Annotated in this window: 38 protein-coding genes and 1 tRNA gene; all 39 read right to left on the bottom strand. The window is 54.4% G+C overall.

Annotation, left to right across the window (positions count from 1 at the left end; translation table 11 throughout):
• Positions 1-631: hypothetical protein (locus KJ869_08095; GenBank protein MBU1577152.1), on the bottom strand; the 631-nt coding region annotated here is incomplete at its 3' end.
• Positions 628-1,428: an ABC transporter permease gene (locus tag KJ869_08090; GenBank protein MBU1577151.1), complete on the bottom strand. Its 801-nt coding sequence runs from the start codon at positions 1,426-1,428 to the stop codon at positions 628-630. The genes KJ869_08090 and KJ869_08095, both read right to left, overlap by 4 nt.
• A gap of 148 nt (positions 1,429-1,576) precedes the next feature.
• Entirely contained in the window at positions 1,577-2,959 is a 1,383-nt protein-coding gene (gene dnaB / locus KJ869_08085) for a replicative DNA helicase (GenBank protein MBU1577150.1), read from the bottom strand.
• The gene (locus tag KJ869_08080; GenBank protein ID MBU1577149.1) at positions 2,949-3,629 is read right to left on the bottom strand and encodes a uracil-DNA glycosylase; all 681 of its coding nucleotides are present in this window, start codon (positions 3,627-3,629) and stop codon (positions 2,949-2,951) included. The genes dnaB and KJ869_08080 overlap by 11 nt, the downstream gene beginning before the upstream one ends.
• Positions 3,626-4,822: a bifunctional phosphopantothenoylcysteine decarboxylase/phosphopantothenate--cysteine ligase CoaBC gene (coaBC, locus tag KJ869_08075; protein MBU1577148.1), complete on the bottom strand. Its 1,197-nt coding sequence runs from the start codon at positions 4,820-4,822 to the stop codon at positions 3,626-3,628. Before coaBC ends, KJ869_08080 begins: the two co-directional genes overlap by 4 nt.
• Positions 4,815-5,009, bottom strand: a complete 195-nt coding sequence (rpoZ, locus tag KJ869_08070) for a DNA-directed RNA polymerase subunit omega (GenBank protein MBU1577147.1) — start codon at positions 5,007-5,009, stop codon at positions 4,815-4,817. Before rpoZ ends, coaBC begins: the two co-directional genes overlap by 8 nt.
• A gap of 20 nt (positions 5,010-5,029) precedes the next feature.
• Complete coding sequence (gene gmk / locus KJ869_08065; protein MBU1577146.1) at positions 5,030-5,644, bottom strand: guanylate kinase; 615 nt, start codon at positions 5,642-5,644, stop codon at positions 5,030-5,032.
• An 18-nt stretch (positions 5,645-5,662) separates the two neighbouring features.
• Entirely contained in the window at positions 5,663-7,183 is a 1,521-nt protein-coding gene (locus KJ869_08060) for a hypothetical protein (GenBank protein MBU1577145.1), read from the bottom strand.
• A 21-nt stretch (positions 7,184-7,204) separates the two neighbouring features.
• Complete coding sequence (locus KJ869_08055; protein MBU1577144.1) at positions 7,205-8,080, bottom strand: YicC family protein; 876 nt, start codon at positions 8,078-8,080, stop codon at positions 7,205-7,207.
• 99 nt (positions 8,081-8,179) lie between these two features.
• Complete coding sequence (locus KJ869_08050) at positions 8,180-8,746, bottom strand: type II secretion system GspH family protein (GenBank protein MBU1577143.1); 567 nt, start codon at positions 8,744-8,746, stop codon at positions 8,180-8,182.
• 2 nt (positions 8,747-8,748) lie between these two features.
• Positions 8,749-9,372 (bottom strand): hypothetical protein, encoded by a 624-nt coding sequence (locus KJ869_08045; protein ID MBU1577142.1) that lies wholly within the window; start codon positions 9,370-9,372, stop codon positions 8,749-8,751.
• Position 9,373: 1 nt separating this feature from the next.
• The gene (locus tag KJ869_08040) at positions 9,374-10,369 is read right to left on the bottom strand and encodes a hypothetical protein (GenBank protein MBU1577141.1); all 996 of its coding nucleotides are present in this window, start codon (positions 10,367-10,369) and stop codon (positions 9,374-9,376) included.
• 243 nt (positions 10,370-10,612) lie between these two features.
• The gene (locus tag KJ869_08035; GenBank protein MBU1577140.1) at positions 10,613-12,748 is read right to left on the bottom strand and encodes a glycoside hydrolase; all 2,136 of its coding nucleotides are present in this window, start codon (positions 12,746-12,748) and stop codon (positions 10,613-10,615) included.
• 10 nt (positions 12,749-12,758) lie between these two features.
• Positions 12,759-13,433: a tetratricopeptide repeat protein gene (locus KJ869_08030; GenBank protein ID MBU1577139.1), complete on the bottom strand. Its 675-nt coding sequence runs from the start codon at positions 13,431-13,433 to the stop codon at positions 12,759-12,761.
• Between the two features lie 169 nt (positions 13,434-13,602).
• Positions 13,603-13,950, bottom strand: a complete 348-nt coding sequence (locus KJ869_08025) for a hypothetical protein (GenBank protein MBU1577138.1) — start codon at positions 13,948-13,950, stop codon at positions 13,603-13,605.
• A 94-nt stretch (positions 13,951-14,044) separates the two neighbouring features.
• Positions 14,045-15,124 (bottom strand): sn-glycerol-3-phosphate ABC transporter ATP-binding protein UgpC, encoded by a 1,080-nt coding sequence (gene ugpC, locus KJ869_08020; protein ID MBU1577137.1) that lies wholly within the window; start codon positions 15,122-15,124, stop codon positions 14,045-14,047.
• 611 nt (positions 15,125-15,735) lie between these two features.
• Complete coding sequence (locus KJ869_08015) at positions 15,736-17,229, bottom strand: DHH family phosphoesterase (GenBank protein ID MBU1577136.1); 1,494 nt, start codon at positions 17,227-17,229, stop codon at positions 15,736-15,738.
• 1 nt (position 17,230) lies between these two features.
• Positions 17,231-18,115, bottom strand: coding sequence for a hypothetical protein (locus KJ869_08010; protein ID MBU1577135.1), 885 nt, complete (start codon positions 18,113-18,115; stop codon positions 17,231-17,233).
• A complete protein-coding gene (locus tag KJ869_08005) occupies positions 18,112-19,446 on the bottom strand; it encodes a CehA/McbA family metallohydrolase (GenBank protein MBU1577134.1) in 1,335 nt (444 codons plus the stop codon). The genes KJ869_08010 and KJ869_08005 overlap by 4 nt, the downstream gene beginning before the upstream one ends.
• Entirely contained in the window at positions 19,443-20,993 is a 1,551-nt protein-coding gene (locus KJ869_08000; protein ID MBU1577133.1) for a 5'-nucleotidase C-terminal domain-containing protein, read from the bottom strand. Before KJ869_08000 ends, KJ869_08005 begins: the two co-directional genes overlap by 4 nt.
• Before the next feature lie 4 nt (positions 20,994-20,997).
• Positions 20,998-22,215, bottom strand: a complete 1,218-nt coding sequence (locus tag KJ869_07995; GenBank protein ID MBU1577132.1) for a hypothetical protein — start codon at positions 22,213-22,215, stop codon at positions 20,998-21,000.
• 38 nt (positions 22,216-22,253) lie between these two features.
• On the bottom strand, positions 22,254-24,788 hold the full coding sequence (locus KJ869_07990) for a helix-hairpin-helix domain-containing protein (GenBank protein MBU1577131.1): 2,535 nt from the start codon (positions 24,786-24,788) through the stop codon (positions 22,254-22,256).
• 5 nt (positions 24,789-24,793) lie between these two features.
• Positions 24,794-25,624, bottom strand: a complete 831-nt coding sequence (locus tag KJ869_07985) for a hypothetical protein (protein ID MBU1577130.1) — start codon at positions 25,622-25,624, stop codon at positions 24,794-24,796.
• 11 nt (positions 25,625-25,635) lie between these two features.
• Entirely contained in the window at positions 25,636-29,037 is a 3,402-nt protein-coding gene (locus tag KJ869_07980) for an Ig-like domain-containing protein (GenBank protein ID MBU1577129.1), read from the bottom strand.
• Between the two features lie 257 nt (positions 29,038-29,294).
• Positions 29,295-30,662 carry an ABC transporter substrate-binding protein gene (locus KJ869_07975; GenBank protein ID MBU1577128.1) on the bottom strand — a complete coding sequence of 456 codons (1,368 nt, stop codon included), beginning with the start codon at positions 30,660-30,662 and terminating at the stop codon, positions 29,295-29,297.
• A gap of 160 nt (positions 30,663-30,822) precedes the next feature.
• Positions 30,823-31,584 carry a carbohydrate ABC transporter permease gene (locus KJ869_07970; GenBank protein ID MBU1577127.1) on the bottom strand — a complete coding sequence of 254 codons (762 nt, stop codon included), beginning with the start codon at positions 31,582-31,584 and terminating at the stop codon, positions 30,823-30,825.
• A gap of 275 nt (positions 31,585-31,859) precedes the next feature.
• Positions 31,860-32,816 (bottom strand): sugar ABC transporter permease, encoded by a 957-nt coding sequence (locus KJ869_07965; protein ID MBU1577126.1) that lies wholly within the window; start codon positions 32,814-32,816, stop codon positions 31,860-31,862.
• Positions 32,817-32,916: 100 nt separating this feature from the next.
• Positions 32,917-34,434, bottom strand: a complete 1,518-nt coding sequence (locus KJ869_07960) for a lamin tail domain-containing protein (protein MBU1577125.1) — start codon at positions 34,432-34,434, stop codon at positions 32,917-32,919.
• 466 nt (positions 34,435-34,900) lie between these two features.
• A tRNA-Arg gene (locus KJ869_07955) sits at positions 34,901-34,977 on the bottom strand.
• 152 nt (positions 34,978-35,129) lie between these two features.
• Entirely contained in the window at positions 35,130-35,501 is a 372-nt protein-coding gene (locus KJ869_07950; GenBank protein MBU1577124.1) for a response regulator, read from the bottom strand.
• A 21-nt stretch (positions 35,502-35,522) separates the two neighbouring features.
• Entirely contained in the window at positions 35,523-35,903 is a 381-nt protein-coding gene (locus tag KJ869_07945; protein ID MBU1577123.1) for a response regulator, read from the bottom strand.
• Between the two features lie 330 nt (positions 35,904-36,233).
• On the bottom strand, positions 36,234-37,964 hold the full coding sequence (locus KJ869_07940) for a PAS domain S-box protein (protein MBU1577122.1): 1,731 nt from the start codon (positions 37,962-37,964) through the stop codon (positions 36,234-36,236).
• Positions 37,965-38,454: 490 nt separating this feature from the next.
• The gene (locus KJ869_07935; protein MBU1577121.1) at positions 38,455-39,996 is read right to left on the bottom strand and encodes a PAS domain S-box protein; all 1,542 of its coding nucleotides are present in this window, start codon (positions 39,994-39,996) and stop codon (positions 38,455-38,457) included.
• 255 nt (positions 39,997-40,251) lie between these two features.
• Positions 40,252-40,692, bottom strand: coding sequence for a response regulator (locus KJ869_07930; GenBank protein ID MBU1577120.1), 441 nt, complete (start codon positions 40,690-40,692; stop codon positions 40,252-40,254).
• A gap of 61 nt (positions 40,693-40,753) precedes the next feature.
• Positions 40,754-42,487: a PAS domain S-box protein gene (locus KJ869_07925; GenBank protein ID MBU1577119.1), complete on the bottom strand. Its 1,734-nt coding sequence runs from the start codon at positions 42,485-42,487 to the stop codon at positions 40,754-40,756.
• A 269-nt stretch (positions 42,488-42,756) separates the two neighbouring features.
• On the bottom strand, positions 42,757-44,685 hold the full coding sequence (locus KJ869_07920; GenBank protein MBU1577118.1) for a transporter substrate-binding domain-containing protein: 1,929 nt from the start codon (positions 44,683-44,685) through the stop codon (positions 42,757-42,759).
• A gap of 300 nt (positions 44,686-44,985) precedes the next feature.
• Entirely contained in the window at positions 44,986-45,447 is a 462-nt protein-coding gene (gene tnpA / locus KJ869_07915) for an IS200/IS605 family transposase (protein MBU1577117.1), read from the bottom strand.
• Between the two features lie 560 nt (positions 45,448-46,007).
• Complete coding sequence (locus KJ869_07910; protein MBU1577116.1) at positions 46,008-48,038, bottom strand: PAS domain S-box protein; 2,031 nt, start codon at positions 48,036-48,038, stop codon at positions 46,008-46,010.
• Positions 48,039-48,730: 692 nt separating this feature from the next.
• Positions 48,731-51,481, bottom strand: coding sequence for a response regulator (locus KJ869_07905; protein MBU1577115.1), 2,751 nt, complete (start codon positions 51,479-51,481; stop codon positions 48,731-48,733).
• Positions 51,482-51,968: the final 487 nt, after the last annotated feature.

The raw sequence follows: 51,968 nt of genomic DNA, 5'->3' as shown, positions 1-51,968 counted from the left end.
TTGCAATTTTATAAAGATCTGTGTTGTCCTTGCTGTTATTTATTAAATATTTCATTACTTTATCAAATCTTGGGCCACTAATGTTTGCATTAAAAAACGAATTAAATAATAAAACTACATTTTGTATAGATAATTTTGCGTTCATAAGAAATATATTAATATCTTTTTCTAAATCGCAAACGTATGGCACAAAAGTGTAAGCATGTTTGTTTTTAATAGGCAGCTTCCCATATTCTATAATAATATCCGCTTCAATTTTCCTTTTTATTTTATTCGCATCCAATAAATATTTTTTAGTATTATGTAAAGCCTTTACAATATCATTAAACTTTTCATCTTGCTGAATAAGGTTTTTATATGATTCATGTGCTTGGATAAAAACCCTTGCGTTGATGTCACTGCCAGAACCTTCATCCGAAACAACAGTAGCCATGAATGGCATATCGGGATTTGATTCTGTTGGATCTGATTTTTCCGGAGCAATTATTTGAAAAGTCTTATCTACTTTATATATTTCCATAACATCGTCAACAATACACATATAGGTTAAAGGGCCAGTACCTCCATCTAAACGTATTTCTCCAGGTTCATATCGAGAACCTTTTTTTATTACAGAATTTATCATTTTCACCTGAATATCCAGGCCGAGATAATGTAATCGAATATCAGTATCAGCACCGCCGAGGTGACCACCGAATTGGTGGTGGCCTTGCCCACCCCCTCGGCCCCGCCCTCGGTGGCCGAGCCGTGAAAACACCCCGAGGTGGCGATGATGATCCCGAAGAATACTGATTTCACTATCCCCCCCACCAGGTCACGGGTATGAAAGTGAAAACGCAGACCGTCCAGGTACATCTGGCTGGAGATGCCCACCGAAAGCACCGCCACCAGCCCGCCGCCCACCAGGGCCACGAAATTGGCAAACACAGTCAGCACCGGGGCCATCACTGCCCCGGCCACGAAGCGCGGCATATAGAGATAAGCCACCGGGTCGATGGCCATGGTCTCCAGGGCGTCAATCTGTTCGGTGACTTTCATGGTGCCCAGTTCGGCGGCAATCCCGGCCCCCACCCGCCCGGCCACCACCAGGGCGGTCAGCACCGGCCCCAGCTCCATCAGCACCGCCCGGGAGATCCCGGCCCCCAGCCAGATGGGAGGCACCAATCCCTGCATCTGGTAGGCGGCCTGCACCCCGGCCACCATCCCGGTAAAGATGGCCGAGAACAGCACCACCGGCAGGGAACTCACCCCGAAGAACATCATCTGCATGATCACCTGGGAGAAATTCCTGAAGAGATACCTCAGCGACAGGGCGATCTTCCCCAATAGGATGAAAGCCGCTCCCCATTCCTGAAAAAGGTCTATGGTCGAGCGGCCGATGTTTTCGAAAATACTTCGCTGGGAAAGGATGTTCAGTTTGAAAGGCATAATAAAGGATTAATAGTTTGAGACGGCAAACCGCTGAGACGCAGAGATGTTCCGGAAATACATTAACCCAAGCTTAGTGTACTCAGCGTCTTTACGGTGAAATATACTGATCATTGGTGGTCTATTATTGGCGCAAGTCGGTTTAGAACTATTCGGTCCTCTGCTCCTGGGTCTGGTTTTCGAACCGGGTGTATTCCTTGAGGAAGGTCAGGTTGAACTTCCCGGTGGGGCCGTTCCGCTGTTTGGCGATTATCAGCTCGGCGGTGTCGGCATCCATCTGCTCGGACTGGCTCCACTCCTCCTTGTCCTTGTAGACGCCTTTCTGGCGGTGTAGGAACAGCACCACATCGGCATCCTGTTCGAGGGCCCCCGATTCCCGCAGATCGGACAGGATGGGGCGGGAATCCTGCCCCCGCTGTTCGGAGATGCGGGACAGCTGGGAAAGGGCCATCACCGGAACATCCAGCTCCTTGGCCAGGGCCTTGAGGGAACGGGATATCTCGGAGATCTCCTGCTGGCGGTTCTCGGAGCGGTAATTGGAACCCCGCATCAACTGGAGGTAATCCACGATGATCAGCCCCAGGTCCACCTCGGATTTCAGCCTTCGGGCCTTGGCCCTGATCTCCAACGGGCTGGAGCTGGAGCTGTCGTCTATATAGACCGGAGCCTCATGCAATAAACCGGCGGCCGATACCAGCTTGGAAAAATCCTGCTGGGAGAGATAGCCGCTGCGCACCTTGTGTCCCGGCACCCGGGCCTCGGAACACAGCAGGCGGATGACCAACTGTTCCTTGGACATCTCCAGGCTGAATACCGCCACCGGGACCTTGTTGACGATGGCCGCCTGCTGGGCGATGTTCAGGGCAAAAGCGGTCTTTCCCACCGAGGGCCTGGCCCCGACGATGATCAGATCCCCCTTCTGCATGCCGGAGGTCATCTCGTCCAGGTCGACAAAACCGGTCTCCACTCCGGTGATGTGCCGCTTCTCCTTGTACATCTTCTCCACCATCTCGAAGCTGTCCTTGATGAAGGAACCCAGCGGCATCAGATGCTTTCGAAGGCGTTTCTCTTTGATGGAGAATATCAGCTGTTCGGCGCGGTCCAGCAGTTCCTCGGCGGTCTCGCTGGCCTCGTAGCAGGAGGAAACGATCTGGGTGGCGGAGTTGATCAGCCGGCGCACCACCGCCTTCTCCAGCACGATCCGGGCGTAATAATCGACATTGGCGGCGGTGGCCACGCTCTCCACCAGCCGGGTGAGATACACCGGTCCTCCGGCGTCGTCCAGCCACTTCAGGCGCCGCAGTTCGTCGGCCACCGTCACCAGGTCGGCCGGCTGGTTCTTCTCGTAGAGGTTGATGATGCCCCGGAATATCTTGCGATGGGCCGAGGAGTAGAAATTCTCCTCGTCGCTGATGATCTCCACCGCCCGGGATACCGCCTCCGGGGACAACAGCATCGAGCCCAGCACCGCCATCTCGGCGTCCTGCGACTGGGGCGGCAGTCTCTCTATCATGTTATTGCTATCGGCCATCGGCCCTTTCCTGATCGTATATCTTTCTTACCAATTGGACGTCCTCCCAGGTCTGCCTCTTCCAGGCCGGGTTCCGCAACAGGGCCGCCGGATGGAAGGTTGGCACCAGTTTTATATTGTGGTAGTAGTGGATCTGGCCCCGCATCTTTGAGATCGGGGTGGTGCTTTTTAGCAGGGTCTGGGCGGCAAAGGTCCCCAGGGCGCAGATCACCTTGGGTTTTATCAATTCCAGCTGTCTGATCAGATATGGCTCGCACAGCTCTATCTCCCGGGGCTCCGGATTGCGGTTGCCCGGCGGGCGGCACTTGAGGATGTTGCAGATATACACCTGGGAGCGGTCCAGCTTGATGGCCTCGATGATCTTGGTCAGCAGCTGGCCGGCGGCCCCCACAAAGGGCTTGCCCTGCAGGTCCTCATCATGGCCCGGGGCCTCTCCCACGAAGACCATATCGGCTTTGGGGTCCCCGTCGCCGAACACGAAGTTGGTGCGGGTTTTGGACAACGGACATTTGGTGCAGCCGGAGATCTGTTTTTGGAATTTCGCCAGCGCTCCGGAATGGCCGGAGCTGGCCAGCACCGGCTTTTTGCTGAGCACCAGTTCGCTGACGCCCTGCTCCTGTTCCTGAAGAAGATATTTCCTGAGCCGGCTGATGGCCACGGTTGATGTCATTTAGCGGCTCCTATCAATTTGATGGCCCGATCCAGGATCAGCCCCGCCAGCTGGGATTTTGCCATCTGGGGGAATTTGGTTGTCTTCCCTTTTTTGTCGATGATCACGGCCTGGATGTTTTCGCTGGACAGCGTTTTTGCCGGGTTGGCCACGATCAGGTCTAATTTTTTGGCGGCCAACTTTTTCCTGGCGTTGGCTATCAGGTTATCCGTCTCCAGGGCAAAGCCCACCAGCACCGTCCCCGGTTTTCTTTTAACAGCGGCCAACTGGATGATATCGGGATTCTTTTTGAGGGTCAAAGTTATATCACCGTCATTTTTTTTCTTGATCTTGCAGGAGGAGACATTCTGGGGGGCGTAATCCGCCACCGCCGCGGCCATGATCAAAGCCCGGTTATGCGGCAGTTCCTTAAGCACCGCCCGGCTCATCTGAGCGGCGGTATTTACCACGATGTGTTTGAATACCGCCGGAGCCGGAACATCGGCCGGCCCGGTGATCAGGGTCACTTTGGCTCCCCGGCGGGCGGCCTGTTCGGCCAGAGCCATGCCCATTCTGCCGGATGAATGATTGGAGATGAATCTCACCGGGTCCCAGGGCTCCTCTGTCCGCCCGACGGTGATGATCAGCGGGATGTCCTGGTAATCATCCTTCCAGCCCAGCAGGGAAAGAATTTCGTTCTCGATCTTATCCAACGAAGCCAGCCGGCCGCTGCCGACGGTTCCGCAGGCCAGCGGTCCGGATTCCGGGGGGATCAGATGCCAGCCGTTCCCGATCAGGCGTTTGACGTTCTGCCGGACGACCGGGTTCTCCCACATGTCAACGTTCATGGCCGGGGCGAACAGCACCGGGGTCTTGACGGCCAGGGCCACCGTGGTCAGCAGATCATCGGCGATGCCGGCGGCGGCCTTGCCGATGAAATTAGCCGAGGCCGGCACTATCACCAGGACATCGGCCAGCTGGGCCAGAGAGATGTGTTCGATATTCTGCGGCTTGGAATCCGGAAAAAGTTCCAGGGCCACCGGATTGCCCGACAGAGCCTCGAATGAGGCCGGGCCCACCAGCTGGCAGGCATTACCGGTCATGATTACCGTCACCTGGCAGCCTTTCTTCCTCAGACGGCTGACCAGGTCCAGGGCCTTGTAGGCAGCGATGCTGCCGGTCACTCCCAACACGATGTTGGGGGTTTTAGTCATGGCCGTGGAATTCCACCTTGTGATCCCGCAGTCGCTCCAGGGCCAGCGAGATGGGCTTCAAGGCCATATCCATCCGGCCCAGCCTCCGTTTGTCATTGAGGCGCCGGGCCTCCTTGGCAGCCACCAGGACAGCCATGTACTTGTTCTCCATGCCCTCACTCAGTTCTTCGATGGGGATGAACGCCATTGTAAGTCTCCTTAATGATTTTATATTATTTTTATGATCTCGTCCTTGTTGTAGCGGGAAAGGCGGCGGCGTTCGGCCTGGATGATGGCCACCACCGCATCAATGGCCTGGTTCAGGTCGTCGTTGACCAGCCAGTAGTCGAAATCGCCGATCTGCTCCATCTCCAGCCGGGCCTTATTCAGCCGCTTGCTGATCACCTCGTCGCTGTCGGTGGCCCGGCTCATCAGCCTCTGTTTCAGGGCCTCGATGGATGGCGGGATCACGAAGATGCTGACCGCCTGGGGATAGGTCTTCTTGACCGACCGGGCTCCCACGGTATCAATGTCCATTATCACGTCACGTCCCTGTTCCAGCTGACCCGAAATATCCTTGCGGGGAGTGCCGTAGTAGTTGTCGTGGACCATGGCCCACTCCACCAATGCGTCGCTCTCCAGCATTTTCTCGAAATCGGCCGCCGACACGAAATGGTAGTCCTGCCCGTGTTTCTCGTTGGGCCGGGGCGGCCGGGAGGTCACCGATATGGAGTAAACGATCTCGGGGTGCCTCTCCACCACCTTGCGACACAGGCTGGTCTTGCCCGCCCCGGACGGGGCGGAAAGTATTATGGGGAAACCCTGGCGTGGCAGATTCTGCATAGCTGTCTATCTTGAATTTTAGATTGAAATCCTAATTCCGGCGTTGAGGGCGATGGTCTCCCAAGGCTTGAAGTCCTCCATCTTCTCCAGGTTGGAGGTGCTTAAGATGCCGTTGGCCAGGTTGATCCGGGAGCCCAGCATCAGTTCTCCCTTAGGGAAGGGAATGCCCACCCCAGCGCCCAGGATCACCATGGGGGCCGAGCTGTAAAGCTTGTCATCCTCCAGGGCCAGGTATTGCCAGCGGCTGGCCAGCCCCAGTCTCAAAGTAGTGCGCTTAATAGATAACGAGGTGCCCACCGAGGCGTAGGCGTTGCCGATCATGGGCCATTCCCCGGTCATCATGTCCATGCCGCCGTTTACCCCCACCCGCAGGCCCCACAGCTTCAAACCTAGCGAGGCTTTCAGGCTGGTCACTCCTGGGAGTTCTATTTCACCGCTGTCGGCGGCGGTTTTCCGATTGTATTCGACACCGCCCAAGTTCAACTTGACATCCCCGGTAAAGGTACTGTCGGTATTGTTAAAATACAGGTTGTTGACGCTGATGCTGTCCAGCACCGGCTGGCCCTCGGGCAGTCCTGAGTTGTTGAAATAGAAGCCGGATAATTTATACGGCATTCCCATTTCTATGGACATCCCCAGCTTGACGATGGGAAGTTCCATGTTTCCGCCGATGATCAAGCTGTACTGGGTTCCTTGCAGATCGCTGGAGAACTTATTGTAGAATATGGAATCCCCAAACGGGGCGTAGACGTCCACATTGTTGAAGGTGACGCTAGGGCCTCCGGTATTGGTCGAATCCAGTTCTCCCCTTAAGCTGTCAAGACTTCCGGACAGTTTGAGACTAGTATTGGCGATGGCGTCAATCCTGGTCACCTTGACGCCCATGCCCATGTTGAAGGGACCGTATTTGGTGCCGGCGCCGACGAAGATCGGCTGATTGGAGATCCGGGCCTCGCCGCTGCCCTTTAACCGCACGTTGGTAATGGCCGAGACGTTGAGGGTTACCGGAACCGCCAGTCCGCCGGGCAAAGTACCGTTGGCATCGCTGGTCAAGGTATAGTCGTAGGCATAATTGAATTTTTGGGAGATATCAATGTCGGCCTGGTCCAGCCCGACTTCCACGGCAAAGCTTCGCTGATAGGCGATGCCCACCCCGAACGGCCCCATCTTGCCGGCCACCCCCACGTAATCCAGCCCGCCCTGGTCGGTCAGTGTCAGGTAGGTGGGTATCTTGATCTCCCCGGTAACCTCGGTGCTGTCCATCAGCTTGATGTCGGTGTTCATGCTGACATCCTTGGACAGGCTGCCGGCCACGGTAACATCCATGATCCCTGTCAACCCCAGCCCGCCGGGGTTGTTCATCATGCCCACGCTGCCGTGGGCCAGGTTAAGGTCCAGAAATCCCAGGTCCAGAAAATATAAATTAAGTTCCGGGGTGGACATGGCGATATGGGCCTCCATCTGGGTGGAGAGCGTCTGAGCTGACAGCCCGCCAGCCAGTGCCAGACACAGGGCTATTGATAAGATGATCTTTTTCATGGCAAATTCCTTCCGTAAATATTATTCTACGTTCTGGGCCTGCTCCCTCATTTTCTCCAGGTTCTCTTTTATCCGGACCACCAGTTGCGATATCTTGTCGTCGTTGGCCTTGGAGCCGATGGTGTTGGCCTCGCGGTTGATCTCCTGTAATAGGAAATCCAGCCGCCGGCCCACCGGTTGGGCGGTGTTCAGGTATTCCTCAAAGGCCTTTATATGGCTGGCAAAGCGGACGCACTCCTCGCTGATGTCGCACCGGTCAGCGTAGGCCGCCGCCTCCTGCATCAGCCGCTGGGGATCCAGGGCCGTTCCCTGGGATATTTTTTTGATGCGCTGGGTAAACTTATCGCGGAACTGCTTTATCCTCAAGGGGGCCGACTTCTCTATGGCGGCGATGCTCTTTTTCAGCTCGGCGATATTCTTCCGGAGATCGGCCGCCAGGGCCGAGCCCTCGCGGGTCCTCATACGGTCGAAATCTCCCAGGGCCTTGTTCAAGCAGACCTGCAGGCCGGACCAGGCCTTGCCCTGCGACAGCGGGGTCTGACGGCTCTTGAAGATCTCGGAAAAATGATAGATGTCCTCCAGCTCCACCGGGTCCTTGATGCGGTAACGCTTGCGCAGGGTGTTCAGCAGCTTGTAAAAATGATCGGCGCTGCGAAGGTCTATCTCCGGCAGTTCCGGTCCCTCGCCGCCGTTATAGGTGACATTAAGGCTGACCGAGCCGCGGGCGATGCGCTTCTGCAGGAGTTTTTTGACCTCCTGTTCCAGATTAGAGAAGGCGCGGGGCAGCCTGATGCTGAAGTCGGTAAAACGATGGTTCACCGAGCGTATTTCTATGGACAGGCGAGAGCCGTTAAGGGTGGACTCCGCCCGGCCGTATCCGGTCATGCTTTTTATCATAAAACCCCAATATAAAGTCTTATTATAACATAAATTAGGGTGATGTCAACGGAAAATAAAAGGCGGCCGATTTAAGACCGCCTTTGGTAGCAAAAGTCCTCACTCCCCGATCTCGATATCCACGATGGCCTGCGGGATCCGGGGAAAGGTCGAGCCGGTATAATTTTCCCTGGCCTTGCTAACCGTCAATTTTAATTCCAGGGAAACCACATTTGATATCTCCGCCCCCTGGATAAGGCCGTTCTGGTCGGCATCGGCTACAGTAAAACACTGTGCGGGGGTCATGGCCATGGCGCTGTCGCACATCGGTTTGTATCGGATATTGAATTCGACTGTTTTATACCCGGCCGGCAGAACCGGCTTGCTGTTGATATAGAGAATACTGTCCTTGATATCGCGGTATATCGAAAGGGTATCGCCGCTTTGGGCTATCAGCAGCACTCCCAACGAATCCCCCTCCCCCCAGCCGAAGGAATCGGATACCTTCTGGTTCAGCCCATTCAGCGTCTGCTCGGTCTGCATATAAAGTTCATGCCGGATCTGATTCTTGGCAAAAGCTCTGAGTGTCGGGATCAGCACCCCGAAGATGGCCGCCATCACTATGCCGAATATGGTCAAGGCAACCACCATCTCCAGAAGCGACCAGCCGGAATGACCTTTCCTCATGTTCAATCCTTCTTGATTATAAAGCCGCTGTCGTTAATATACAGCCCGTATGGTTCACTGCCGGGATACTGGAAGGCGGCGATCCCGTAAGCGGCGTCAATCACCCGTAGTTTATTGCCATGTTTCAGCAGGTATCTCCAAAGCCCGCGATGGGAATCGTCGATAGAATATCTGCCGGGCCTGAGCGAACAGGTGTCCGATTCGTAGCGACCTGAGAAACGGTCTATCTTATAATAGGCCCCGGCCCCCAGCCATCTCAACAGCGGGTTCCAGCGGACGATGTAGCCCTCGATCATCCACTGATCGCCGTTCAGTTCAAAATCAAACTGCCGCTCGGTCTTAAGGTCGGCAAACTCCATGACCAGGGCCTGGCCTTCCTGCCGGGCGGTAATGGTGCCGATCCGCTGGTCGTGCAGGTAGCGGTTGAGGGTCTGAACAAACAGCGACAGAAATATGAAGGCCGCCGAGAGCACGGCCAGCACCGCCGAATTCAACAGCAGGTTGAAGGCCCGTCCGGCTCTCGCCTTTCGCTTTGCCAGGCGGCTGATCAGATAGACAAGCACCAGCAGGGCCACCAGGCCTATTGCCAGGCCGATCAAACCGGTAGAAAGGGCGAACTTATCCATTTTATCTCCTCCTTATCAGATATATTACCAGCAAGGCCACCAGGGCCAGACAGGCCGCCAGCGCCCCCAGAACGGTATATTCCTTAGATGGGTATACATCGAATCTGTCGGACGGCATTTTGCTCATTTTCAAGCTATCGGGCGGAATATGGTTTACCGGTTGATAATATTTATCTTTGTTTTGCAGATAATCAGTAAAATAGTCGAACTTACCTTTGCTATCATAGCCTATTAAAACATCATCATGCCGGATGGGATTGCGGCCGGAGATATTAAAGTACAGATTTCCGCCATCATCGCATTGAAAAACTTCCCGGGGATAAACCCCATAAACTTGCGACGACTTAAGCCCACCCTTGAGGCTGACCTGCAATTCGGTCTCCTGCAGTTGTCCGTCCCAGGCCCGGGCCTGCTCCAGCAGAAACCCCCAAAAGAAAGATTGGCGGATATTGCCGCCCCGGGCCAGTTCCGCCGGGCCGGTCCTGACCGCATAGGATATCCTTAAGGTGTCCCGGCTTTGCGAAGGGATATCCAAAATCCAGCCATACCAGTGGTTGACCGAATCGCGATATGATTCGGGCAGAGAAAGGTGTGCCTCGTTTGATCGGAGATCGGCAGTAATACTTGTTACTGCCAGCCTCTTTCCCTTCCAGGATATTTTCAGATCGAATAAAGAATCCAGCTTAATGATGGAGATCTCGTCATGGAAAAAGCTTCCGCTTTTGGGGAGGCCCAAAGATATTGTAATACTATTTTCACTGCGGTTCCCCAGGATGATCTCCGCTTTGACCACCGCCAGCCCGGGATAGAGATCAACCAGTATTGCCTGCCTTTCCATGGCGGCTAATCCGTATCTATCGCCGTTCTGGGCCGGGATAGGAACAATGGTCCGGCCGATCCCCGCTCCCCGCAATACCGGAGTGACGGCCCGTAAAGGTCCGGCTGACAGGACAAGCAACGCCAGCAAACAGATTATTCTAATTTCAAATCTATACATCGATTGTGTCATATTTTATATTTGCTAGGCTTTTTAGGCTTTATTACTTCGGTAAATAAATAACGCAATGTGTCATTCCTGCGAAAGCAGGAATCCCGGCATGGATGCCCGTTTTCACGGGCATGACAACAAGGACGTTCAAAAAACGGATAAGGATTATTCACCTATTTAATTGCCGGGGTAATAAAAGCAGATTGTTCTATGTGCCCTTTGTGCTCTTTGTGGTAAACCCACGGCCTTATCTCAAGCCTGCCAGAAGTGGTCCTCGAAATCCCGGCCCGGCACCTTTATCGTCAGTGGCGGCCCGTCGGGATGCTTCTCCAGTTCGTTGCCGTCCTCCTCCAGGGTTATCAGCAGGCTGATATTTTCTCCGGCATTAGCCCTGGTCAGTTCAAAGGGTATCTTCATCTCCACGATCCGGTCCGCCGCTATCAGGCAGCCCCCCGGCCCCTGCTGTTTCTTGATGTCGAAAGTTAGGGCCATGCGGACCGGGCTGAGCAGTTCCACCTTAAGTTGGACATCCCCCAGCGATTCCAGAGAGGATCCGGGAGAAGGGTCCAGTCGCAGGTACAGGTTCCCGGCATCGAAACCGAAGTGGACCGACTGAAAATAACTCTGGCTGCGGCGCATGGCCCCGCCGTTGAGATGGACATCATAGATGCCGCTGCCCGACCACTCGTAGAACTCGGTGACCCGGCCGTCGATGGCCGGAGTTATAAAGGCAATGGGCTGGGATACCAACTGCCGCCCGGCCCTCTCTTTGGCGATCGGCCGGAACAGCCGTTCCGGCGCCTCCATCTCCAGCAGTTTATACACCGCCCGGAGATGTCCCCGGAAAAGCTCGTCGAATTCGGCCAGATTCTCGCTGGAGAAATTATCGCCATACCACCAACACCAGTCGCTGCCCTCGGCGGTGTAGATCTGTTCCATCACTCTGTCATATCTTTCGGGATCGCCCTCCAGTAATTGTTTTTTCTGCTGGACGGCCTGCCGGGCTTTAAGCAGCTGTTCCCAGGCGGCATTGTCCTCCTCGGCCCCGATCCATATCCGAAAATCGCTGTTTATCCAGGAGCCGGGAAACAGTTTTGTCAGGCTCGGCAGATCCTGCTGTTCATCCAGATACTGGCTGAAGGTGCAGCATCTCAGCTTTTGGCTTGAAGACAGGCGGCCGTATAATTGGTTCAGGAATTCATGTCCGTCATCCGGAAAGAATTCCCAGACATTCTCGCCGTCCAGTATTATCGGGGCGATATGCCTGCCGGCCTCAGCCCCCAGTTTTTCTGCCGAGTGCTCCAGTCGGGCCACCAGATCCCGGGCCGCCTCGGCCGGGTTCCAGTTGTAATAATCGAAACCCAGCTTATCAGAGATCACCCGGTCCCGGAAGAACAGGCTGCAGTTGCCCAGACGATAAGGACGATATAAAATCTCAGGGTGGGCCAGCTCGTGCCCCTTGCGGAGATGCCTACCCAACGACCGTTCCAGGATGCCCTCGTCGCTGGCTATCCAGCGGACCCCGGCCCGCTCCATCTGCTCCACCGCCTCCCGGCTGACGCTGCCTTCGGAGGGCCACATCCCGGCCGGTCTCCGGCCAAAATTTTTCTCCATGTAATCCAATCCCTTGGTGATCTGGGCGGCTGCGTCCTCCGGAAAGACAAAGGCTGTCGGCAGGGGAGCTCCCGGCATTGATTCCCGGGCGATATTGCTGTCGCACAGCAACGGCAGGATGGGGTGGTAATACGGGGTGGTGGATATCTCTATCTGCCCCGAATCCCAAGCCTTTTTATAGAGGGGGATGATCGAGGCCAGGATGGCCTGCTGGCTGTTCCACAACAGCCCTTTGTCTTCTTCGGTAAAATTGCTGCCTTTGGCCTTCAGCCGGGCCAGCCCGGGGTCGTTTTGAAAATGAACCGGATCCGTCCAGCACAGATTGAACCAGACCTGCAGATCGCGGATATCCTGGACGCTGAACCGTTTGGCAATATCGGTCAGGTCCCCGGGTTTCGGGTTCCGGCCCCGCTTGTTAAGCAATTCGCTGTATCGGGGATGGACCTCCACCATGTTGGCCCAGTTGGCCATGAAAAAATCCCGCAGCACGAAGACCTTCTCCTCGTTGGTCAGATCGGCGGCTGACTTTTTACTGACCTCCAGATGCAGATCGCTGCAATTCCCCGAGACATAATCCTGCAGCTGTTCCAGCAATACCGGCACCAGATTGAAACTTAGCTTTATGTCCGGATACTGCTGGACAATGGAGACCATGTCGTAATAATCCTTCAGGGCATGCAGCCTTACCCACGGTAGGCGAAAAACCCTGTTATCCGGCTCCCGGTAACAGGGTTGGTGCATGTGCCACAGAAACGCGACGTTTAGGGCAGGCATCGTTGCTTTCTCATTCCGCCGGTGGAAGCATGGCCAAGGCAGACTTGGCCTTTTGGGCGTTCTGATCATCGGGATATTTGCTGACGATCCCCTGATAAACCTCGCGGGCCTTTATATGATTGCCGGCCTCCCGGTAGCATCGTCCGGCTGACAGCATGGCGTTAAGCGAAATATAGCTCTGCTTGGGATAGCGCAGGACGATCTGCATGTATTCATCGGCGGCTTTATTGAAATCGCCCGACTGTTCGTAACAGGCTGCCACCCCGCCGATGGCGGCCGACATCAACAGATAGCTTTTGGGCTTGGCCTTGACCGCCCGCTGGTAATTTTTCAGGGCCTCCTCCTGGTTCCGCATCTGGAAGTTCAGGTTGCCCAGGTTCACCATGGCCTCCTTGGCCGATTCGGTGCTACCGAAACGTTTGATGATGTCCTCGTATCCCTGGCGGGACTGCTGGGCGTCGCCGCTGAACATGGCGGCATGGGCCGACCCCAGCAGCAGGTTGGCCTGCCGCTCGTTCTTGGTCCGGTTCTGGGCAACGAAGAACAGCCCGATCACTATGATCAGGGCCCCCACCAGGACGGCCAGTATCTCGGTGCTGTAGCGCCGGAACAGATTGATGGTCTTCATCATATCTTCGGCGAACTCATCGTGTTTCATCCGGTGTTTACTGATATTGTGCGACACTTTATGAAATCTCCTTAATGTTCATGACTGTTTTATTCTGTCAGATGACAATTATATATGAATTGACCGGGGACTGTCAAGCCGAATAAGTGGAAATGTCCATTGCGATTAGATGTCGAGGCCCCTCCAAAAAACGGGACTATCTTTGTTTTACAGACTTACAAGGTTTTCAAATTTTCCATAATTTATACGTTGCGATGTAGGCAATTACCACAACAAGGGCAAAAGCAGCTATACCAGCAAAAGCAAAAAATGATTCTATCATAACAATAGGTAATGTTAAGGCAAAACCCAAATGCCTGGTTTTTTTAGTTACTTTGCTTTTAATTATTCCGATAGTCATCATTATCAAAGATATTAAAGATACTGCTGACCAAGTATATACTTTATATATTATCTTTGATAATGACATCGGGGAACTCCACAAAGAACCCTCATGAGCGAAAATAAAAAAACCAGAAATAGAAATAATTGCTAAAATTATTGATACAATAACGAATGTATCTATCTTTTTCATTGTTACGACCTCCCCTTAAAACACAAAAAGCCATTACTCGTAATCATTAAACTACGAACAAAGGCTTTTTGATTCTTGTGTATCATACCGCAATCTATCTGATCCTCTGCCCGTCGGACTCCCTGAAGAGATGGGCCTCGGAAGGTTTGAAATCAAGATTGATAAAACTATTCTGCTCCAGCTTAATATTGCCGAAGGTCCGGGCGATCACCTTGGATCCGTCCTCGGCTTTGGTATAGATCAGGGACTCCCCGCCCAACTGCTCCACCAGATCCACCGTCGTCCTCAACCCCTGGCCTTCCCCGGCCAGGGAGATATTCTCCGGCCTGATGCCCAGGAGCACCGGAGTGCCGTTCTCCGCCCCGGCGGAGATATGCGGCAGTTCCTTCTCCATCTGCTTGTTTTTAAAAGTGAACTTCCCTGCCTTGGATATCAAACTCCCCGGGATCAGATTTATCCCCGGGGTGCCGATGAAATTGGCCACGAACAGGTTGGCCGGGTCGTTGTAAATGGCCAGGGGCTCGCCCACCTGATGCAGTAGGCCGTCCTTGATGACTGCTATTCGGTCGCCCAGGGTCATGGCCTCGGTCCGGTCGTGGGTGACGTAGATGGCGGTGGTGTTGAGCTGCTGCTGGAGCCTTTTCAGTTCGGCCCGGGTCTGGGTCCTGAGCTGGGCATCCAGGTTGGAAAGCGGCTCGTCGAACAAAAAGACCTTGGGCGATTTGACGATGGCCCGGGCCAGGGCCACCCTCTGCCGCTGGCCGCCGGAGAGGGCCTTGGGTTTGCGGTCCAGGTATTTTTGCATGTCCAGCATCTCGGCGGTCCGGGCCACCCTTTCCTTGATCAGGGCCTTATCCATCTTGGCCATCTTGAGCCCAAAGGCGATGTTATCAAACACCGTCATATGGGGGTACAGGGCGTAGTTCTGAAAGACCATGGCCACGTTACGGTCCTTGGGAGCGACATCGTTGACGATATTGTTGTCGATGTAAACACTGCCCTCGGTGATCTCCTCCAGCCCGGCGATCATCCTTAAAATGGTGGTCTTGCCGCAACCGGACGGACCTACCAGAACCAGGAATTCACCGTTCTTGATTTTCAGATTAACCCGGCTTACTGCTGTGACCTTTTTGTCATATACCTTGGTCAGGTTTTCAAGCAATACTTCAGCCATATTCTTTATCTCTCTATGTATTTTTAAGGAAAGCCGTTAATGGTGGCCTTTTTTACCGCAAAGGCGCAAAGAGATTATGTGATTCTCTATAACCGATCTATCCCTTGGTGTTCTTTGAGGTTTAAAATATCTTGTCATCCTGAGTACACTTCGAGGCATAACAGTTTGTTGGATGACAATTGTCGCCCGTCCAGCCTGCAAGGCGTGTAGTGATCTCAGAGCCTGCACTGAGGTTGGCAAAAATAAAACTTTCGAAGTGGTGACAATTTGCGGCGCGTCATCCTGGGGGCGGCATCTGGCACAACCTTTGAAGGATCTGCGCCGATATAGATTCTTCGGTTTGCATGGCACGCCGCCGAGCTCAGAATGACGAAAGGAAAAGTTCTTGCGACCTTAGCGTCTTAGCGGTGATTGAATTCCCACTGACCTCAATTATTACTTCGGCGGATAAATAGCGCAATGTGTCATTCCCGCACTTCATTGCATTCAGCATAAACTCCAGCGGGAATCCAGACGTGGATGCCCGTTTTCACGGGCATGACAACAAGGACGTTCAAAAAACGGGTAAGGTTTAGTGATCTATTTTATTGCCGGTGTATTAATCGCTCGGATTAATAATTGTTTACTTTGACGCTCAAAACATCCAAATAGAAATTGTTCTTATGGGTCACATCTAAGGTGCAACGGCACGTACAGCTTACAAAATCCTGATTTTTCTGGCTGGCTGTAAGATATTTTAACCAATAGCGGTCACCTGGCTGGCTGTATTTGGGCAAAAGTAAATTTTCAAACTCGCAGACCGGCGGCTGGTTGACCGGGCCGTACGGCGCCCGTGAAAGTATCTCCGGCAGGACCGGATCAATCTCATCCAGCCGGGTAAGTCTATGATCTATTTTCTCCGACGGCTTTGATTTTAGTATCAGGCCTTGATTGTTGATTCCATACTTTCTCAGGGCCTCGATCAGCTCCTTCTCCCGGCCCTCGATGACCGTGAAGCCGGCGGCCGGCTTGTGGCCGCCATGTTGGAGGAAAAATCTTTTCAGGTCGTTAAGCATGGCCACGAAATCGAACGGCTCGAATCCCCGGCATTCCCCGGCGGTCAGGCCGTTCTTGCGGCCCAGGATGATTACCGGGTGCCCGGTCCGGTCCCTGACTCCGCCGGCCACCGGCCCCACCAGGCTCCAGGGGATTTGATCATCAGCCAACACTTTAAGGGGATTGGGGTCGGCCAGAGCCTTTTCGGTCTTGGCCGCCACCTGGTCCTCCATCCGGTTCAGCCACAGCTGTTCCTCCGAGTACAACTCCTCCCAATGCCGGGAATCAAAATCACCCTGTAGCAGTTCCAGGGTTTCATGGCGGAACCCCAGGGAAATGCAGGAGGACAGCAGCCCCACATAGGTCTGGGAAATTATCCTGGGCGACAGACCCTGATCACTGGATATTCCCAGCAGATCGTTCAGTTTGCCGATAACTTCGTTGCCGTCGATGAATTCCAGCCCGTTCCGGACGATGTGCCAGTTCTCAGACGTCATCGGCACCCGGTCGGTAATGGTGGCCAGGGCGGCCCAGGCGGTCCGGTTGGGGTATTTTTCCAGCCAATCATCCGACGATTCCCCGTCCACCGCTGCCGCCAGGTACAGAGCCACTCCGGCTCCGGCCAGGTCCGGACTGGGCCGAAGGTCCTCCGGGATCTTGGGGTTGAGCAGGCAAAGAGCCCTTGGCAGCTGGGGAGGCAGTTCGTGATGGTCGGTTATAATAAGCTCCAGCCCTTTTGATGCGGCATACTCCGCCTCATCAAGGCTGGAAATGCCGGAGTCCACGGTTATCAAAAGCGACACCCCCTTAGCCAGCAGCTGGTCGATCACCTCCCGGTCCAGGCCGTAATGCGTGACGGACTTGGGGGGGATATAATAAATTACCTCCGCCTTGCCCCGCAGCGCATCCAGCATGATGGCGGTGCTGGCAATGCCATCAATATCGTCATGACCCCAAACGGCGATGCCCCGGTTATCCCGGCAGGCCTGGTTTATGACCTGGGCAGCTTTCTGCAGCGAAGCCCAGCCGGAGGGGTTCATCGCTTTAGGTATGATATCGGACTCCGGCATTCTAGAAGCTGATCCCCATGGTCAAGGCCTGGATGTTGCCCAGATCGCCGTATGAACGATAGCCGTAAGCCACGCTGAGATCCCGGCGGCCCAGTTTGTTTATCTCAATCCCAAAGCCCAGGGGAGATCGGTCGGTCAGTTCGGGAACTTTTTCGTATCCTATTTTCAAATTTAGGCTGGACAGCGGTGCGATCTCCAGCGAAAGGCTGGGATAGCCGCCCTCTTCTTTCCTGATATTATACTGCACCGAGCCGCTGACCTTGCCGTCAAGATAGGCCGCCCCGGCTCCGGCCATATATACCGTGTTCTGGGGATAGCGAATATCGTTGTTCTTGGGATAATTCGGCCCCAGATCCTTGACCATCAAACTGCCGGTGATCAGGCCCCTTTTATAGGTCAGGGCGATATCCGAGCTCCAGCCCCAGTCGTAGCGGTCCGGCAGGTTCAACCGGGAAGATTTCAAGGCCAGGCCCAGTCCCCAGGCATCGGCCATTACCAGCCCGTAGCCCAACCCCAGGTTACTGGCCTGCGACTGGACGGTGCCCACCGGCCGGCCGTCCTCCGAATACCCGGCCATGGTCCCCAGGGACCAGTAGCCCAGGCTGAAGGAGACCGTGCCGTACCTTCTGACCGGCAGCACGGCGCTGGCCGAGCCTCCGTATACATCCAGCCACCATTGGATCCCCGATGCCGAAAGCGTCCGGTATTTGATGAAGCCCAGGGATGACGGGTTCTGCATCAACCCCTGGGGTTCCCGGGATTGCAGGAAACATCCCTGGCCGAACACCACCTGTTCCGCAGTGGTGGGCAGGTTCCAGTAAAGCAACTGGGCTTGGGCTGTCTGGGCCAGCATGATGGCCCAGGCTATTATAACAAATCTTTTCATCGGGACACCATCGTTTTCCCCAGGGAGGTCCTGGTTTCGGTTGCGGATTTCTGTTCCAGCCGGATGAAGTAAACGCCGTTCATGACCTGGCGGCCCTTGGTATCCTTACCGTCCCAGTTGATGGGCTGGTCCGGCTGGCTTCCGGTTATCTCTTTTATTTTCCCGCCGGAAAGATCGTAGATAACAGCTTTAACCGAAGTGGCGGCCGGCATCGGTGTGAAAACAATACGGGCATAGTTCTTGATAGGAGTGGGCCAGGTGACCACCGGGCTTTTTTCGGAAACTCCATCTATATGGATCGGGCTGGTCCAGGCCCGGTCGCCGTCGATCTGCAGGGCCTTGACAAAATAATACACCGTGCCTAATCCAATATTCTTATCCAGCTCCCAGACGGTTTGGTTGGAGGCCGGGATCAAATTGAAGGTATCGGCCGGGATGCCGTTGGTATAAAGATACAGGCTTTTGAAGCTGGTGGAGGCCGAGGCTTCGATCGTTATTTTCACCTTGCCCTCCTGCCGTATGAAATGCTGGCCCTGGCAGCGGCCGTCGATGGTCAGCAGCAGGGCTATCCGGTCATCGGCCGGGCTGACCTCCATGGCGGTGGTGCGCCGGGCCTGCAGGGCCTCCAGGATGGCCGGCTTGGTAAGGGTATCGGCCCAGACGCCGGTCAAGGGAATATTGCCGTAGTAATTTACCCGGTTTCCCCAGTCCCGGCGATGATTGTCCTGGTTGGCCGAGGCTCCCACGTGCCAGCCCTTCTGCAGCGTCCGGAAATAGGCATCCTCGTAGAGCGAGCTGCTGTTGATGACTTCGATCAGGTCCATGGCCCGGTCATAATCCTGATAATAATAAAGGTCGTTGAAGTTGCTGTTCCATGACGAATCGGGATGGCAATACATGGCCGGGTAACCTTGTTCCAATATCCAGGAATAACATCCCAGCAGGTCGGTATTGTTGTAGGGCCACAACCCGGGAGCCTCCCAGATATTGATATGCCCGAACCCGGAGCTGCCGATGCTGCCCACCTCCTGTCCGGCCAGGGCCACGAACCGGCCCGGCGTGGTCATGGTATCGGCGATCAACCTGAGGTTCTGGTAATGCTCCGGGGTGATGGTGTAGCCCGCTCCCCCGTTATTATGTTCGGTCAGGGCCTGAATATCCACCTGGGCCACATCCCGGGCATAGGCGTAAGCGGTATCCGGGGTGCTTTCGCCGTCGGAATAGCTGGTGTGGGCGTGCAGGTTGCCATAAAAGCACTTATACTCGGCCCGGGCGGTGGCATTTAAGGCCAGCACCGACATCAGCAGTGATACAGAAAAAATATGGTTCATTTCAGCAGTGCTTCCCCTCCTTCCGATTTTCTTATCCGGCCCTCGATCCTGGCATCTACGGGCGATCTTTTCTTGACAAAGTCAACCATGGCCTGTCTCATCTGAATATAGGTATCCTCCCGGTTAGTCCCTTCCTGAAAGATCTTGTAATTGCCGCCGCCGGCTCCCAGGAAATTATTGGTGACCACTTTGTAGACCTTGGCAGTATCGATGGGCTGGCCGTTTATGGTAACACTGACCACCCTTTTCCAGACCGGTTTTTTGGTGTCGTAGGTCATCTGCAGACCTCCCACCTGGAAGATGGCGTGATAGCCTAGCACGCTGGTCTCACATACCTTTATCACCTGACTGCCGGTCAGGTCCATGGTCACCAGATAGTTGCCGAAGGCGTCCACCTTATAGATGCTGCGGTAGGTTATCTCGCCTTTTATGATGTCCGCCTTGATGCCGGCCGAGTTCTGGAAAGCGATGTCGGCCCCGGTGGCATCCATCATGGCATTGCAGACGAAGTTGCCGATGGCGCTCTCCTTGTCGCCCCCGCCGCGTTTGATGTCGGCCAGGGCCTGGCCCACCGGCTCGTCAAATCCCTTTTCGGCCCGGGCCGCGCCTTGGGACACTATCCTGTCCACCGTGGTGTCACGGGGCACCGCTTCGGTAAACAATTCCTTCAATTCGCTGTTGTACCCCACGATCTGCTTGGTCTCAGGGTCTATCAACAGTTCCAATTTCCCGATGCTAGTCAAATTCCCGAAGGTCTGGACGATGATGGTGTGATGCTTGGGATCCTCGTAAGCCTGGCGCAGGCCGGTATGGCTGTGGGATCCGATGATCACATCGATGCCCGGCACGGTGTCGGCGATGGCCTTGTCGTGGCGGAAGCCGGTATGCAGCAGGCCGATGATCATATCGACTTTTTGAGCTTTAAGGGAATCCACCATTTGTTTGGCAGTGGCCGACTCCTTGGCGATTTCCAGCCCCTGGATATGCTCGGGGGTGGACATGCCCCGCAGGTAATGGGTGATCAGGCCGAAGATGCCGATCTTCAGGCCGGCCCGTTCCAGGATGATGTAAGGTTTGAGATAGTCAACCGTTCTCCCAGTGGCGGAATCCAGCAGGTTGGCCCCCAGCATCGGGAATTTGGCCGCCGAGATCAGGTCCAGCAACACCTCCTGGCCCTTGTCGTAATCGTGGTTGCCCACCGTCATAACATCGTAGCCCATCAGATTCATAAAATCTATTACCGCCTGCCCCTTGGTAAATTCGCCCAGCGGCGTCCCCTGGAAGATATCGCCGCCCTCCACCAGCAGAAAGCCCCATCCGTTCTGCTCGGCCCTCTGGCGTTCCTCTTTGATGATGGTGGCCACCGCCGCCGCGTTGCCTATGGGGGGCGGGAAATTGGGATTGATCCACCAGGCTTCCTCCTGGGGCAGGTGGCCGTGAATGTCGTTGGTATGCAGAATGACCAGGCGCTGCCACTCTTTGGCCAGCGCGGTCCCACCTATCAAAAGGATCAGGGACGCAATAATGATATTTATACTCTTGAACATAATCTTACTTCAGCGAAAAGGTTAACATCAGGTCGGCCATGGTCTCGGACACCGTGGTTCCGCTGGAGGTGCCGAAGGCCTGTCCGTAATTATAGGTCCGGCGCCCCACCCCGGCGGAGATACCGCTCCTAAGATTGGAAACCAAGATCTCGGTGCCGAATCCGGCCCGGGCCAGCCCGATGGACGATGAACGGTAGGAATTGGTAAAGGACACTCCAAAATAAAGGGGCAGATTGTTTTTCATACGGTGGGATATTCCAAAGCTGTACTTATTCACCGGGACCAGCGGTTCGTAGGAGAACAGGTTGTCCTCCAGATTCTGCCAGGGGGTATGCTCGTATTCCAGGCAGACGGTGGCCGGAAATTCATTGGATGGCCGGTAGGTTGCTCCCAGGGTAAAGCTGCTGGGCAGCCCCACCTTCTGGTTCTGGCTGATGGAAGTATCGTTATCGCTATAGGATAATAGGCCCTCCACCCGGGCGCTGCTTTTCCAGCTTATCCCCAGATTGATTCGTGAGGTCAGCTGTCCAAAAGCCCCGGCCGAAAAACGGTAGCCCTTGTAATTGTGCTGATACCCAATGCTGATGTCGGTGTATGTCGGGTCTTCAAAATTTTCGGTGATGGTAAGCCTGGGGTCACCCGATAGCCTGGTCAATCCCAGTCCGGCTGAAAAAAAGGAAAGCGGCTTCACCGCCAGGGCTCCGCTGTATCCGTAAACGGCTCCCTCCTGAATCTGCTCATACAGGCTGGTCAGATAATAAAAGGCATCACGCTCCTCCGCCTTTAATCGGTAGTTGAAATCGTATTCCCGGCTGAGGCCGAAACCCAAAGCCATCTTGGGTAAACCCCGGAAGCTGGAGGCATACGATACCTCGGCGCCGTGGAGGTTGTAATCGGTCTGATCGTTGATGGCCGTGGTTCTGAGGCCGACCGAATTGGCGTAGGAATCAAACACCTCGATGGAACGATATTCCCGACGCCAGTTGACGCCGGCGGTAAGCTGGGCCTCCAGGCCGTCGGTCTCGGCTATCAGCGCCGGATTGACCAGCAATCCCTGTCCGGGAAGGGCTACCCCCTTTAGGTTCATGGCCATTCCGATGGCGTTATAGCTGGATGCCGGCGACCCATAGGGGGTGTATTCCAACAATCCGGCCCGGGCGCTACCGAATGCTGTAAAAAAACTTAACGCCACCAGCAATGTTATTTTTCCTGTTGTTTTCATCTATATCTCCTTTGGATGATTTCTTTTATATTTTCCGGTTACCATCTGAAATCCAGTTGCAGGTCCACCTTCCACAGGTCGCGCCGGTCGGTGAAATCCTGCACCACCTCGGCCGGCAGTGCGGTGTAATAATAGACATAATCCGGGCCGTAGATGTTGTTGAAGTTATACCTGCTATCCTTACCCCGCAATCTGAGCCTGGCCTGGAGATTGTCGGACAGGCGGTCGGACACCGATATGAAATATTTCATGCCGTCGCCGTCCAGAAAGTCTATCCCGGCGTCCTCGAATATCCACTGGGACATGGCATCGGTCCTCCAGCTGGCGATACCGGCCTTGATGTCCCAGTTGGGGGAGAAATTATGCTGCCAGTTCGAGGCCACATAGACACCGCTCATCAGGGTGTTGCTGCCGTACAATGTCGAAGGGGTCAGCCGGACCTCGCCGTAGCGCAGTTCCACATTGAAATAATCACGATCCGTCAGGGTGCAGAAGGTCCTTAAGGTGGTTTCCCGGGTGTTGGATTTGGTGGCCTCGGCGCTCTTGGGCAGGTATTTGGTCTGGTACTTCTGTTTCAGCCTGAAGCGCAGGGGAAACACCGGACGGTACTCCAGCTCGCCCTGGAACCGGACATTGTCCAGCCCGTAGGCCAGGTTTCTCCAGAAGTCTATATAGGCCCGGGTTATGGTAAACTGGCGATTGATCTGCCACCGGGTCTCGATATAGGTGCCGTCCTCGGCCTTGGGCGCCGGATAATTGACCAGCTGTTTGTAGACCGGGTCGATCAGGCGGTATTCCTTCTCCAGAATGGTATCATCGAACTTGGTCTGCTCTGAGAAGCCGCGGGAATAGGGATTATCGTAGTCCACATCGTAATGGCGGCGCAGCAGCAGCAGATACAGGGTCTCGTATTGCAGGTGGGTCTTCCACAGATAGGCCCAGCCGCCGCTGTTAAGGTGGGCCAGCTCCCCCTCCACCGACAGGTTGTCCACCACCGTCCTGAAATTGCCGGATTTTATACCCCGGACATTCCCCGACCACAGCTGGGTGAAATTGGGATCAGACAGGTCGTTCTTGTCTCCCGGCAGGTCCAGCTCATAGGGGTCGGGCCGGAAGGTCTTGTCGTACTTGCATTCAAAGGCGGTAAAGCCCAGGCTGGTGCCCACCGGCAGAGACATGGTGCCGGAGAGGTCCCAGTTCAGGTTCATCCCGTAGGTCTTTTCGTTGAACACATCCCGGTACCAGGGGTATCTGGGGGACGGAGTAAAATACACATTGACCGTGCCGTCCCGGTTCAGTATCCCGTCCTTCTGATCGGATGAAAAGAAAAAGGTCGGCTTGATGTTCCAGATGCTGGACTGAACCGCGGCGCCCCGCAGGGCGAATTCCTCATTTGAAGTGATGTCTCCGAAAACCCCGGCCCCGCGGGAGAAACGCCTTACCATGGATTCGTCGGCCGACCAGCGGTTATCCATGGCCAGACCCTGCCCGAAGGTCAGGCGGTAGTTGCCGATGAAAAGCTTGTCTATGGGCGCCATGTCATACAGGGCAACATAGGCCTTGGTAAAGCCCTCGGTCTCATAGGGCTCCTTCTGATGATAATACCCCAGCTTGAAATCCCCGCCCAGGTCCATCCTCAAGCGGTTCTGAACTGCCAGATTATTCCGGGCATATTTCAGTTGGTCGTACTCGGATTGCAGGCGGCTTTTCAGCTGGGCTATTTCCGGCTCGGTCCAGCCGTGCTGGCCCAGTATCTTATCGGTGGTCACGGTATCATAACTGGCGGCGCCGGGTACGAAGGCCAGCAGTGCGGAATTCAACGAGGCCGCCTGATACCTGAAATCATCCTCGTCGCCCGGGTCGAGCCGGTCATCCGAGGTCAGCCGGACCCGATAATTGCCGTCAAAATAAAATTTTTCCTCCTTGGGGGAGACGGTCACATAGTTCCTCATATTGGTAAAGCCGTACCGGGACAGGCCGTCTATGTTGCGCTGTAACGTCCGCCAGTCCTTGATCCGGCCGGAATATTTTATGTGCCGGGCCACGGCGGCCGCATCTATGGGGGATACATTCTGAAGGGTCAGCAACTGGTCGATGGAAGCCCGGTTGATGTCCATGGGGTGGAGCAGCAACTCCTCCCACTCGTTGACTGCCCCGTAGCCCGGGGATTCCTCGGAGGCCAGCCTGTCCTGCAGTTTGGCGATATATCTGGTGACCGTGGAGGTATCCGAGGAGGGGAATACGGCCACCTGTTGGCGCAGTTTTTTAAGCTGGGCCGGGGTCATCCCGGGAACCTCCATCAACTGGTAGAAACTGGTGAATGCCCCGCGCTCAAAACGGTAGGTATAAATATTCTCGGCCAGTTTTGCCGGAATGCCTTGCAGGCCGAATATCTCCTCCCGGGTGGCCCGGTTCAGGTCAAGCTGTATGCCGGAGCCCACCGTCAGGGTGTCGTCCGGTAAAATATTGGCCTGCGTTTCCTGATAAAAATCCACCTGCTGGGCGGAGGCCGGACAAACCAGAATGGGCGCCGCCAGCAAAATGAAAATTATCATTTTATAATTTAACTTCATTGGCATCACCACTTATAGCCCAGGGCGAACTGATGGGTCCCGGGCAGGGCCTGGTGCCCGCCCTCGAAGGCATAGCCCACCAGTATCCCCCTGGCCTTCACGCCCAGGCCCATGGAATATAGGGTCAACTGGCCTTCGTTCAGGATGCCGGCCCGTAGGGCCAGCTTATCCTGCCACAGTTCATATTCGGAGCCCACCTTATAGCGGGTTATCCGGCCGGCATCCTTCCCGGCCTCTATCGAGGCCAGCACCCCGCTCAACGGAGCATAGGAAAGGCCGATGCTCACTCCGCTGGGAAGGTCGTATTGATATAATTTTCCCAGGCTGGGATGGTTCAGGTTATGCCCAAAGCAGCCGATCCTCCAGCTGCGGTATACTTTGGCCAGCAGGCCGATATCAACCCCCATGGTCATGGCCGAGCCGAAGCGCTCCTGCCACAGCCGGTAGAAATTAAAATTATAACCGAAGGCCAGCTGGCGGTTGAGGTCGAACCCGTGGGACAGGGTCACCGTCTGGTCGGTCTCCAGGTCGCATCCCACCTGCTGGGCCGATATCGCCGCCCCGCCCCATTTGCCGAAGCTGCGGCCGATGGTGGCCGTCTGGTTGGTGAGGCCGGCCACCCCCCACAGCCGCTTGGCGTAGACCGAAGCCTGCCAGGAGTCCAGGCTGGACAGCCCGGCCGGGTTCCACCTGACGGCGTCTATGTCATCGGCCACTGCAGTATAGGCCCCGGACATGCCGCTGGGCCGGATGCCCACCTGCCAGTCCTCGAAAGCCGCCCGGGCCGTTCCCAGGGCCAGGGCCAGAATAAATATGATGGCTAAAATCTTTTTCATATCTGCATCCTTCATTTCAATGGCGTGCCCAGCACGATTATCTTGGTTTTATCGGAGATGCCCCCTTCGGCGGTGACGCTTCTCAGGTGGGCGATATACATTCCGATATTGGTCCGGCGGTTGGAATTATCGGTTCCATTCCAGTAATAGTATTGATGCCCGCCAGGCACATTGTTCAGGCAGGTCTTTACCAGCCGTCCCTTCAGATCGTATATCCGCAGGGTCAGATGATCGGTATCCGGAGCGTTGATCTCTATAATGCCCACCTCGCCCCATTCCGGTGAGAATGGATTTGGCTTAACCGAAACGATCTGGGAGGAAGCCGAAGCAGCGGTGGAATCAAACAAGACCTCGATATCGGGCGGATACAGCACCCCGTTGTAAAAATAATCCTGGGCGAACCTGGGAACCAGCTGGTAGCCGCTGTTATAAGGGAACTCCTTGTCGTATTGCGAGACTATCCCAGTGACCCTGACCTTGGCGCCGTAGGTCATCGGACTCATGTCAAATCCGCTGATCTCGACTATCCTGACCGCGATAGGGGCGTTTCCGTTTCGCATCTCCATGTTGTATCCGCCGCCGGCATAGGCCGGAATACTGCTGATGGTCCCCTCCACCGAGGCCAATTGGCCCTCGATGGTTTCGCCCAGCAGTTGGTTGTAGATCATCATTCTGGGGCTGACCGGCTGGTCGGCCCAGTCCCACAGGGCGATCTGGGCTGCCGTGCTGGCCACCTCGGTGACCCCGTTGTATTCAGTTACCTTTCCTGTCACCACCGCCCGGCGGCCCAGCACGAACTGGCCCTTGGTGCCGCCGTAAACATTTACTCCTCCGGTGCCGTCGTCCAGATACCAGCTGGCAGTGCTGGCGGTGGAGCTGGTAAAATACATGTCCGGACCGCTGACTATCCCCTCCACTGTCACCGTCTGCCCCACCAACAGCGGGGTGAACCCATCAGAGCCCGGCTTTTGCACCTCGGCAATCCTGGTGGGATTAAGAAGAGTGACAAAGCTGAAGCTAATATCGTCCAGGCTGTCATTGGAGGCCGTCCCGTTCTGGTTGCCGTCCAGATAGAAACCCAGAGTGTCGCGCAGGGAATGCGATATCCAGACCGATACAGTCTCTCCCGCGGAGAAGGCGGCCGTGGGGATTAGCCTGATCGAGTAATCAGCGCTGTTGTAACTTAGGGAGAGATCATGGGCCGCTGAACTGCTGCCGTTAACCGAAAAATTTGCGACAATTATGGTGGCCTGATCCAGTGGTTTGTCAAAATTCAGCCGGATGCCCACCTGAGTGGGAACATTGATGTTGCCTTGGGCCGGCAGCGAGGAAAGCATCTTTACCGGTTTGAACTGGACTATGTCCCGGGGGAAGCGATGCTCGATCTTCCAGCCGAATGACGAATGGAAAATGCCCTGGACCCGTATCAGACTGTCGCCGATGACCGGGGTATAGCCCATGTGCGAAAGCGAATCAAGAAAGTCGTCCATGATGCAGGGGCCGCTGCCGTCGTTAACATCCCATTCATAATAGCTGTTGGGCAGACTGGTCACATTCACCCGGTTGGTGGCCACCAGCACCCCCTCGTAGGCTTCGGCATTGGGATTGTTGCTGGATAAGCTGTCGGTGGGCAGGACCACCGGATCCGGCACCAGGGTGCCTTTCTTGAGCAGCTGGAAGCCGCTGACCGGGGAGATCTCGGTCAGCCCAAAATATTCGATGACCGTTCCGCTGACCTTCACCGAATCTCCCTCCTCGGGGAAACGGTCGCGGTCGTAACAGTAGACCCCGTTCCAGGGGCCGGTGCCGTCCTGGATAAAGTACATGCCCTTGCTGTTGCCCACCCGCACCACTCCGGTGACCACTCCGCTGACGGTGACATTCTGTCCGCTGTAGGGCGAATTGCCCGAGGGGTCGGTGGTGTACTGGATATCGAAAACAGTCAGGTTGGGGTTGTTCCGGGTGCTGAAGGAAAATGAGGTGTCCCTGAGGGCATTGCCGGAGGAATCGGTCAGGGACGGCAGAATGCCGACCGTCACCGTGTCCCGCAGCAAAAAACTGTCCAGGGGCTGAATGGTCACCCTGGTGTTGCCGTTGGATAACACCGGGGTTTTTATCCGGTAACGGGCGGCGCGGCGCCCGGTCAGGAAGAATGCCGCGGTATCCACCGTTGACGGCAGCAGCGCTTCGCTGAAATTGACCGTCACCGAAGATGAGACCTGAACATTGATCTGACCGTCGGTTGGCACCGTCGAAAGCACCAGGGGCGGCGTGGTGTCCGGCACAAAGGTCTGGAACTGCCAAACGTAGGGGACCGCCAGGTTCTCCCCGGCCGTGTCGACGATGGCGGTAGTCAGGGTAACGGTAACGGTATCCGCCAAAAGCAGACTGTCCCGAACATAATAGGTGTAGGTGGTGCTGTTGGCCGCCGGCCGGATAGAATCGGCCGGATAGTAGGCCTGCCGTTTTCCGTTTACCATAAAGCTGGAGGTGTCCATAGTAGTCCAGTTCAGGGGCCGATCGAAGGTTACCGAGACCATGGCCTGCGGCAGAACACCGGAGGCCCCGTTGGCCGGTGTGGTGCTGAGGACATTAGGTCCGGTAGGATTTGTTCCGGAGATGTCGGCCCATGAAGTGCCCACCCGGAATCCGTCGATATCGGCATTGGGGGTGGCCAGGGCCGGCGGGCCGGCGGTATATCCCTGCCTGATAGCCACCCGGCCGATGTCGGTCACGGTGGCGGCGGCGGCCTGCTCAATGTCGGCCACCGGCTGGGAGCCGCTTAATGTCGGGTTGATCCACAGCCAGCAATGATCGGGATTCAGTTGGTAGGCCATGACAACCAAATAGGTCACTCCGGGGGTAAGATTGTTGGTCAGCCAGACAGCTTCGGTGTTGCTGGAGGTGGCCCGGATGCCCAGCTGGTAAGTGCCGGCGGCGCTTCCCAGCCGGATGGTGATCCGGCCGACATAGGAGGTAATGGAGGCGCTGGGCAGCAGGGAAACAAAATAATCCCCGGTGGTGCTGCTGTTGGCCGTCAGTCCGGTGGTGTTGGCCAGATTCAGCAGGAAGCCGATATGAGTGGTGCTGCTGGCTCCCTGGGTGGCGAACTGGCGGTAGACATCCTCTGCCGAGGTGGTCGCGCTGACGACGGCGATCTTATTGCCGGTTCCGGATGACAGGTAATCGGTGTAGCTGAGGCTGCCGGCGGTTACCGAAACATAGTTGCCGGTCCCGGAGAAATCGACCCAATTTCCGCCGCTGACGTTGGCCCCCCCTCCGTTGTCGGTCAGCTGCCCGACGGCGTAATCGAAGTTCTCCTCCATCAGTAGAGTGGCTCCCGATCCGGCGGCCATCAAAAACAGCAGCGGTACGGTCAGCAGCACCCTTTGCCAGGTCTTAGTTAAGGACATGTTGTTTCCCTTCCTGATTTATAAAATTTTCTATATGAGGCTTCTGAAAAATATATTTTTTGCCGCGCTTGCGCGCCTGCCGTTGGCCGAGTGGCCGTTGTCTCGATACGCTTTAATGCTACTCGACAACCGGCAGTATCGAGGCCAGGCAGGCACGAAAACACTGAATTTTTGAAACAATATCCCTGTAAAAGATCAGTTTCAGGGTTCTTCCCTTTATATTTTCAGTGTTTCCGTGGTTAATTTAGAAGAGGTTTCTATCCTACTGGCATCCGGGGCTTGCGTAATTTCCAAACCAAACCCAGCGATGATAATGCCAAAATGACGACCAGCACGATCAGCATCACCCAAGGGGTGCCGCCCTCCACTCCCTGCTGCTGGTTTATCTTTTTGGTAGCCTTGTGCAGAGCCTCGGCCGGAGTTTTGAATCCTTTCAGAGCCGGCTGTAATCCATCCTCATCCATTATGGAGCGGCCGATGTTCCAGACCACCTCGTTGGGCTCGGGGTGGGCATAGTTCAATTGCTGGTAGGCGCTCTCTAATCCGGGGTATCTGGCAAATTTCTCTTTTAAACTTTTCTCATTCAGGGCGGATCTTCTGACCGGCAGGTAGCTGGTCTCGGCCGACCAGCGGGCGGTATTTTTTGGCTCCATCATCCACCGGACCAGTTCCCAACCGCGGGCCATCAACTCCTCTTGGGGCTTACGAAACATGATTATATTGGTGCCTGACAGCACTACTGCCCGCCTCTTTTTCATCGGCAAGGGTGCTATTCCCATATTAAAGGGAATATTCTGCAATGCCATATAAGCCAAAGAGGCCGAAGAGCTTTGAATCATGGCCACTCGCCCTGACAGGAAGTCGTTTTGGTGTTCAAACCCGGTGGTTAGAAAGGCCACTTTATGTTTGTAGATCAGGTCCACCAAATATTGCAGGGCCTCGATCCCCTCCGGGCTGTCGAACACTACTTTTTTCCCATCCGGAGAGAATATCTCCCCGCCGTTCTGCAGCACCAGACACTGGAACATCCAGGCCGCACCGGTTGGGAAAGCAGTGCCCCACTGTTCCGGGGTGCCGTCATTGTTGGTATCCAGGGTGAGCTTTTTGGCGGCTGCTATGAATTGGTCCCAGGTGGCCGGAAATTTCTCCGGATCCAGTCCGGCTTTGGCAAACAGATCCTTGTTGTAATAATACACCGGAACGCTTTTGTTGAACGGCATACTGGTAAGTTTTCCGTTCCGGGAGCATTCGGCCAGCATCACCGGGAAGAAATCCGACAGATAACTGGTATCTCCCATTTCGGCAATGTAATCGCCGAAAGGCTTTACCGCATCCTTCTCCAGCAACTGGCTGGTCCAGGCCTCGTACGACTGGGCCAGCAGGGGCTCGTTGCCGGCCGCCACCGAGGCCATCAGCTTCTGGGACAGAGCCGTATAACTGCCCATGCTGATGGGATCAATCTTCTTTCCGGGATTGGCCCGGGTGAAATCGGCCACCATCGAGTCCAACGTTTTGCCCAGAGGCCCTCCCATCACATGCCACAACACCACTTGGTCATGTGATTGCGATTGGCAACCTCCCAGCGCCAGGATCAGCAGCAATATCGGGATTATATATTTTTTCATATTGTCGGTAGTTAGTGACCTATAATTTATAACTCAACCCTGCCCTTCTCTTGGTAAGAGAAGGAATTGTCTGAAGGCCGTATCTTCACTGGTAATGCAGGCGCAAGATGAGTTTCGGAAGCATGTAAAATATATTTTCGTGTATTTCGCGGGTAACGTCCTATTCCTTCAGCCCGCTGGAGACGAAGCTCTGGTTGATCTGTTTCTGGGCAAATATATAGAAGATCACCAACGGCAGGATTATCATGGTGGAGGCGGCCATCAGCAGGGGCCACATGGATCCCTGCTCCTGGGAGAAATAGGCCAGCCCCACCTGAAGTGGGCGCATGCTTTCGCTGTTGGTCACGATCAGCGGCCATAAAAAGCTGTTCCAACTGCCGATGATGGAGAACAGGCTGATGGTCACCAGCACCGGCTTGGAGATCGGCAACAGGATATGCCAGATGAATTTAAGATCGTTGGCCCCGTCCATCTTGGAGGCTTCGTAGAGGCTCCAGGGCACGCTCTTGAAATGCTGCCGCACCAGAAAGATGGAGAAGATGTTCACCGTCCAGGGGACGATCAGGGCATAAAAAGTGTCCAGCCATCTCAGCTTGGCCAGGATCACGTAGGCCGGCACCAGGTACACCGGCTGGGGGATCATCATCATCCCCAGCATGGCCAGAAAGGTCAGGTCCCGCCCCTTGAAATTCTTGAATGAGAAGGAGAAGGCCGCCAGGGTGGATGTGGCCAGCACCCCGGCCAGGGTCAGCACCGTCATGATGATGGTGTTCAGGAAATACCTCAACAGCGGTATCTGGCGCCAGACCTCCAGGTAATTCACCAGTTGGAGCCGGGCCGGGAATATCCGCGGTGGTATCAGCAGGGATTCCGGCTGGGTCTTGAGCGAGGTCAGGATCATCCAGACGAACGGGAAGATCATCACCAGCGAGATCGCTGTCAGCAGGATATAGACGATTAATTTAGTTTCGGTTCTCTTCACTTTTATATGTTTCCAACTTTATATTTTATGAATTAAATCTGACAAGCATCGTCATTCTGAGCCCGGCAGCCTGCCGAGCTGTCCGAAGAATCTCAAATCAGTTGGCGCAGATCCTTCATATGCCTGAAGTGACTGTCTTCTCAGGATGACGCGCCTCATATACTCTCTTCTGTCTACTGTATACCATATACCCATACGACTACCATGCTGTTTAATCATTGATAATGCACCTTTGATTCCAGCACCTTTCGCTGAACTATGGTCAGGGCCAGGATGATCAGGAACAGCACGAAGGCCACCGCGTTGGCATAGCCCATCTGCCAGTCGGAGAAACCCTTTTCATAGAGGTAATAGACCAAAGTGCGGGTGGTGCCCAGCGGATTGCCTCCCACCGGACCCTGCATGGCATATATCTGGATGAAGACCTGAAATGAGGTGATAGTGCTCATCAGCAGCACATAGAAAGTGATGGGCGAAAGCATCGGCCAAGTAACATGCCGGAAGGAGGCCCACTTCCCCGCCCCGTCTAACGAGGCCGCCTCGTAGTAATGCTCGGGAATGGACTGCAGGCCGGCCAGAAAGATGATGATATTGTATCCCAATGAGTGCCAGATGCTCATTATTATTATGGCGCACAGGGCCAGGCTGGGACCGGCCATGACCCCCGGCAGGTTGACACCCAGGGGGCCCAGCAGAATATTCATTATTCCAGCCGGCTCCTCCAGCCACAGCGAAGGTTTGACGCCTATGAAGGATAGCGCCTGGTTGGCCAGACCCAATCTGGGATTGAATATCCATTTCCAGACCAGGGAGATGGCCACGGTGGAGGTTATCACCGGCAGGAAAAGAGCCGTCCGGTACAAGGCAGTGGCTTTTATCTTTTGATTTATCAGAACGGCAATAAAAAGGGCTATGAACAGACTGGCCGGGACCACTCCCAGCACAAAGTAAACGGTATTTAAAAGGCTTTGCCCGAAACGGCTGTCGCTGAACAGGTAGATATAATTTCCCAGCCCCAGAAATTTCCTGGCCCCGGCCAATCCCCAGTCGAACAGGCTCATCCATAGAGCGTACAACATGGGGGTCATCCGGAATGTCAGGACGATCACCAGAGTAGGCAGCAGGAACAGCCAAGGAGAGAGACGGGATATTTTCTTAAAGGCTTTATTCATATATATTTTATAGATAATAACCTATAAAAGCATCAGTGTCAATATACATAAAAAAGAGGAGAGTATAATAATTTCTCTCCTCTTTTCTATGCAATATATCTTATTTTAGAATGAGCATTCTGCGGGTGGAACTGCGGCTTCCGTCAGTCAGATTGTAGAAATAAACCCCGTTGGGAAGCGCTTCGCCCCTTTGCCCTTTCAGGTTCCAGCTGATGCTGTGCTGTCCGGCCGACATCTGTCCGCTGTAGACGGTGGCCACCTTCTGGCCCAGCACGTTGAACACCGACAGGTCAACCTTGCTCTGATTGGCCAGACTGAAAGAGAACCGGGCATCGCGGCTGGCCGGGTTAGGCGAGCAGGGCAGCAGGCTGAAAACAGCCTTGCCGGGCAGCGGCTGTCCGGTCACCCCGGTCGGACCATGGTTGATCACATCGGCCGAATCCCGCGGCATTATTTTGAAATTAGAGTATGTATAGTTTAGAATGCCGGTCACTGTCACGCTGTCGACTCCGAAGACGGGCTTAGCATAATAGATTCCGTTGCTATTGCTGGAATTGTCAATCATAAGGGTATCGATTCCCCGGCAGACCGCCCATTCGCCGAAGGTCGGACTCATCCAGGTGGTATCGGTGCTCAGGGCCTTGGGAACCCTGACCAATACACCCTCAAAGGATTCAGCATTGGCTGCCCCGGTCTTGACATCGGACAGCTGAACATCGGTGACTGCCGGGACGGTGCCTGTGCCCAGAACGGTCACCAGCGAGGCGCTGATCTGAGTGCGGTCGTTGTATTCCTGGACTGTGCCGCTGACCGAAACCGAATCCCCCCGGTTGACGGGGGTGTTCGAACTGACGGTGATGCCATGCCAGGCGCCGGCCGCATCGGCCATGGCGAATCCGGTGAATTCAACCCATTTGGCGGAGGTGACAATACCGACGGTGATAATATTAGAATCGGTCAGAGCCCCGCCGTTCTGAATTTCATAAATGGTGTGCGGGGTGTAAACCACCGCCCCGCCGTTGGTGGCACCCGGGGTGGGTGTGGCCATATCGGCCCAGTCAGTAACCTGGTCACTGTCGAATCCGTTGGGGGACCTCCCAATGGAATGGCCGGCAGGTGCATCGCTAACTCCCGGACTCCAGCCGTAAGCGCCGTATTTTATCCATGTCGGCCATGATGTTGACACCGTCCCCCAATTTACTTCATCAATTACTGTTCCGATTGAGTTTACCATTACCAGGATATCGGCACTATTGCCCAGGCCGTAGCCAGTACTGCCCGAACGGGTGTCGCCAAAACTACCGGAGGTCCAGGCATAATAATTTGTTGCTGATGGGAAGTAAGTTAGAAAACTGTCCACATTGCAGACAAAGGCAATATATTCACCAGCGGCGATAACTACTGATGGAAAAGTTTCGCCAATGCTATCACCGTTGTCACACAGCACCCAACCCGTCAGGTCAACATCATCGCCGGTGGGGTTGTACAGCTCTATCCATTCGCACAAACTATCAGTTCCCCCAGAAGTAGGGTCATACTGCACTTCGTTGATCAGGATCTGGGCGTTGACCGAGGCTGCCGCCAGCACCAGAATCAAAGCAAACACTGTTTTTTTCATTTCCAAACTCCCCGTTTATTATTGAATTATTTAGTTACCATCCAAGGGTTCATTATGCCACTTTTATTTTGGTTTGTCAAGTTAAGAATTGATAAAATTTTATACCCCGATACCTGTGAGGGATACAGAATGTTGTGGTCAGTGCGGCAAAGAATACCGTATGCGGTATGTTGCTGCGAGCGGGCAGATTTGCCCGTTTTCCGGGTGTTTCCCACCAGAGGCGGACAAGCGTGGGCAATAACCCCGTAAATAAAATGGTACCCCTGGGCCGATTCCCCGCTGGCAGCATAAATACCCCAGTGCCTGACAATAGTCCGCCGCAGGAGGGCTGTATTACTTTTCAGTCGTGCGACGGCGGGGCCGCCGCCGCTTGGCATATTTCATGACAGCAGGAGGAGAACGCCGACACCACCGATTTATCGGGGTGCTCTATCCATCTTCAATATAAAGAGCAACGGGTAATAAATGGTACCCCTGGGCCGATTCGAACGGCCGACACACGGTTTAGGAAACCGTTGCTCTATCCATCTGAGCTACAGGGGCACGTAATATCCGTCTATGTTTTCAAATTTTGTCATATTATAGCAAAACCACTGCCATATTTCAAGCCTGAAAAAGGGACGGCCCGACCCTGTATTTGCCCTTCCATCAATGGTGACATCCAGTATTTAGAGCGAAGCTCCAGAATATCCGGTTTAACCGATAAGCTCCTTTATCTTTTCAGTCAGTTCGTTTATCCGGAACGGCTTGGTAAGGTAATAGTCGGCGCCGGCCGCCATTCCGGCTTCGATGTCCCGGCCGCTGGTCTTGGCGGTCAGCATTATGACCCTGATGTCCCTGGTGTCCGGCGAGGCTTTGATCCGGCGGCAGACCTCTATGCCATCTATCCCCGGCATCATTATATCCAGCACCATCAAATCGGGATGCAGCGACCCGGCCTCCCGGAGGGCCTGGTCGCCGTTGACTGCCTGAAAAACCTGATAGTTCTGGCGGGTCAGCAGTTCCGTGATCAGGAACAGGACGTTGTTGTCGTCATCGGCCACCAGTATTTTTTTCATTGCCTCCATAGCTTACCCCAAAAAATGATTTTAAATTCCATCAGCCGGGTTGCCGCATTCCAGGGCGGCCTTGACCTTCTCCTTCAGTTCGGCCAGATTCACCGGCTTGGTGATATAGGCGGTGATACCGGAGGTGCCCACCACGTAATCGTCCTGCAGATGTTTGTAGGCCGAGCAGATTATCACCGGCGTGTTCTTTTTAAGCTCCCGGATCTTCTCCACCACCTCCAGGCCGTTCATCTCCGGCATCTTGATGTCGAATATCAGCAGGTCGAATTCTTCTTTTAATATTTTCCGGAGAGCCTCCCGGCCGGTGGCTGCGGTGGTAACCTGGTAGCCCTCTTCGCCCAGCACCTCCTCCAACAGCAGCCGGATGTTGGCCTCGTCGTCCGCCACTAAGATCTTTTTCATGTCCTCTCCTTTATGATTTATTTTGTTCCTCCAGCGACTAAATACAGCAATATGTCATTCCCGCACCGGCGGGAATCCAGGGTTTTTCACCGCAGAGGCGCGGAGATTTTATATGGACTACGTGTCATTCCCGGCTTGACCGGGAATCCAGGGGGTTGTTTTGCCGCAGAGGCGCTGAGATTTATAATATACTTTTTAGTGCCTGCCAGTCGGAGCCTTGGCGGAGGCTGGTCATTCCTGCGAAAGCAGGAATCCAGACCTTTTCTGGATGCCCATATTCATGGGCATGACAACATGGGTTATTGGCCAATTTGAACGCCGAAGTAATTATTACTTTGGTGTTGCCTCGGCTGTATCCAACTGCTTGTTCAGGGGCAAAAATAACGTGAACTTTGTCCCCCGGCCTATCTCGCTTTCCACATTGATATGCCCCTGATGCTCTTCTATAATCTTCTGAATGATGGCCATCCCCAGCCCGGTGCCGGCCTGTTTGGTGGTAAAGAACGGTTTGAAGATGGAGTCCAGATTCTCCGGCGGGATGCCGCAGCCGTTATCGGATACGGTCAGTTCAACCCCCTGGCCCTCGGAGCCAGTCTTCTCGATGGCCGCTATCTCAATCCGGCCGCCGTCATTGATGGCCTCGATGGCGTTATTGGTCAGGTTTAAAATGACTCTCTCCAGCCTGACCGCATCGCCATGAATGGCCGACAGGGATGCGGGGATGTTTTTCGCTAGCTGGATATTCTTTTCCGCCGCCCTGGCTTTTTTGGCGTCGATCACTTTATCTATCAGCAGATCCAGACGCAACTCCGACCAGATGGTCTTCTTCTGATGGGCAAAGTCCAGGATGTCGGATATCAGGGTATCCACCCTGAAGGCCTCATGAACTATGATGTCCACGTATTTGCGGTTTTTGTCCGCTTCCCCCACCCGGGACTGCAGCAGCTGGGAGAACCCGGCGATGGAGTTAAGCGGGTTCCTTATCTCGTGGGCCATCACCGCCGCCATCTCACCCAGGACGGCCAGTTTCTCGGAGTGCTTGACCCTCTCCTCCAGCGATTTGGTCTTGGTCAGGTCGCTGAAGATGGCAATGGCGCCGTTGGTTCTTGCTGTCTGGCTGTGCAGCAGCGAGGTGGAGATCCCTACGGCAACCTCCTTGTCGCTGAAGGAGGTCACTCCGATCTCGTTGCGGTGGACGTTTTCCCCGGTCTCCATGGTTCTGATCAACAGGTCGTTGATGGGCTTAAACCGGGGGTGTTCGTTCAGCTTTTTCCCGATCACGGCATGTGAAACTATGTGAAAGATATCGCTGGCCCCCTTGTTGAAGGTGGTGACGACTCCGCCCACATCCACCACTATCACTCCGCTGTTGACGCTGGCCATAATGTTGTCGTTGTATTCCTTGTAATATTTCAGGCTCTCGTTGGATTTTAATATCTCATCGGTGGCCAGCTCGATCTCCCTTTTTAACCGTTGATTGACCCTCTCCTCCTCCTCCTTTTTCTTGCGCTCCACCGCCGCCTGGCTGGCCCAATAACTGCTGAACAGGGCCACCAGAAAGAAGAACGGCAGGCGGATCCAGAACGACGGGGTGGAGAACACCTCCGGCCCGGAGTTGTGGTACACCAACCAGCCGTAAAAGACTGAGGCCACGAAAGCCACCGGAATGGTGCTCTTTACGTTCTGTCCCACGCTGGACATGAAGATGCTTAAGAAATAGATCAGGTAGAAATCGGTGTTGATGCCCTCGGCAAAATAGACCGAGGCCGAGACGAAGCATATATCGGAGAGGAATATCACGTAATTGAGCCACTGCTTCTCGAACAGCCGGGCCGGAACAAAGGTCAGGATCATGTTTGACACGAAGAAGAATATGGCCAGCAGGTAATTCTTGCTGCCGAAATTCAAGCCTCCCTCGCTGAACCCGGCCAGCAGGATCACCAGCAGGACTATCAGCCAGCGCATTATCAGGATGGTGGTCTTGTGATCCATGTACTGGACCCGTTTCTTGATCTTGGCCGGTTTTATCCGGCTTAATGCATTTTTGAAAATGTTTTTCATTTCAGCCTGCTCAAAATATTTTCATTGGTTTTGCTCACACAGAGCCACAGAGAACACAGCGCGGTCTTATTTATGGACTCTTCGTCATTCCACACCATAGGCGCATTTCGACTATATTGTCATTCCCGCGCAAGCGGGAATCCAGGCTATTGTACTCAACCGGCTTGACCGGGAATCCAGGTTTCTTTACCTCACACCAAGGCACAAAGACACAAAGGGTTTTATTTAACGTTATTGTCATTCTGAGACCCACACCCTGCCTGCCAAACCGAAGAATCTCTATCACCCGGCGCAGATCCTTCGTCAATCAGAATGAATACCATCCTCAGGATGACGATCTTCTACATTCAATATTCTGGATTCTATGCGCACACATTCAACCTGCCGGGCAAGCAGGTCTTCTCAGTGTGACAAGATTTGTATGCCCTCAGCTACTGACTCCTGTCTCCTGTATACTGAATACGCAAATCGCCTTTTATTCTTTAAACTTTTAACTTTGAGCCTTAAACTTTATGGTCACCCTGGTCCCGCCCTTCCCGGTTATCTTGATGCTGGCGTCTAACTGTCCCACCAAAGAATCCACCAATTGAAGCCCCAGGGTAGGCGAGTTTTTCAGGTCCAGGTCGGCGCTTATCCCCGGCCCGTCGTCGCTGACCTCCAATGTATAAATATCGGATTTATCTTTAACTAAAGATATCCCTATCCTGCCTTTCCCCTTACCGCTCTTAAAAGCGTACTTGAAGCTGTTCGAAGCAAGTTCGTTGATGATCAGCCCGCAGGGAATGGCGATATCTATGGGGAGTTTTTCTTTTAGAATATCGGTGGTCAGTTCGACCTGGTCCTGGGTGGATCCATAGGTTGAATAAAGATCGTTCATCAACCCGCCGACGTAATCAGAAAAATCTATGCCGGCCAGATCCTTGGATTTATACAGTTTCTCGTGAACCAGTGCCATGGAGCGTACCCGGTTCTGGCTTTCCATGAACATCTTCTTATAACGCGGGTCATCCACGTAACCGGTCTGCAGGTTCAGTAGGCTGACGATGATCTGCAGATTATTCTTCACCCGGTGATGGATCTCCTTGAGCAGCACCTCTTTTTCCTTCAGAGATTCTCGGATCTGCATCTCGAACTGTTTGATCCTGGTAATATCGCGCCCCACCGATTGGAATTCCATAAGGTTTCCCGATTTATCAAGGATCGGCACCTCACTCCATGCCGTCCATCGCAGTGTGCCGTCCGCCGCCGTTGTCTGATGCTCGTATTCATTGATCCTGGGATTCTGGGCCAGCTCCTGATAATCTATTTTGACCTTATCTCGTTCTTCCACCGGCAGAAGAAATATCCAGGACTTTCCCAGCAACTCCTCCTGCCCCTTGCCTATGAAGTCGCAGTAATTCTGGTTGACGAAGGTCAGGGTGGTGTCAGGCAGCCAGCGGGTGATCAGGTCCCGCTGAGATTCTATCAGAGTCCGATAGCGATCCTGGCTGTGCCTGAGGGTTTCTTCAGTCTGCTTCTGGTCCTCCAGCACGCTGAGCAGCGCCATGCGGGAGCGCTCGCTGGTTTGCAGGGCATCATCTATCTGGCTTCGGGCAGTTTCCAACTCCAAGTTTTTGGCAGTCAATAAATCCCTGCCTTGTTTCAATTGCTTACGTTCACTGGCCTCCTGCAGCGCCCGTTCAATTGCCGAACCCAGCTTGGGCATACGATCTTTTATGATGTAATCGCTGGCGCCCCTCTTGATGGCCTCCACCGCCTGCTCCTCGCCGATGGAACCTGAGACGATGATGAATGGCGTGTCGGGGGAAAGTTTCTTGACAACCTCCAGCGCAGACAGACCGTCGAACGATGGCAGGCGCCAGTCAGAGAGGATGATATCCGGCCGATAGCGTTCCAACTGATCGACAAAACCTTCCTTGGTGTCCGTCCGAACGGCATTGAACAGCAGGCCGGCCCTCCGCAGTTCATGCTGCACCAGCTCGGCGTCGCTGGGCACATCTTCCAAAATTAGTATTTTTATCGGCTCGCTCATCTTCGTTTCTCCAGTTTTTAACCATCTGACTCGTATCACTGATAAATGTCATCCTGAGCAATGCACCGTGCCTGGCTGGATGAAGGATGGCCGCATTGTCGCCCGTTCGGCTTGTAAGGAATGCTTGCCATACTCAGGGTGATAATGTCCTGTCATCCTGAGATTGCATCACGCCCGACAGAATGAAAGATCATACCATTGTCGCCCGTTCGGTTTATCAGGCATGCTTGCCATCCTCAGGGTGACAACAACTGGTCACTGCGGCGGTTGGTTCAACAGCACCCAATACAACCCCAGTTCTCCCACCTTTTTCACGAATTCCTCAAACTCCACCGGCTTGCTGATATAACTGTTGACCCCCAGCTTGTAGCTCTCCACGATGTCCCGCTCCTCTTTGGAGGAAGTAAGCACCACCACCGGGATCAATCTGGTGCGTTCGTCGCCCTTGACCTTTTTAAGCACCTCCAGGCCGTCAACCTTGGGCAGCCTCAGATCCAACAGTATCACTTTGGGAGGGTTATTCACTTTATTATCCGAATATTGGCCCTGGGCGAACAGGTAGTCCAGGGCTTCGGCCCCGTCCTTAACCCATTTGACCAAATTGGCCAGATTGTTTTTCTTGAGCGCCCTCATGGTCAGTTCGGCGTCGGTCTGGTTGTCCTCGACCAGCAGAATTTCCACCTGTTTGGTTTCCATGTTGATTTCCTTTCTTTTTATCTGCGGAGCGCCATATGCGTTACACAGAAGGTTTACTTCATTATCCCTGTTGCTGTGCGGTATTGGGCAGGGCAAAAAATAGCGTAGCCCCCTCCCCCACCTTGCCCTCGGCCCAAACCCGCCCGCCGTGCTTAAGGATTATCCTTTGAACGATGGCCAGCCCCACCCCGGTGCCCTCGAATTCCACCTGGCTGTGCAGGCGCTGAAAGACCCCGAATAGTTTTGACACATACTGCATGTCGAAACCCACCCCGTTATCCTTCACCGAGTAGATGTTTTCGCTGCCCTGTGTCGTCCCCGCGATCTCCACCAGCGCTTCTTCCCGGGGCCGGGTGAATTTTACCGCATTGCCTACCAGGTTGGCCAGCACTTGCCGCAGCATGGCCGGATCGCCTTTTGAAGAGGGAAGAGAGCCTGTCTTGAAAATTATATTCCGGCCTTCATTCTGGACTTTGAACTCTTTAGATACCGTTTCGGCCAAGGATCTCATGTCAATTTCAATCCCGGCCAGCTCCTGACGGCCCACCTTGGAGAATAAAAGAAGGTCTTCAATCAGTTGGCCCATCTTCCGGGTGTTGGTGCGTATCACCCCCAGCAGCCTCTTGCCCTCTTCGTCGAATATTTCCTTATAATCTTCGGTTATGATCTTGGTGAACCCGTCAATGGCCCGCAACGGCACCCGCAGGTCGTGGGACACCGAATAGGCAAAGGATTCCAGCTCATTGTTGCTGGCCTCCAGCTGGATGGTGCGCTGCTGTACCCGTAATTCCAGTTCCTCGTTTAGCTGCTTGAGCTGGTCTTCAGCCCGCTTGTTTTCCGTGAGATCCCGGGTAATCTTGGCAAAACCTTGCAGTGAGCCATCCGGGGCATAAAGTGCCGTAATAATTGCATCAGCCCAGAAACGCGAGCCATCCTTTCGTACCCGCCAACCTTCGTCCTCAACACGTCCCTGCGTCGTGGCAGCGTCTATCAGGCGTTGCGATGTATTGTTCTGCTGATCCTCCGGAGTAAAGAATTTCGAGAAGGATTGACCGATGATCTCTTCGGACCGGTAGCCTTTCATCCGCTCAGCTCCCTCATTCCAGCTAACCACAGTGCCCCCCGTGTCCAACATATATAGCCCGTAGTCTTTCACGCCGTCTATCAGCAGATGCAATCGGGACTCGCTATCCTTTAGCTCAGCCTGGCTTCTCACCAGCTCTTCATTCTGGCGCTGCAGCTCCTCCTCATTAGCTTTTAGCTCCTCCTCCGAGGCGATCAGCTCTTCGTTGGCAGCCGATAATTCCTGATTGGCGGCCTCCATCTCTTCATTCTTCTCCTTCAGTTCCTCTTGCGCCCGCCGTTCCCCGGTGACGTCGATGTTCGACGAGTGATACCCGATCTGCTTCCCGCTTTCGTCCCGGATGACGATGGCCGCCCCCCGGGTGATGAAGGTAGAGCCATCGGTGCGTTTGGCCAGGAATTCCCCCTCCCATCGCCCGGTGGTGCTCAGGGACTCCATTACCGGCTCGGCATCCTTTACATTTGAGAAGAAGCTGGCCACCGATTTCCCCATGGCCTCTTCCTCAGTCCGGTAACCCCACAGGCGCAGGAATGCGGCGTTGACATGGTTGATGTTCCCCTGGTTGTCGGCCATGCTGTTGGCCGCGGCTGAGGTCTCGAACACGATGTTTTTCAGCCATAGTTCATCCACCAACTCCTTGCGTTCGGTTGTTTTCTGCGTTGATGCCACCTGCGCTGCCGTCTGCTTCGGGGCTTTCTTTTTTTTCAACATAGTTCGTTCGCCTCTTTTCTTTTTGCTAGGTTGCAAGTATCCCGCATCTATAATGCTCCATGGTTTCCCTGGTGAATGTCCATTGGAACGTTTTCATGTCGCGTCTACGACGCTGAGACCTGCCTGCCCGGCTCTGGGGTTACAACCGTTTCGCATCTACGATGCTGCAAAGGTCCGTAGGACCGCCCGTCGGTAGCGCCATCGGCGCGCCATGTTTGTAGGCTCGTAGAGCCGCCACGGTTGTAGCCCCGTAGGGGCGGCATGGCGTATCATTTCCCGTACTTTTTGGGCTGGCCCAATTTTTCCAGCAATTCGTTTATTTCCTTTTTCAACTCCATCACCCGGTCCTCCCGGTCCAGCATGGTGTTCTGCCAGCGCTGTAGCTCGGCCAGCTGTCCCTTCATTTTTTCTTCCGCCCGATTACGCTCGGTGATGTCCCGAAATTCCACCGTCCTGACACTTTTCCCTTTATACGGTATGTTCCGGGCTTCCAGTCGGATCGGGTATGTTTCTCCGTTCTTGCGCAAACCCAAAGCTTCATAGGGCTTTTCATAGCCGGCCAGAATGTTCTCCATTACCAGATCCCGGGAATCCTTGTTGATAAGCAGCATTCCGTCCATCCCGATCAGTTCTTCCATGGAATACCCGGTGATTTCGGAGAGCCCCTGGTTGCATTCCAGTATCTTCCCTTTGTCGTGGATCGCTATTCCGCCGAAAGAGGCGTTATGCAGGGCCCTGAATCGCTCTTCGCTTTCGCGCAGTTCCTGCTCGGTTTGCTTTTCGTCCTCCAGCACGCTCAACAGCGCCAGCCGGGAGCGTTCGCTGGTCCGCAGGGCTTCTTCTGTCTGATTTCTGGCTGAGATCAATTCCAGGTTACTGGCTTTCAGATCTTCACTGGCCTGCTTGCGGTCAGTGATGTCCATTATATTTCCGGACACCCGTACAATTTTTTCCCCACGGCGCTCGGCCCGTCCAATTGTGCGAACCCACTTTTTAACGCCTTGGGCGGTGATAAGCCTCAGGTCCAGATCATAGGATTCGCCCTGCTCCACCGCCCGGCGGAATGCGTCGGTGACCCGGGCCCGGTCCTCGGGGGCGTAAAATTGTATGTTCTGTTCTGGTTGGGCGGGGTCGTAATTTTTTGGCACCCCGTAAATGCGATAAACCTCGTCGGTCCAGGTGACGCGCCGGGTTGCCGCATCGTATTCCCAGCCGCCCAATTTAGTTATACTCTGGGCCTCGTTCAACAGTAGCAGGGTTCTCTGCAATTTCTGGGTTCGTCCGCGAACCTGGTGCCGCAGGGTTAAAATCCAAGCCGCCACCGCGATGGCCAGCGCCGCCAAACCGAACGCCAGTAACGGCAGATATTTCAGGAATTTATCCAGCCAGGGTTTGCGGGGAAGATATTCCTTGAACCATTTGTCGTAAATTTCGTCAAAGCGGCCGGTCTCTTTAAGGATCGCCAGCCCCAGGTTGAGATCGGCCAGCAGTTGGGGTCGGCCTTTGGCCGTCACAAAGCAGTAATCCCTAGGCCACAGCGGCTGGCTGGTTGCAGTCAGGTTGCTCAAGCCGCTTCTATTAATCGTGTATCGCCCAACCACGCTGCCCACCACGGCGCAATCGTGCCGGCCCGAGGCCAGTCGGCGCAGAGCCTCCGGGTCGCTACCCACCAGTATCAGCTTGGCGGCCGGGACATCCTCCCGCAACAGGTCATATATTGAACCACCCTCCTGGCAGAGAACCTCCCGTCCGGCCAGATCATCTAGTGACTTAATCTCTTTTTCACCCTGCCGTACGAAGATCTCGTCGTGAACCACCCAGAAAGGTTCTGCAAAATCCACCCTTTTGGCCCGTTGTTCGGTAAAAAACATGTCCGCCACATCCACGGTGCCGTGAATCTCCAGATCTTCGCGGATCCGGGCCCAGGGGCCCAAGCGGACCGTGACCTCGTAGCCCATCGCCTGGCCGATGGCGCGGATCAGGTCGACATTGAATCCCTGCGGCTGGCCGTTTTTATCCAGCCATTCGTAAGGCGGGTAATCTTGGTCGCTACCGAAGACCAATATTGGCCTTGCCGGAACGGCGGTCTTGGCGGGCAAATCGTTGGTCACTGCGCCGGCGAGGTTAATGGAGAAAAGAAGCGCTGCAACTGCCAGCAGTATAACGGAGACCTTTTGATTATTTTGCTGATTACTCATTTGGTTCCTCCTTGGTTCGGGACAACCATTCCGCATCTATGATGCTACTTGTAGGGGTGTTATGTGGGCCCGTTGACCTTTCCATGCCGCGTCTACGACGCTGGGCATGTATGCCGGGTCTTTGGGGGTTACAACCGTGTCGCATCTACGATGCTCCATTTGCCTGTAGGCTCGTAGAGCCGGTATGTCGGTAGCGCCATCGGCGCGAAATGTTTGTAGGCTCGTAGAGCCGATATGTCGGTAGCACCATCGGCGCGTAACGTATGTAGCCCCGTAGGGGCGGCATGGCGAATCCCAACATTATTCCGGTTCCTTCAAAATATACCTTTGGTCGTAATCTATCCCGTATTCAGCCAGCAAGGCCAAATATTCTTCCATGAATGTCTTTTTGCGGTGATGCTCCTGCTGCCGATCTACATAACCGATCACCGTGTCCAATTGCGAGCGTGCATAGGAGAATGCCCCAAAACCCTTCTGCCATTCAAAACGGCCGGGCGCCAGCCGTTGCTGGTTGATAAACCCCGAGGAGCCGGATTTAACCTTGCCGATCAGTTCGGAAAGCGATATCTCGGGCTGCAGGCCGATCAGCAGATGAAAATGATCGGGCATATTATTGATGGCAATGAGTTTCGATCCCAGGTTGGTGACCACCCCGGTCATGTATTTCCGGATCTCCTCGCTGTGGGCTGGCAGGATCAGGTTCAGCCTGTGGCGGACGGCGAAGACGGTGTGGATGTATATCTGGGTGTAGGTGTTGGCCATGTATCTTTCCTTCTTGTGGTTTCTTCCATTCCGCACCTACGGCGCTAGGTGTGCATGTCGGATCTTTGGGGTTACAACCATGTCGCATCTATGATGCTACCTGTAGGGGTGTTATGTGGACACGTTGGTCTTTCCATTCCGCGTCTACGACGCTGGGCGTGCATGCCGGGTCTTTGGGGTTACAACCATGTCGCATCTACGATGCTACCCGTTGATCTTTCCGTTTCGCGTCTACGACGCTAGGACGTGTATGCCGGATCTTTGGGGTTACAATCATGGCGCATCTATGATGCTACCAGTTGGTCTTTCCATTCCGCGTCTACGACGCTGGGATGTGTATGCCGGATCTTTGGGGTTACAATCATGGCGCATCTATGATGCTAACCGTTGGTGTTTTCCATTTCGCGTCTACGACGCTGGGCGTGTATGCCGGGTCTTTGGGGGTTACAACCATGTCGCATCTATGATGCTCCATGCAACTCCGTAGCTCCGTAGGAGCGCAATGTATGTAGGCTCGTAAAGCCGTCATGTCGGTAGCCCCGTAGGGGCGGCATGACGTATCATTCCCCGTATTTTTTGGGCTGACCCAGCTTGGCCAACAATTCGTTGATCTCTTTCTTCAACTCCATCACCCGGTCCTCCCGGTCCAGCATGGTGTTCTGCCAGCGCTGCAGCTCGGACAGTTGTTCCTGCAATTTAGCCTGGGCCTTCTTTCTCTCGGTGATATCGCTTATAATGTGGACCGCACTGGTGATCGCCCCGCTTGGACCGATGATCGGATCCACCAGCACGTCAAATATCCGGTCGCCAATGGAAAGCTCCATGGTCTCCCGCTTCTTGCTTTGCATCATCCTGGCAAAGGGGCAGTTCTCATCAGGTCGGCCGTCGCTATGGATCAGTTCATAGCATTTGCGCCCGATGATGTCGGCGTACGACAGGCCCAGATAATCGGCAAAGGCCTTGTTTGCCTGTAGGATGTTCTGCTCGGCATCGAGCAAAGACACCCCGTCCATGATGGCGTCAAAGGTGATGGCCCACTTGACGGCCGACTGTTTTATCTCCTCCTCCGAGGCCGTTAACTGCTGGTTGGCCGCCTCCAACTCGCAATAATTCTTCTCCAATTCTTCATTGGTATGCCGCAATTCCTCTTCGCCAACCTGCAGCTCCTCGTTGGCCGCCTTCAGTTCTTGGTTGCGTTCTTTAATAGCCAATTCGTACTGCTTGCGTTCGGTAATGTCCCGGACTATGGCCTGCATGTATCTTTTGCCCTCTATCTCCATGGGCCGGGCGCTGATCTCCACCGGAAAGGTGGAGCCGTCCTTGCGCCGTTGCACCGTTTCGAAGATCATCCCGCCTTTCTTTTGCATCTCCTCCATCTGCCGTTTGAACAGCGGCTTGCTTTCTTCGCTTCGGAATATTTCCGCGCTCTTCCCAATCAGTTCCTCCCGGCTGTAGCCGTAGGCCTCCACCGCCCGGTCGTTGACCTCCACCAGCTGGTATTTGTCGTTGGAAAGCAGGATGATATCGTTGGCGTACTTGGCCAGGTAGTCGTAATGCTTGATCAGGGCCTGGCGCTCAAGCTCCTGTTTATACTGTTTTTTGTAAAAGCCCCTGCGGTCGGACTGCCATAGGAAACCCAAAGCCAAAAAGGTTGCCGCCAGCAATGCAACGACAGCGATGGCAATATTCCTCTTCTGTCTATAAAGCGGGGTATATATCTCTTCCTTGTTTATTTTGACCACCATATACCAAGACGAGCCCTTGATCTGTCTGATCGAAGCCAGCACCGGAACCTTCCTGTAATCCAGGCCTTCCACCAGGCCCTCCTGGCCCAGGACCGCCATGGTTGCCGGAAGAAGCGTGTCCGATAGCGGCAGGCGGAAGGTTAAGGCCGCATTTTTCTGGTGGCGCAAGTCGTTCAGGAAAAGAACCTCATCGCCGTCCCGGCGGACCAGCACTGTTTCCCCGGTCCGGCTGGGTCTCGGCCAGCTTTGGACGAAAGGGTACAGGAATTTACTGGGATCTATCCTCAGGATGACCGTAGCCGCCAGGCCGTTCTGGTCGAACAGCGGCGCCACCACGTCCAAATTAACCTCCTGGCAATTATCGCAGTAATAAAAATCGCTGAACAATATCTCCCTTTTCCGGACCGCCTCTTTGACTATGGACAACGTTGACGGGCTGATGTTCTCGTTGGTTTTCTGATTCATGAAAAATCTGATCTTTCCGGCGGGGTCCACTAAGATCACATCCTTGTAAGTATCGTATATCCGGAACGCGTCCAGACGGGTGTATATATAATTGTACAGGGTTTTATCGGTTGGATCCTTAAGCCAGCGCCGCACCGAGAAGATGAGTATTTCACTGGAGGTTAATACAAATGCATCGCCGAAACGTTCTTTGCGCCAGTCGTATATCTGGTTGACTTTGTATTCGGATATGGTCTGCAGTTCGTTCTTTATGTATTCGACCGTTTGGGCGTTCTGTTGTTTGTAATAAAGATATCCCCCGGCCAGTATGGCCGCCAGCAGCAGCCCGAACACCGCCAGCAGTTTAAAGGGGATCTTCTCCATGACCTGACGTTTGTTCATCTTGGTTCCTCCTGTTTTTTAACCACTAAGACACAAAGGCACAAATGGTTTTCTTTCTGGGTGTCATTCCCGCGCAGGCGGGAATCCAGGGACTTACGAGGACACGGATTTTCAAGACTCTATCATTGCTTTCGTCATTGCGAGGAGACATTGGATGCTTACAAGAGCCTGCACTGAGGACGGCACCTTATGCTGCTTTCGAAGTGAAGCAATCCCGGCTTTTTAACCACTGAGACACTGAGACACAAAGGGGGTTTTTTTAAATATTTTAGCGTCATTTTGTGTGTTTGGTGGGGTAAGACCATCGTGTCATTCCCGCGCAGGCGGGAATCCAGGCTTCTTTACTCACACAAAGGGGTTTTTATTCTAGGATTGTCGTGCCTGCCTGGCCTCGATGCTTCGATATACTCAGCACAGGTACTGCCGTTTGTCGAGTAGCATTTATGCATATCGAGACAACGGCTACTCGGCCAACGGCAAGCCGAACGGGTGACGATCTATTATCTTCACACATTCAATCTGCGAGGCAACGATGTCTTCTCAGTGTGACAGACCTTTTATTCTTTGAACTCTGTCACCCTGAGACCTCTTTCTGCCCAACAGGTTGAACGGGTGACACACTTTCTGTATTCACCCATTCGGCTTGCCCCACTGTCTGCCATCCTCAGGGTGACACACTGCAAACTGTAAACTTAATTAGCCATCGCCTGGTTTATCTTCTGGGTCAGCTCCGCCAGCCGGTAGGGCTTCTGCAGAAAGCCCTTGACCCCGCTGTTCATGAGATCCTGGGCCTCCTCCTCTATGCTGTAGCCCGAGGAAAGCAGCACTTTGACGCCGGGATTTATCTCCTTCATTTTAATAAATGCTTCGTGCCCGTTCATCTTGGGCATGATCATGTCCAGGATCACCAGGTCTATTTCCTGGAAATGTTCCCGGTAATACTCCACCGCCTCCTGGCCGTTGGACAGCGTTGTTACTTTATATCCCCGGTCGTCCAGCATCTGGCTGGTGATGTCCCGGATGGTCTCCTCGTCGTCCACCAGCAGGATGCGCCCGGTTCCCTTTTGAGCCGGCGCTTTTGCGGCCTCCTCTGTTTTTTCCGGACCGGGTTCCGCCAGCGGCAGGTAAATGTTAAAGGTGCTGCCGTGCCCTTCCTCGCTGTAAACCTCTATGGAGCCGTTGTGAGCCTTGACACAGCCGTAAACGCTGGCCAGCCCCAGGCCGGTGCCCTTGCCCTGTTCCTTGGTGGTGAAGAACGGCTCATATATGTGCGATTGGACATCCTTGGACATACCCTGCCCGGTGTCGCTGACCGATATCTTGATGTAACTGCCCACCGGGATCTTGTAGGAATGATTCTTGACATACGATTCGTCCAGCTCGGCCACTTGGGTGGTTACGGTCAGGTTGCCTCCTTTAGCCATGGCATCCCGGGCATTAAGGCAAAGATTGAGCAGGGCATTCTCCAGCATGGCCGGATCGCCCAGCACGGTGCAGGGATTGGCGCTCAGCGACTGCCTGACATTGATATTCTTGTTCACGGTGTTGCCCAGAATGCCGGCCACCTCGGCGATGATGCGGTGAATGCTTACCGGAACCTGCTGGTAATTCCCCTTGCGGGCGAATGACAGCAACTGTTTGGTCAGGTTGGCGGCATGCTCCCCGGTGGTCAGTATCTTTTCGGCCAGCGCCGCCAGCGACGGTTGGTTGATCAATTTGATCTGCAGCATCTCGGCGTGGCCGATGATCCCGGCCAGCAGGTTGTTGAAGTCATGGGCTATGCCCCCGGCCAGCTGGCCGATGGCCTCCATCTTCTGGGCCTGCTGCAGCTGGCTGGCCATCTGTTTGGCCTGGGTGATGTCAGTCAGGGTGCCCATTATTCCGGTGGGATTTCCGTTGTCATCGGCTAACAGGCGGCTGGAGCTACGCACAAAGACGGTTGTGCCGTTCTTGTCTATCAGCCGATATTCCCAGGGTTCCTCGACCCCTTTAAGGTTCCTTTGGAACGACTGTTTAAGGCCCGGCAGGTCATCGGGGTGGATGAATTTAAAGAACGGCTGGCCGGTGATCTCGTCAACGGTAAATTGGGTCATTCTTTCGATGGCCGGGCTGATATACTGGATGATGCCCGAGGAGTCCGTCAGGAAGATCACGTCGTTGATCTGCTCCACCAGGGACCGGTATTTTTCCTCGCTCAGCTTAAGGGCTTCCTCGGCCAGCTTGCGATGGATGGCGAAAGCCACCTGCTCGGAGATAAAGGTCAGGATATCCCGCTCCCGCTCCCCGAACCTTATCCCCTGATCGTAGGACTGAATCACCAGCGTGCCGGTGTACCGGTCCGAAACCAACAGCGGCACCCCCAGCCAGTCCACGGACGGTTTGCCAATCAAACGGATCTGTCCGGAATCAATCAGTTTCTGGTACACTTCCGGCGTGGCCAGCAGGGGCTTTTTTGACCGGATGAGGTATTCGGTGATGCCGGTGCCCATCGGCCTGTTCTGGGGCACGAGGTCGTACTCATCCATGAAATAGGGAAAACTCAGGAGGTCATTCTCGCTATCGTATAGGGAGATATAGAAATTCTTAGTGTCCAACAACCGGCCGAGTATATTATGCAGGCTTCGGTACAATTCATCCAGATTGCCGGACAGGGCGGTCTCGTTGGCAATCTGGTACATGGCCTCCTGCAGCTGCCGGGACCTTTTCTTTTCGGTGATATCCCGGAAGATGCCCCGCACCCAAGTGGGCTTGCCGGGCGAATGGGAGCTGTTGCAGTTTCCCTCGACTATGATCGTCTTGCCATCTTTGGTGCGGAATATGGCTTCGACGGTGGCTTCTTTCCCGGACAATACCTGCCCGAAATTATACCGGCAGTGATCCAGACAGGACTGATCCAGTATGTCAAATATATTCAGGGAACCGATCTCATCCGGTCCGTAGCCCAGAGCGCTATGCCATCGCTGGTTCACGTATTTGAAACATCCCTGCTCGTCAAGCAGCATTATAATGTCGCTGGTGTTTTCGAACAGGTCCCGGTATCTCTCCTCGCGGTCAGCCAGCTTTTTCTCCATTTTGTTCCGGTACAGTGCCATCTGGATGGTCACGTTGAGATCCCGGTCGTTGAAGGGCTTGATGATGTAGCCGAAGGGCTCGGCAGTCTTGGCCCGTTCCACGGTGTCATCGTCGGCATAGGCGGTCAGGTAGATCAGCGGTATGCCCAGCTCGCTTTTTATGATATTGGCCACGTCAATCCCGTTCTGCTTTCCCTTGATCACGATATCCATCAGCACCAGGTCGGGCTTCAGCTCCCGGGCCTGGGCCAGGGCGGCTTCGCCGTTGTCGGCCTTGGCCGCCACCTGATAGCCCATATCATCCAATCTTTTGCAGATATCCCGGGCCACAATGGCCTCGTCCTCCACCACCAATATGCGATATTTAGACATACCGTTCTCCTTTAAGGATCTTTTCTAGATGTATATCATTGCTTTTGTCATTGCGAGATTGCATCGAAGGCCGGCAAATAGCCTGCACTGAGCCTGATATCTTGTGTGGCTACCGAAGTGAAGCAATCCAGGGTTCTCTTGCCACAGAGGCTCAGAGACACAGAGATTTATATGGCTTTTATGTCATTCCTGCGAAAGCAGGAATCCAGGGTTACATAACCACAAAGCACACAAAGAACACAAAGGGTTTTGCTTTCGTCATTCTGAGCCGGGCACCCTGCTTGCCAAGCCGAAGAATCTGGTTTGCCGCAGAGGCGCAGAGATTTTATATGGATTATATGTCATTCCTGCGCAGGCAGGAATCCAGGGAGCTTTCTGGATACCCGTTTCCACGGGTATGACATCCCACTGTCATTCCCGCGTAGGCGGGAATCCAGGCTTTTTTACTCACACGGAGGCACCCCCGCTTTTTCGGGGTTCACTCATT

Source organism: Candidatus Edwardsbacteria bacterium, from assembly GCA_018821925.1.
Classification (GTDB): domain Bacteria; phylum Edwardsbacteria; class AC1; order AC1; family EtOH8; genus UBA2226.
The sequence above is the reverse complement of the archived record's forward strand: the minus strand, read 5'-3'. Positions and strand labels throughout refer to the sequence as shown.

What these genes read in the sequence shown, in the direction of transcription:
- KJ869_08090 (MBU1577151.1), bottom strand. Translation starts at nt 1,428, where the DNA reads ATGCCTTTCAAACTGAACATCCTTTCCCAGCGAAGTATTTTCGAAAAC.
- dnaB (MBU1577150.1), bottom strand. Translation starts at nt 2,959, where the DNA reads ATGGCCGATAGCAATAACATGATAGAGAGACTGCCGCCCCAGTCGCAG.
- KJ869_08080 (MBU1577149.1), bottom strand. Translation starts at nt 3,629, where the DNA reads ATGACATCAACCGTGGCCATCAGCCGGCTCAGGAAATATCTTCTTCAG.
- coaBC (MBU1577148.1), bottom strand. Translation starts at nt 4,822, where the DNA reads ATGACTAAAACCCCCAACATCGTGTTGGGAGTGACCGGCAGCATCGCT.
- rpoZ (MBU1577147.1), bottom strand. Translation starts at nt 5,009, where the DNA reads ATGGCGTTCATCCCCATCGAAGAACTGAGTGAGGGCATGGAGAACAAG.
- gmk (MBU1577146.1), bottom strand. Translation starts at nt 5,644, where the DNA reads ATGCAGAATCTGCCACGCCAGGGTTTCCCCATAATACTTTCCGCCCCG.
- KJ869_08060 (MBU1577145.1), bottom strand. Translation starts at nt 7,183, where the DNA reads ATGAAAAAGATCATCTTATCAATAGCCCTGTGTCTGGCACTGGCTGGC.
- KJ869_08055 (MBU1577144.1), bottom strand. Translation starts at nt 8,080, where the DNA reads ATGATAAAAAGCATGACCGGATACGGCCGGGCGGAGTCCACCCTTAAC.
- KJ869_08050 (MBU1577143.1), bottom strand. Translation starts at nt 8,746, where the DNA reads ATGAGGAAAGGTCATTCCGGCTGGTCGCTTCTGGAGATGGTGGTTGCC.
- KJ869_08045 (MBU1577142.1), bottom strand. Translation starts at nt 9,372, where the DNA reads ATGGATAAGTTCGCCCTTTCTACCGGTTTGATCGGCCTGGCAATAGGC.
- KJ869_08040 (MBU1577141.1), bottom strand. Translation starts at nt 10,369, where the DNA reads ATGTATAGATTTGAAATTAGAATAATCTGTTTGCTGGCGTTGCTTGTC.
- KJ869_08035 (MBU1577140.1), bottom strand. Translation starts at nt 12,748, where the DNA reads ATGCCTGCCCTAAACGTCGCGTTTCTGTGGCACATGCACCAACCCTGT.
- KJ869_08025 (MBU1577138.1), bottom strand. Translation starts at nt 13,950, where the DNA reads ATGAAAAAGATAGATACATTCGTTATTGTATCAATAATTTTAGCAATT.
- ugpC (MBU1577137.1), bottom strand. Translation starts at nt 15,124, where the DNA reads ATGGCTGAAGTATTGCTTGAAAACCTGACCAAGGTATATGACAAAAAG.
- KJ869_08015 (MBU1577136.1), bottom strand. Translation starts at nt 17,229, where the DNA reads ATGCCGGAGTCCGATATCATACCTAAAGCGATGAACCCCTCCGGCTGG.
- KJ869_08010 (MBU1577135.1), bottom strand. Translation starts at nt 18,115, where the DNA reads ATGAAAAGATTTGTTATAATAGCCTGGGCCATCATGCTGGCCCAGACA.
- KJ869_08005 (MBU1577134.1), bottom strand. Translation starts at nt 19,446, where the DNA reads ATGAACCATATTTTTTCTGTATCACTGCTGATGTCGGTGCTGGCCTTA.
- KJ869_08000 (MBU1577133.1), bottom strand. Translation starts at nt 20,993, where the DNA reads ATGTTCAAGAGTATAAATATCATTATTGCGTCCCTGATCCTTTTGATA.
- KJ869_07995 (MBU1577132.1), bottom strand. Translation starts at nt 22,215, where the DNA reads ATGAAAACAACAGGAAAAATAACATTGCTGGTGGCGTTAAGTTTTTTT.
- KJ869_07990 (MBU1577131.1), bottom strand. Translation starts at nt 24,788, where the DNA reads ATGAAGTTAAATTATAAAATGATAATTTTCATTTTGCTGGCGGCGCCC.
- KJ869_07985 (MBU1577130.1), bottom strand. Translation starts at nt 25,624, where the DNA reads ATGAAAAAGATTTTAGCCATCATATTTATTCTGGCCCTGGCCCTGGGA.
- KJ869_07980 (MBU1577129.1), bottom strand. Translation starts at nt 29,037, where the DNA reads ATGTCCTTAACTAAGACCTGGCAAAGGGTGCTGCTGACCGTACCGCTG.
- KJ869_07975 (MBU1577128.1), bottom strand. Translation starts at nt 30,662, where the DNA reads ATGAAAAAATATATAATCCCGATATTGCTGCTGATCCTGGCGCTGGGA.
- KJ869_07970 (MBU1577127.1), bottom strand. Translation starts at nt 31,584, where the DNA reads ATGATCTTCCCGTTCGTCTGGATGATCCTGACCTCGCTCAAGACCCAG.
- KJ869_07965 (MBU1577126.1), bottom strand. Translation starts at nt 32,816, where the DNA reads ATGAATAAAGCCTTTAAGAAAATATCCCGTCTCTCTCCTTGGCTGTTC.
- KJ869_07960 (MBU1577125.1), bottom strand. Translation starts at nt 34,434, where the DNA reads ATGAAAAAAACAGTGTTTGCTTTGATTCTGGTGCTGGCGGCAGCCTCG.
- KJ869_07950 (MBU1577124.1), bottom strand. Translation starts at nt 35,501, where the DNA reads ATGGAGGCAATGAAAAAAATACTGGTGGCCGATGACGACAACAACGTC.
- KJ869_07945 (MBU1577123.1), bottom strand. Translation starts at nt 35,903, where the DNA reads ATGAAAAAGATCTTAGTGGCGGACGACGAGGCCAACATCCGGCTGCTG.
- KJ869_07940 (MBU1577122.1), bottom strand. Translation starts at nt 37,964, where the DNA reads ATGAAAAACATTTTCAAAAATGCATTAAGCCGGATAAAACCGGCCAAG.
- KJ869_07935 (MBU1577121.1), bottom strand. Translation starts at nt 39,996, where the DNA reads ATGAGCGAGCCGATAAAAATACTAATTTTGGAAGATGTGCCCAGCGAC.
- KJ869_07930 (MBU1577120.1), bottom strand. Translation starts at nt 40,692, where the DNA reads ATGGAAACCAAACAGGTGGAAATTCTGCTGGTCGAGGACAACCAGACC.
- KJ869_07925 (MBU1577119.1), bottom strand. Translation starts at nt 42,487, where the DNA reads ATGTTGAAAAAAAAGAAAGCCCCGAAGCAGACGGCAGCGCAGGTGGCA.
- KJ869_07920 (MBU1577118.1), bottom strand. Translation starts at nt 44,685, where the DNA reads ATGAGTAATCAGCAAAATAATCAAAAGGTCTCCGTTATACTGCTGGCA.
- tnpA (MBU1577117.1), bottom strand. Translation starts at nt 45,447, where the DNA reads ATGGCCAACACCTACACCCAGATATACATCCACACCGTCTTCGCCGTC.
- KJ869_07910 (MBU1577116.1), bottom strand. Translation starts at nt 48,038, where the DNA reads ATGAACAAACGTCAGGTCATGGAGAAGATCCCCTTTAAACTGCTGGCG.
- KJ869_07905 (MBU1577115.1), bottom strand. Translation starts at nt 51,481, where the DNA reads ATGTCTAAATATCGCATATTGGTGGTGGAGGACGAGGCCATTGTGGCC.